General features: G+C 72.1%; 51 protein-coding genes (1 of these 51 running past the window's edge). 25 read left to right on the top strand and 26 right to left on the bottom strand.

Features of this window, described 5'->3' with window-relative positions; genetic code table 11:
• Positions 1-520: the 5' portion of a GNAT family N-acetyltransferase gene (locus tag Psi01_RS21555; RefSeq protein ID WP_204065879.1), read on the bottom strand. Its footprint begins 14 nt before the window's first position; the window shows 520 of its 534 coding nt (coding positions 1-520); the start codon lies at positions 518-520; its stop codon lies beyond the left edge, outside the window.
• A 108-nt stretch (positions 521-628) separates the two neighbouring features.
• On the opposite strand from Psi01_RS21555, the gene Psi01_RS21550 reads away from it, so the two are divergent.
• Positions 629-1,870 carry an FAD-dependent oxidoreductase gene (locus Psi01_RS21550; RefSeq protein ID WP_204065878.1) on the top strand — a complete coding sequence of 414 codons (1,242 nt, stop codon included), beginning with the start codon at positions 629-631 and terminating at the stop codon, positions 1,868-1,870.
• A gap of 113 nt (positions 1,871-1,983) precedes the next feature.
• The gene (locus tag Psi01_RS21545; RefSeq protein WP_204065877.1) at positions 1,984-3,315 is read left to right on the top strand and encodes a class II 3-deoxy-7-phosphoheptulonate synthase; all 1,332 of its coding nucleotides are present in this window, start codon (positions 1,984-1,986) and stop codon (positions 3,313-3,315) included.
• Positions 3,316-3,452: 137 nt separating this feature from the next.
• Here Psi01_RS21545 and trxA read toward each other — a convergent pair whose 3' ends face one another.
• Positions 3,453-3,821: a thioredoxin gene (gene trxA / locus Psi01_RS21540; RefSeq protein WP_204065876.1), complete on the bottom strand. Its 369-nt coding sequence runs from the start codon at positions 3,819-3,821 to the stop codon at positions 3,453-3,455.
• Between the two features lie 118 nt (positions 3,822-3,939).
• Positions 3,940-4,395 carry a protein-tyrosine phosphatase family protein gene (locus Psi01_RS21535; protein WP_204065875.1) on the bottom strand — a complete coding sequence of 152 codons (456 nt, stop codon included), beginning with the start codon at positions 4,393-4,395 and terminating at the stop codon, positions 3,940-3,942.
• Between the two features lie 128 nt (positions 4,396-4,523).
• Here Psi01_RS21535 and Psi01_RS21530 point away from each other — a divergent pair, with 128 nt between their 5' ends.
• Positions 4,524-5,108 (top strand): DUF5709 domain-containing protein, encoded by a 585-nt coding sequence (locus tag Psi01_RS21530; RefSeq protein WP_204065874.1) that lies wholly within the window; start codon positions 4,524-4,526, stop codon positions 5,106-5,108.
• A gap of 58 nt (positions 5,109-5,166) precedes the next feature.
• The gene (locus Psi01_RS21525) at positions 5,167-5,721 is read left to right on the top strand and encodes a hypothetical protein (RefSeq protein WP_204065873.1); all 555 of its coding nucleotides are present in this window, start codon (positions 5,167-5,169) and stop codon (positions 5,719-5,721) included.
• Between the two features lie 149 nt (positions 5,722-5,870).
• Here the strand turns inward: Psi01_RS21525 and Psi01_RS21520 are convergent, their stop codons facing one another.
• Positions 5,871-8,237, bottom strand: a complete 2,367-nt coding sequence (locus tag Psi01_RS21520; protein ID WP_204065872.1) for an ExeM/NucH family extracellular endonuclease — start codon at positions 8,235-8,237, stop codon at positions 5,871-5,873.
• A 175-nt stretch (positions 8,238-8,412) separates the two neighbouring features.
• On the opposite strand from Psi01_RS21520, the gene Psi01_RS21515 reads away from it, so the two are divergent.
• The 4 genes from Psi01_RS21515 (at position 8,413) to Psi01_RS21500 (ending at position 12,139) form a co-directional block, all read left to right on the top strand.
• Positions 8,413-9,582, top strand: a complete 1,170-nt coding sequence (locus tag Psi01_RS21515; protein ID WP_204065871.1) for a pentapeptide repeat-containing protein — start codon at positions 8,413-8,415, stop codon at positions 9,580-9,582.
• A 128-nt stretch (positions 9,583-9,710) separates the two neighbouring features.
• Entirely contained in the window at positions 9,711-10,406 is a 696-nt protein-coding gene (locus Psi01_RS21510; RefSeq protein ID WP_204065870.1) for a permease prefix domain 1-containing protein, read from the top strand.
• Positions 10,407-10,565: 159 nt separating this feature from the next.
• Positions 10,566-10,973 (top strand): hypothetical protein, encoded by a 408-nt coding sequence (locus Psi01_RS21505; RefSeq protein WP_204065869.1) that lies wholly within the window; start codon positions 10,566-10,568, stop codon positions 10,971-10,973.
• On the top strand, positions 10,970-12,139 hold the full coding sequence (locus Psi01_RS21500; protein WP_204065868.1) for a zinc-dependent alcohol dehydrogenase: 1,170 nt from the start codon (positions 10,970-10,972) through the stop codon (positions 12,137-12,139). Before Psi01_RS21505 ends, Psi01_RS21500 begins: the two co-directional genes overlap by 4 nt.
• A gap of 123 nt (positions 12,140-12,262) precedes the next feature.
• On the opposite strand, the gene Psi01_RS21495 is transcribed toward Psi01_RS21500, so the two are convergent.
• Positions 12,263-12,592 (bottom strand): PadR family transcriptional regulator, encoded by a 330-nt coding sequence (locus Psi01_RS21495; protein ID WP_204065867.1) that lies wholly within the window; start codon positions 12,590-12,592, stop codon positions 12,263-12,265.
• A gap of 96 nt (positions 12,593-12,688) precedes the next feature.
• Between Psi01_RS21495 and Psi01_RS21490 the strand changes: the two genes are divergently transcribed.
• Genes Psi01_RS21490 through Psi01_RS21475 form a run of 4 tightly spaced genes read left to right on the top strand, consistent with a single transcriptional unit; the run spans position 12,689 to position 18,413 of the window.
• A complete protein-coding gene (locus Psi01_RS21490; protein ID WP_204065866.1) occupies positions 12,689-13,882 on the top strand; it encodes a cytochrome ubiquinol oxidase subunit I in 1,194 nt (397 codons plus the stop codon).
• A gap of 10 nt (positions 13,883-13,892) precedes the next feature.
• The gene (locus Psi01_RS21485; protein WP_204065865.1) at positions 13,893-14,651 is read left to right on the top strand and encodes a cytochrome d ubiquinol oxidase subunit II; all 759 of its coding nucleotides are present in this window, start codon (positions 13,893-13,895) and stop codon (positions 14,649-14,651) included.
• A 34-nt stretch (positions 14,652-14,685) separates the two neighbouring features.
• A complete protein-coding gene (gene cydD, locus Psi01_RS21480; protein ID WP_239127906.1) occupies positions 14,686-16,620 on the top strand; it encodes a thiol reductant ABC exporter subunit CydD in 1,935 nt (644 codons plus the stop codon).
• Positions 16,617-18,413: an amino acid ABC transporter ATP-binding/permease protein gene (locus Psi01_RS21475; protein ID WP_204065864.1), complete on the top strand. Its 1,797-nt coding sequence runs from the start codon at positions 16,617-16,619 to the stop codon at positions 18,411-18,413. The genes cydD and Psi01_RS21475 overlap by 4 nt, the downstream gene beginning before the upstream one ends.
• On the opposite strand, the gene Psi01_RS21470 is transcribed toward Psi01_RS21475, so the two are convergent.
• From Psi01_RS21470 to Psi01_RS21450, 5 genes are read right to left on the bottom strand one after another with little or no spacing between them, the layout of a single operon-like run.
• Positions 18,414-19,565, bottom strand: a complete 1,152-nt coding sequence (locus Psi01_RS21470; RefSeq protein WP_204065863.1) for an alpha/beta hydrolase family protein — start codon at positions 19,563-19,565, stop codon at positions 18,414-18,416. It lies immediately after the preceding gene.
• A 12-nt stretch (positions 19,566-19,577) separates the two neighbouring features.
• Positions 19,578-20,996, bottom strand: coding sequence for a S41 family peptidase (locus Psi01_RS21465; protein WP_204065862.1), 1,419 nt, complete (start codon positions 20,994-20,996; stop codon positions 19,578-19,580).
• A complete protein-coding gene (locus tag Psi01_RS21460; RefSeq protein WP_204065861.1) occupies positions 20,993-22,036 on the bottom strand; it encodes an ABC-2 membrane transporter-related protein in 1,044 nt (347 codons plus the stop codon). The genes Psi01_RS21465 and Psi01_RS21460 overlap by 4 nt, the downstream gene beginning before the upstream one ends.
• Positions 22,033-22,923, bottom strand: a complete 891-nt coding sequence (locus Psi01_RS21455) for an ABC transporter ATP-binding protein (protein ID WP_204065860.1) — start codon at positions 22,921-22,923, stop codon at positions 22,033-22,035. The genes Psi01_RS21460 and Psi01_RS21455 overlap by 4 nt, the downstream gene beginning before the upstream one ends.
• Positions 22,920-23,312, bottom strand: a complete 393-nt coding sequence (locus Psi01_RS21450) for a GntR family transcriptional regulator (protein ID WP_239127905.1) — start codon at positions 23,310-23,312, stop codon at positions 22,920-22,922. Before Psi01_RS21450 ends, Psi01_RS21455 begins: the two co-directional genes overlap by 4 nt.
• A gap of 164 nt (positions 23,313-23,476) precedes the next feature.
• On the opposite strand from Psi01_RS21450, the gene Psi01_RS21445 reads away from it, so the two are divergent.
• The 4 genes from Psi01_RS21445 to Psi01_RS21430 are packed head-to-tail and all read left to right on the top strand — an operon-like array spanning position 23,477 to position 26,218.
• Positions 23,477-24,103: a hypothetical protein gene (locus tag Psi01_RS21445; protein ID WP_204065858.1), complete on the top strand. Its 627-nt coding sequence runs from the start codon at positions 23,477-23,479 to the stop codon at positions 24,101-24,103.
• On the top strand, positions 24,100-24,420 hold the full coding sequence (locus tag Psi01_RS21440; RefSeq protein ID WP_204065857.1) for a transcriptional regulator: 321 nt from the start codon (positions 24,100-24,102) through the stop codon (positions 24,418-24,420). Before Psi01_RS21445 ends, Psi01_RS21440 begins: the two co-directional genes overlap by 4 nt.
• A 29-nt stretch (positions 24,421-24,449) precedes the next feature.
• Positions 24,450-25,436 carry an ABC transporter ATP-binding protein gene (locus Psi01_RS21435; RefSeq protein ID WP_204065856.1) on the top strand — a complete coding sequence of 329 codons (987 nt, stop codon included), beginning with the start codon at positions 24,450-24,452 and terminating at the stop codon, positions 25,434-25,436.
• A gap of 44 nt (positions 25,437-25,480) precedes the next feature.
• A complete protein-coding gene (locus tag Psi01_RS21430) occupies positions 25,481-26,218 on the top strand; it encodes an ABC transporter permease (protein ID WP_204065855.1) in 738 nt (245 codons plus the stop codon).
• An 87-nt stretch (positions 26,219-26,305) separates the two neighbouring features.
• Here the strand turns inward: Psi01_RS21430 and Psi01_RS21425 are convergent, their stop codons facing one another.
• From Psi01_RS21425 to Psi01_RS21380, 10 genes are all read right to left on the bottom strand, one after another.
• Positions 26,306-28,408: an ATP-binding protein gene (locus Psi01_RS21425; RefSeq protein ID WP_204065854.1), complete on the bottom strand. Its 2,103-nt coding sequence runs from the start codon at positions 28,406-28,408 to the stop codon at positions 26,306-26,308.
• A 70-nt stretch (positions 28,409-28,478) separates the two neighbouring features.
• A complete protein-coding gene (locus Psi01_RS21420; RefSeq protein ID WP_204065853.1) occupies positions 28,479-29,162 on the bottom strand; it encodes a GAF and ANTAR domain-containing protein in 684 nt (227 codons plus the stop codon).
• 373 nt (positions 29,163-29,535) lie between these two features.
• Positions 29,536-31,089 (bottom strand): S1C family serine protease, encoded by a 1,554-nt coding sequence (locus Psi01_RS21415; protein ID WP_239127904.1) that lies wholly within the window; start codon positions 31,087-31,089, stop codon positions 29,536-29,538.
• Positions 31,090-31,278: 189 nt separating this feature from the next.
• Positions 31,279-32,814 carry an acyl-CoA synthetase gene (locus tag Psi01_RS21410; protein ID WP_204065852.1) on the bottom strand — a complete coding sequence of 512 codons (1,536 nt, stop codon included), beginning with the start codon at positions 32,812-32,814 and terminating at the stop codon, positions 31,279-31,281.
• 162 nt (positions 32,815-32,976) lie between these two features.
• Complete coding sequence (locus Psi01_RS21405; protein WP_204065851.1) at positions 32,977-33,573, bottom strand: hypothetical protein; 597 nt, start codon at positions 33,571-33,573, stop codon at positions 32,977-32,979.
• A 174-nt stretch (positions 33,574-33,747) separates the two neighbouring features.
• Positions 33,748-34,593 (bottom strand): MetQ/NlpA family ABC transporter substrate-binding protein, encoded by an 846-nt coding sequence (locus Psi01_RS21400; RefSeq protein ID WP_204065850.1) that lies wholly within the window; start codon positions 34,591-34,593, stop codon positions 33,748-33,750.
• Positions 34,594-34,663: 70 nt separating this feature from the next.
• Positions 34,664-35,320 (bottom strand): methionine ABC transporter permease, encoded by a 657-nt coding sequence (locus Psi01_RS21395; RefSeq protein ID WP_239127902.1) that lies wholly within the window; start codon positions 35,318-35,320, stop codon positions 34,664-34,666.
• Positions 35,317-36,279 carry a methionine ABC transporter ATP-binding protein gene (locus tag Psi01_RS21390; protein WP_204065849.1) on the bottom strand — a complete coding sequence of 321 codons (963 nt, stop codon included), beginning with the start codon at positions 36,277-36,279 and terminating at the stop codon, positions 35,317-35,319. Before Psi01_RS21390 ends, Psi01_RS21395 begins: the two co-directional genes overlap by 4 nt.
• A gap of 544 nt (positions 36,280-36,823) precedes the next feature.
• A complete protein-coding gene (locus Psi01_RS21385) occupies positions 36,824-37,591 on the bottom strand; it encodes a response regulator (protein ID WP_204065848.1) in 768 nt (255 codons plus the stop codon).
• Positions 37,588-38,937: a sensor histidine kinase gene (locus Psi01_RS21380; RefSeq protein ID WP_204065847.1), complete on the bottom strand. Its 1,350-nt coding sequence runs from the start codon at positions 38,935-38,937 to the stop codon at positions 37,588-37,590. Before Psi01_RS21380 ends, Psi01_RS21385 begins: the two co-directional genes overlap by 4 nt.
• Before the next feature lie 229 nt (positions 38,938-39,166).
• Here Psi01_RS21380 and Psi01_RS21375 point away from each other — a divergent pair, with 229 nt between their 5' ends.
• Complete coding sequence (locus Psi01_RS21375; RefSeq protein WP_204065846.1) at positions 39,167-40,489, top strand: serine hydrolase; 1,323 nt, start codon at positions 39,167-39,169, stop codon at positions 40,487-40,489.
• A gap of 24 nt (positions 40,490-40,513) precedes the next feature.
• Here Psi01_RS21375 and Psi01_RS21370 read toward each other — a convergent pair whose 3' ends face one another.
• The 5 genes from Psi01_RS21370 to Psi01_RS21350 form a co-directional block, all read right to left on the bottom strand.
• Positions 40,514-41,707 (bottom strand): cytochrome P450, encoded by a 1,194-nt coding sequence (locus tag Psi01_RS21370; RefSeq protein ID WP_239127901.1) that lies wholly within the window; start codon positions 41,705-41,707, stop codon positions 40,514-40,516.
• A 217-nt stretch (positions 41,708-41,924) separates the two neighbouring features.
• Positions 41,925-44,300 carry an endopeptidase La gene (gene lon / locus Psi01_RS21365; protein WP_204065845.1) on the bottom strand — a complete coding sequence of 792 codons (2,376 nt, stop codon included), beginning with the start codon at positions 44,298-44,300 and terminating at the stop codon, positions 41,925-41,927.
• A gap of 136 nt (positions 44,301-44,436) precedes the next feature.
• Positions 44,437-45,645, bottom strand: coding sequence for a multidrug effflux MFS transporter (locus Psi01_RS21360; RefSeq protein ID WP_204065844.1), 1,209 nt, complete (start codon positions 45,643-45,645; stop codon positions 44,437-44,439).
• 195 nt (positions 45,646-45,840) lie between these two features.
• A complete protein-coding gene (locus Psi01_RS21355) occupies positions 45,841-46,077 on the bottom strand; it encodes a dihydrofolate reductase family protein (protein ID WP_204065843.1) in 237 nt (78 codons plus the stop codon).
• Complete coding sequence (locus tag Psi01_RS21350; protein WP_204065842.1) at positions 46,074-46,376, bottom strand: dihydrofolate reductase family protein; 303 nt, start codon at positions 46,374-46,376, stop codon at positions 46,074-46,076. Before Psi01_RS21350 ends, Psi01_RS21355 begins: the two co-directional genes overlap by 4 nt.
• Positions 46,377-46,770: 394 nt before the next feature.
• Here Psi01_RS21350 and Psi01_RS21340 point away from each other — a divergent pair, with 394 nt between their 5' ends.
• The 6 genes from Psi01_RS21340 (at position 46,771) to Psi01_RS21315 (ending at position 53,160) form a co-directional block, all read left to right on the top strand.
• Positions 46,771-48,048, top strand: a complete 1,278-nt coding sequence (locus tag Psi01_RS21340) for a sensor histidine kinase (RefSeq protein ID WP_204065840.1) — start codon at positions 46,771-46,773, stop codon at positions 48,046-48,048.
• Positions 48,045-48,701, top strand: coding sequence for a response regulator (locus Psi01_RS21335; RefSeq protein WP_204065839.1), 657 nt, complete (start codon positions 48,045-48,047; stop codon positions 48,699-48,701). The genes Psi01_RS21340 and Psi01_RS21335 overlap by 4 nt, the downstream gene beginning before the upstream one ends.
• 142 nt (positions 48,702-48,843) lie before the next feature.
• A complete protein-coding gene (locus Psi01_RS21330; RefSeq protein WP_204065838.1) occupies positions 48,844-49,584 on the top strand; it encodes an alpha/beta hydrolase in 741 nt (246 codons plus the stop codon).
• 259 nt (positions 49,585-49,843) lie between these two features.
• Entirely contained in the window at positions 49,844-50,971 is a 1,128-nt protein-coding gene (locus tag Psi01_RS21325) for an acyltransferase family protein (RefSeq protein WP_239127900.1), read from the top strand.
• 107 nt (positions 50,972-51,078) lie between these two features.
• Positions 51,079-52,386: an extracellular catalytic domain type 2 short-chain-length polyhydroxyalkanoate depolymerase gene (locus tag Psi01_RS21320; protein WP_204065836.1), complete on the top strand. Its 1,308-nt coding sequence runs from the start codon at positions 51,079-51,081 to the stop codon at positions 52,384-52,386.
• A 120-nt stretch (positions 52,387-52,506) separates the two neighbouring features.
• Positions 52,507-53,160, top strand: coding sequence for a biliverdin-producing heme oxygenase (locus Psi01_RS21315; protein ID WP_204065835.1), 654 nt, complete (start codon positions 52,507-52,509; stop codon positions 53,158-53,160).
• Positions 53,161-53,190: 30 nt separating this feature from the next.
• On the opposite strand, the gene Psi01_RS21310 is transcribed toward Psi01_RS21315, so the two are convergent.
• Positions 53,191-54,294: a winged helix DNA-binding domain-containing protein gene (locus Psi01_RS21310; RefSeq protein ID WP_204065834.1), complete on the bottom strand. Its 1,104-nt coding sequence runs from the start codon at positions 54,292-54,294 to the stop codon at positions 53,191-53,193.
• A gap of 141 nt (positions 54,295-54,435) precedes the next feature.
• On the opposite strand from Psi01_RS21310, the gene Psi01_RS21305 reads away from it, so the two are divergent.
• Both Psi01_RS21305 and Psi01_RS21300 read left to right on the top strand, forming a co-directional pair.
• On the top strand, positions 54,436-55,029 hold the full coding sequence (locus tag Psi01_RS21305) for a TetR/AcrR family transcriptional regulator (protein ID WP_204065833.1): 594 nt from the start codon (positions 54,436-54,438) through the stop codon (positions 55,027-55,029).
• Positions 55,030-55,175: 146 nt separating this feature from the next.
• Positions 55,176-56,720 carry a sensor histidine kinase gene (locus Psi01_RS21300; RefSeq protein ID WP_204065832.1) on the top strand — a complete coding sequence of 515 codons (1,545 nt, stop codon included), beginning with the start codon at positions 55,176-55,178 and terminating at the stop codon, positions 56,718-56,720.
• Positions 56,721-56,735 lie beyond the last annotated feature (15 nt).

The raw sequence follows: 56,735 nt of genomic DNA, 5'->3' as shown, positions 1-56,735 counted from the left end.
CGTCCTTGTTGTCCCCGCCGTCCCCGCGCAGGCGGAACATCTCGGACTCCAGGTCGAAGAAGCGGCGGGTCCTGCCGAGCGAGGTCATGCCGAGCCTGCGGCACACCGCCCTGGAGGCCGCGTTGTCCGGCTTCACCAGGGCGTACACCTCCTCCAGCCCGGAGGCGAAGCCGCGCTCCACCGCCCCCCTGGCCGCCTCGGTGGCGTACCCCCTGCCCCAGGAGTCGGGGTGCAGATGCCAGCCCACCTCCACCTCTCCGTCCCCGCCGGGGATCGGCCGGAACAGCACGGTCCCCGCGGCGATCCCGCTGTCGCGCACCTGCACCGCCCAGGAACCGTACCGGCGGTCCCCCTCGTGGAAGGCGTGCCAGCCCTCCACCGCCCTAACCGCGTCGAACTCGAAGGGCGGCAGCCAGCGGGTCACCTCCTCGCGCGTGTAGATGTCGGTCATCCGGTCGAGGTCGTCCGGGGCGGCGGTCCACTCGCGGACGATCAGGCGCTCGGTTTCATAGACGGTCATGCCGGACACTCTCCCGCACCTCCGGCCGCCCCCACGTCACCCGCCAGACGGATCCGGGAGGCTTCCCCGCTTCACCGGATCGTGCCATAATTCAATGGGTGATGAATTATGACTGAGAACAGATGCGTGATCGCCGGGGGCGGCCCGGCGGGGGCCGTGCTCGCGCTGCTGCTGGCCCGTTCCGGTGTCCCGGTGACGCTGCTGGAGAAGCACGCCGACTTCCTGCGCGACTTCCGCGGCGACACGATCCACCCCTCGACCCTGGAGGTCCTCGACGAGCTCGGCCTGGCCGGGGAGTTCCACCGGCTCCCCCACCGCAAGGCGCACCGCATGTCGATCCGCACCGACGACGCCGAGATCCCCCTGGCCGACCTGTCCGGGCTCGGCAGCCGCTACCCCTACATCGCCTTCGTCCCGCAGTGGGACTTCCTGAACCTGGTGACCACCGCCGCCGCCCGTTACCCCGGCTTCCGGCTCGTCATGAACGCCGAGGTGACCGGGGTGATCCGGGAGGGCGACGCGGTGCGCGGCGTCCGCTACCGCGACACCTCGGGCGGCGCTCCGGGTCATGCTCCACAAGAGCGCGAGATACGGGCCGCCCTCACCGTGGCCGCCGACGGCCGCCACTCCGACGTGCGCCGGGCCGCCGGGCTGGTGCCGGTCGAGCACGGCGCCCCGATGGACGTGGCCTGGTTCCGGCTGCCCCGCGAGCCCGGTGACACCGGCGAGACGTTCCTGCGGGTCTCCACCGGCCACCTGATGGTGGCGATCAACCGGGAGAGCTACTGGCAGCTCGCCTACGTCATCCCCAAGGGCGGCTTCGAGGCCCTGAAGGGCCGGGGCGTCGAGGCGTTGCGCGAGCCGGTGGCACGGATGCTGCCCTTCCTCGGCGACCGTGTCCGGCTGATCGAGGACTTCGGCGACGTCAGCGTGCTGTCGGTGGCGCTCAACCGGCTGCGCCGCTGGCACCGGCCGGGCCTGCTGGTCATCGGCGACGCCGCGCACGCCATGTCCCCGATCTTCGGTGTCGGCATCAACCTGGCGGTGCAGGACGCGGTGGCCGCCGCCAACCTGCTGGCCGGGCCGCTGCTGGCCGGCGGGGAGATCCCGGAGTCGCTGCTGGCCCGGGTCCAGCGGCGGCGCACCCCGCCGACGGTGATCACCCAGTTCGCCCAGCGTGTGGTCCAGAACCGGCTGATCCGCCCGACTCTCCGCGGGGTCGCCGAGCCGGTACGGTTCCCGCGCGACGTCTCCCGCCTGCCGGTGGTCGCCCCCCTGGTGCGCCGGTTCATCGGCCTGGGCGTGCGCCCCGAGCACGTGCGGACACCCGTCACGGCCGCCCACCCCTAACGCGTGCCGGGGTCCGTGAAGCGCCCGGCGGAGTCTCACCAGGGAAAAAGACGTTCTCAATAGGTGGACATAGGGGTAAGTTCGCCGGGCCAGGTGCAATAGCCTGTCATACCGTGAGCATCAACCTCGATTCCTGGCGGCGGCTGCCCGCTGCGCAGCAGCCCGACTGGCCCGACCGCGGCGAGCTCGAGAAGGTCGTCGCCGAGCTGAGCGGCCTGCCTCCCCTCGTCTTCGCCGGGGAGTGCGACAACCTCAAGGCCGAACTGGCGGCGGTGGCGCGGGGCGAGGCCTTCGTGCTGCAGGGCGGTGACTGCGCCGAGACGTTCGCCGGGGCCACCGCCGACGCCGTGCGCAACAAGCTCAAGACGCTGCTGCAGATGGCGATCGTGCTCACCTACGCCGCGAAGGTGCCGGTGGTGAAGATCGGCCGGATGGCCGGGCAGTTCGCCAAGCCCCGATCCAAGGGCACCGAGATCCGCGAGGGCGTGGAGCTGCCCGCCTACCGCGGCGACATGGTCAACGGCCTGGAGTTCACCCCCGAGGCCCGCATCCCCGACCCGTGGCGGCTGCTGCGCGCCTACCACTCCTCCGCGGTGACGCTGAACCTGATCCGCGCCTTCACCAAGGGCGGTTACGCCGACCTGCGCCAGGTGCACGCCTGGAACCAGGACTTCGTGGCCGAGTCCCCGGCGGGCAAGCGCTACGAGCAGCTGGCCCGCGAGATCGACCAGGCGCTGGCGTTCATGCGCGCCTGCGGGGCCGACCCGGAGGAGTTCCACACCGTGGAGTTCTACTCCTCCCACGAGGCGCTCATCCTGGACTACGACCAGGCCCTGACCCGGATCGACTCCCGCACCGGCCTGCCGTACGACGTGTCGGCGCACATGGTCTGGATCGGCGAGCGCACCCGCCAGCTCGACCAGGCGCACGTGGAGTTCTTCGCCGGAATCCGCAACCCGATCGGCGTGAAGCTCGGCCCGACGACCACCCCCGAGGACGCCCTCGCGCTGGTCGAGAAGCTGAACCCGGACAACGAGGCGGGCCGGCTGACCTTCATCACCCGCATGGGCGCCTCGAAGATCCGCGACCACCTGCCCTCGCTGGTGGAGAAGGTCACGGCCAGCGGCGCTCAGGTGGCCTGGATCTGCGACCCGATGCACGGCAACACCTTCGAGGCTCCCAGCGGCCACAAGACCCGCCGCCTGGACGACGTGCTGAACGAGGTGGCCGGCTTCTTCGAGGTGCACCGCGCGCTGGGCACCCACCCCGGCGGCATCCACATCGAGTTCACCGGTGACGACGTCACCGAGTGCGTGGGCGGCGGCCGGGAGATCGTCGAGGACGACCTGGCGCTGCGCTACGAGACCGCCTGCGACCCCCGGCTCAACCGGAGCCAGTCGCTGGATCTCGCCTTCCGCGTCGCCGAGCTCTACCGCTCGGTCTGAGCTGGATTTTCCGGTTCCGTCCGGAGTTTCGGGCTTTCCGAGTCTCACGCGGAAAGCCCGGAGCCCCGGACGGGGCCCGGCCATGGCGCCGGTCTGCCCGGCGCCCCGCCGGCCGCGTCCCCTGCGTGGTTCCGGGCTTAGTTCTGGGCGCCCATCTCGTTGGCGAGCTCGGTGCGGATCGCGTCCATGTCGAGGGCCCGGACCTGCCTGATCAGGTCCTCCAGAGCCGGCTCGGGCAGCGCCCCGGGCTGGGCGAAGACGACGATGCCGTCACGGATGGCCATGACGGTCGGGATCGAGGTGATCTCGAACCCCTGGGACAGCGCCTGCTCGGCCTCAGTGTCGATCTTGCCGAACGTGATGTCCTGGTGCTTCTCGGAGGCCTTCTCGAAGATGGGGCCGAACGTCCGGCACGGCCCGCACCAGGCCGCCCAGAAGTCCAGCAGGACGATCCCCTGATCGGCGATCTCGTTGAAGTTGTCCTCGGTTACCGCGATGGTCGCCACTAGTGGCTCCTCTTTCCTCGACTCTGTACGGCTCGCATAACCCCGTACCCCTGTCGAGCATTCCATCCCCTGCGCCCCCGGCCAAAACGCACGACCTCAGCGCGGGTCCGGCGCGGATTCACGGCACCGGCGGGTGATGGGTGGCGAACCAGGCCACCCACCGGCGCTGCCAGGGCGTCTCGACCGCCCGGGGGTTGTAGTACCTGCGCGTCCACCTGACGGCCAGATGGGACGGCAGGCCCGCCAGGATCGTCATGCAGGAGATGACCGTGCCGGTACGGCCGACGCCGCCCTTGCAGGCGACCTCGACGGCCTCGCCCGAGCGCGCGCGCTCGTACAGGCGGACGATGGCCAGGGCGGTCTCGTTCCAGTCCAGCGGAAGCATGTAGTCGGGCCAGCGGGTCCATTCGTGCGGCCACAGCAGCTTGGCCTCGTGGCGGTCGCGGAGCCGGGACAGCCCGAGATAGAGCGCGAAGTCGGGAACGGGGCCGATGGGGGTCGGGTCGCGCAGTCCGCGGCCGCGGATCCATGTGCCGTCGGGAATCTGAACCGCATTGAGGAGGGAGTCTGCCATGCGGCGATTGTCATTGAATCCGGCCGTCGTGTCTTCACCCGCGCGGGCAGGTGTTCTTCCCGGATTTGTTATGTCCCCCAACGGCAGGGAAACGGGGTGGGGAAGGGGAAGCCCAGCTAGGAGTGGTGATGACTGAGAACATACCGGAGCACGATCCGCATTCGCGCCTTGAGGATGCGGGGATTCCGGACCTTCAGGACGGCACCCCGCAGCAGCAGTGGGCGGTGGACCCGCAGGAGGCTCCGCTCCCCGGTGACCGTCCCATGGCCATGGACGATTTCGGCACCACCGTCGACGAACAGATCCAGGGTGAGTCGCTGGAGGGCCGCGTCCGCCGTGAGGTGCCCGAGGAGCAGGCGATGTTCGGGGTCGATCCCGAGCAGAGGACCGGCCGGATGAGTGACGACAGGGATGACCTGGAGCTGAGTGACTCCGGCCCGGAGTCGCGCGTGACGGAGGAGAGCGGTCTGGGGGTGGGCTCCGACCTCGACACCGGTTTCGAGGAGAGTGACGACCTCGACCCGCCGTGGCTGGCCCAGCCCGAGGAGCCGTCGGGTGCCGTCTGGGACGACCCGCGCCCCGCCGGGCGGCTGGTGGCCCCAGACGAGGGTGCCCATGAGGACGCCGAGCCCGATCTGGTCGCCCGCGAGGTGGGGCCCGACATGGGCGGCTACACGGCCGAGGAGGCCGCCATGCGGGTGGAGCCCGAGTGAGCGACCCGGAGCCCGTGCCGGCCCCGTCGCAGGACCCGTCAGAGGAGAGGAGAACGCGGTGAACCAGAAGGAGCGGGAGAAGGAGAAGGAGAGAGAGCAGCTGAAGGGGACCACGTTCGATCCCGAGCTGCACAACATGGGCGGCGACGTAGGCCCGGCGTCGATCCGCGGGTCCAACGCCAAGCCGGGCGGCGATCCCGACGACGACGCCGCGCCCAAGAGCGGCTGGTCCGAGCCCATGGGGAACATGACCGGCCGCGACGACGAGCGCCCGGAGATCGCCGGCTCGGACGAGAAGTCGGTGGGCGCCAGGACGGACGAGATCGAGGGCCACACCCCGGCCTCGTCCGAGCCGCACCGCATGCCCTTCGACCCGGACGAGTCCGAGGGCGGCCCCGACTACGCCCGGCGGGCCAGGGGCCCGGTGGAGACCGGTCCCGACGACGACGGGCCCCTGCCGGACCGTACGATCCCGGACACCGGGGGGCACGTCGGGGCCGACATGGACTGGAAGGACTCCGACGTCGACGACCCCGACGGGGGGTCCGGCCGGACCGACGAGGGCGACGGCGGCTACCTGCCCGGCGAGGGGACCGGCCGCCCGCCCGTCTGAGCGGGTGCCTTCCCGCCCGACTGGGGACCGACCCGCCTGACCGGAGCCTCGCCCGCCCGGGAGAGGCTCCCGGCCCGGAGAACGACGGACCCGCTCCGCCGCGGAGGCGGAGCGGGTCCTTTGCGTTCACGGCCGCGTGGGCGGCTCGGTCAGCCCCGGCCTCCGGGGATGGTCAGGCCGACGATCACGGGGTCGTGGTCGGAGGAGCGGAACGCGTCGGGCTTGTACAGGCCCGGCGGGTTGAACTCCATGTTGTAGTCCAGCGCCCTGGGCTCGTCGGAGTTGATGTGCCAGATGGTCGCGCTGGTCACCCGCTTGAGCAGCTGCCTGCCGACCAGGGCGTGGTCGAGCTCGCCGACCTGGCCGTCGAACAGGTAGCTGTAGCGCAGCGGGGCGGGGACGAACCTCTTCGTCACGCTGGTCAGGCCGCCGGCCTCCAGGACGTCGATCGGGTCCTCCTCGCCGTAGGCGTTGAGGTCGCCCAGCACCAGCGGGTTGGGCAGGTCCAGGCTCTCGATCAGCCCGAGCGTGGCCTGGGCCTGACGGACGCGCTCACCGTTGTAGCAGCTCTGCCCGTCGCCCTGGTCGGCGTCCGGGCCGGTGGCGTCCTCGTCGCAGCCCTTCGACTTGTAGTGGTTGACCAGGACGGTGAACGGCTGGCCGCCCTGGACGCGACGGAAGGTCTGGATCAGCGGGGGCCGCCGGAAGACCGGGTCCGTCGAGGACTGGGCCGCGCCCACGAGCTGGACCTTGGCCGGCTTGTAGATCATCGCGACGTGGATGAGGTCGGTGCCCGGGTAGGGGTGGGCCAGGGCCGCGTAGGTGCCCGCGCCGACCTCGGCGTTGAGCGCGTCGACCAGGGCCTGCACGGCGGTCTGGCCGTTGTTCTGGACCTCCATCAGGCCGACCACGTCGGCGTCCATGCCCTTGAGCGCGGCGACCAGCTTGGTCAGCTGCCGCTGCTGCTCCTCGGCGTTGCTCGCGCCGCGCGAACCCAGGGTGGTGAACCAGTTCAGGGTGTTGAAGCTGGCCACCGTGACGTTGCCGACCACCGGGAACGGCTTGGACAGGCGCGGGTTGGTGCGCAGGAAGGAGATCGGCTTGGTGGGCTGGAGGCGGTACTTGCCGAACCCGTAGCCCATCACGCCGGTGACGCCGAGGGTGGTGTCGCCCAGCCGGACCACGCGCGGGTCGGTGTGCGGGGTGACCGGCGGGTTCTCCACGCCCGAGCCGTCGTCCACCAGGAGCGTACGGCGGGCGTTCAGGTCGGCCTCCACGCCGGGACGGTCGGTCGGCTGGTAGATCCGGCCCTCGGAGGAGAGGTTGATCTCGCCGTAGCGGGCCAGGTTGTAGTGGTCGCTGACGCTCAGCACCTCGGGGAAGGTGACGAGCATGCTCTCGACCGGCTCGAAGGTCTTCCCCTCGGCGCGCGGCAGGCTCTGCTTCACCGGAGCGATCGTGCCGGTGCCGCAGACGTCCACGGCGGTGACCGAGGTCAGCTCGGTCCAGCCGTTGAACTCCACGACCCTGCCGGTGACCAGGACCCGGTCACCGGCCTTGACGTCCTTGAAGGAGGCCCGGGCGAAGGCGAACAGCCCGTCGGAGGTGGCGGGGTCGGCGTCGGGCGTCGGGTCCTGCAGGAAGAACCCGCTGAGCTGGTTCGTCTCCTGGAAGTCGGCGGTCACCACGCCCTCGACGCGGACGGTCCGGCCGGCCAGCGGGCTGGCGTCGCCGCTGCCCTGGACCTGGGCGATCTGGTGGGTGACCGGGGTCTCGCACGGCGCGGTCGTCGGCGTCGGGGTCGGCGTCACCGTCGGGGTGACGGTCGGCGTGGGCGTCGGCGTGGGCTCGACGTCGCCGCACGGCGCCGCGGCGGTGGCCCGGTTGCGGGGCGCCGGGGCGCCGGCCTCGATGTCGGAGCCGTTGACGTCGGTGTCGGTGCAGCCGCCGGCCTTGCGCAGGCCCGCGGTGGTGTTCGACAGGCCGGGGGCCGCGGTGCCCTCGAAGTAGTTCGCGGTGCCGTAGCCCACGAGGTCGGCGATGAGCGCGGTCTGCTCGGGGGTGCAGGGCAGGGAGCCGCCGTTGCAGGCCAGTCCCTCTGCCGAGCGGACCAGGGCGACCTTGCCCGCGCTGCCGCTCATGTTGGCCGTGCCGGTGGTGTCGGGCGCGGGCAGCGCGGCGCCGTTGGCGCCGCCGGCGAGCTGGACGAGGTGGTACTGACCGGGCGCGAGGGTGCCGGACAGGGCGACCGCGTTGGCGCTGAAGGGGCCGGTGCCGGTGGCGCTGGCGTACTGGACGGACCAGCCGTCCAGGGTCACGGGCGCGGAGCTCCGGTTGAACAGTTCCACGAAGTCGTTGGCGAAGGTGGCGCCGCTGTTGCCGCCGCCGCCGTAGACCTGGCTGACGACGACGGAGCCCGGCTCGGCCAGGGCCGGGGTCGTGGTGAGGGTCGCGACGCCGGCGGCGGTGACGCCGACGGCCGCGAGGGCGGCGAACGCCCGGGATAAAGCACGCATAGCAGGAGCGTAGAGCCCCACGGATCCTCTTACGTTCCCCTATATATGGACGGAAGGTGAAATCGGGAAATCTTGACACTTCATGTCGATGAGCACACGCCAACGCTGGCTGCCCTTGACGTAGCTCCGGATCTCGGAGGTATCGCCCGCCCCTCCCCGGGGGTATCACTGGGACATGAGACCCCTCGACATGGGCTGGGTCGTCTGCGCCGCCTCCCCCGAATGCACCGGGTCGGCGCGGCAGCCGTACGGGCGCTGCCTGGCCCATCTGGAGCGTGACGAGCTCGACGATGTCGTGCGCGGCCTGGCTCCCGGGTCCCCCGTCGACCTGCGGGGCACCGTCGTCAGCGAGGCCCTGCTGGAGCAGGTCCTGACCGCCACCCGGCGCACCCTGGGCAGGGCCCGGTTCGACCGGGCCGTCTTCCCCGACGAGGCCCGCTTCGGGGCCGTCCTGTTCGGCGGCGACGCCTCCTTCGACCACGCGGCCTTCCATCGCCTGGCCTCCTTCTACGACGCCCGCTTCACCGGCAACGTCTCCTTCGGGGAGGTCAGGTTCGCCAGGGAGCTGTCCCTGCACGGCGTCGCGGTGACCGGGCACGCGGCCCTGGACCGGGTGGTCGCCGGCGGCGACGCGCTGTTCGGCTCGGCCCGCTTCGGCCGCACCTCCTCCTTCCGCCACGCCGAGTTCCGGGGGTTCACCAGCTTCGACGGCGCGCTGTTCGCGGGTGACGCGGGCTTCCGGGGCTGCCGGTTCGGCCGTACGGTCTCCTTCCACAAGGCCCGCTTCGACGGGCTGGCCGGGTTCGAGGCGGTGCGGTTCTCGGCCAGGACCTATCTGACTCCGGCCGTGACCGGGCGGCGCCTGACCCTGGCCGGGGCCCGGGCGAGCGGCGCCCTGGAGCTGTCGGCCGCGGGCTGCCCGGTGGACCTGCGGCGGCTGCACGCCTCCGGGGAGCTCACCGTCCGGCTGCAGGACGCGGAGGTCGACCTGGAGGAGGCCACGCTGCGCGGCCCGGCCGCCGTCATCGGGCGGGGCGCCGCCCGGGTGGTCTCGCTGCGCGGCGTCGAGGCCGAGTCCCTGGAGCTGACCCGCCTGGACCTCACCGCCTGCCGCTTCGCCGGGCTCCCGCGCCCCGACCGGGTCCGCCTGACCGGGTGCGCGTTCGCCGCCCCCCGGGGCCTGCGGTTCCCGCCGAAGTGGCCGCTTCTGCGCTGGTGGCCCGGGCGGCGGCGGGCCGCCGGGGAGCATCCCTGGCACGAGTGGTCCTCGCCGCCCGCCGATCCCCCCACCGATCCGCCCGCCGACCCGCCCTCCTCCGGACCCCCGGCGCACTTGGCGGGATGACCGGCCTCCGGGTCTTCTCAGGGAGGTCCCCGATGCGGGGCCCGCGGGCATCGGCCAGGATGGGGTTGCCCGGCGTCCCGCGACGGGGCCGCACCCCTGGAGGACGGGACCGCACCCCTGGAGAGACAATGACGAGCACCGGAGTCATCGACGACTACGTCACCGGGCTCAGCCGTGCGCTCAGGGGACCCAGGGGCCCCAAGCTCGACCTGGTGACCGAGGCCCGCGACAGCCTGTTCGACGCCGCCGAGGCCCTGGAGTGCGACGGCCTGGACCGGGCCGAGGCCGAGCGCGTCGCGGTGCGGGAGTTCGGCACGATCGAGGAGATCGCGCCGGGATACCAGGAGGAGTTGTCCGTCTCGGCGGGCCGCAGGCTGGCCATCCTGCTCTTCGTCGCCGTGCCGATCACCGCGATCATGTGGAACACGATCTGGCAGATCTTCCCGACGAACGTCGTCTCCTACACGGCCGCGCCGCACTGGTTCATCCCGGTGGCGCGCGCGGTGGACGGCCTGCAGATCGTCATCGGCGCGATCGGCGCGATGGCGCTGCTGGCACTGGGCCGGGGCAGGCGCAGGATCCGGCGGCCCGAGCGGGTGACCCGGGCGCTGGCGGTGTTCGTCTGGGCCATGGTGCCGGTCATGTTCGTGCTGTGCAGCGCCCTGATGTACGGCTCGAACGGCCCGGTCGGCTTCTCCGACTACCCTCCCGGCCTGGTCGCCACCGCGGTGAGCTACGGCCTGTGGGCTCTGAAGGTCGCTCTGGCCACGCGGTGCATCGGCGTCACCCGGCACCGGGCGCCGGCCGTGACCCGTCCGTCCTGACCTCCTCGGCCGGTCGCCTCCGCGCGGGGGCCGCCATCGGGCTCTCCCGGCCGTGATCGCGGCCGGCGCGTCTCCGCTCCCCGCCTGGCCGGGGCGGTCGGCGGTTTTCCTCCGGAAACCCGGGGCAGGGCGGGTGGCCCGACGACCGAGGAGGCCACCATGGTCGCAAAACGAAGCATCGCCGTCGCCGCGCTCGCCGCGGCGGGCGTCGTCGCCGTCCGCAGGGCGCGTGCGCATTCCGGGCTCAGGCCCGGTCCCGCGGAGTGGTTCGCCGTCACCGTGGCGTGCGATCCCGCGGAGCTGTCCGCGGCGAACCGGCCGGACGCGCTGGCGGAGCTGGCCGAGCACCACGAGGTGCGGATCACTCCGGCGCCCGGCGGCCGGGGCACCGAGCTCGCCGTGCGCTCGGCGGACGGATCGGTCCGCGAGCGGGTCAGGGCGATCAAGCAACTCCTGGAGACCGGCGAGGTCCTGCGGGTGGAGGGCCAGCCGGAGGGGCACCGTACCGTGCTGGGCCGCGCCGCCCTGCCGGTGACCCGGCAGCTGATGAGGAGGGGCGTGCGATGAAGGCGCTGTGCTGGGCGGGTGTGAACGAGCTGGCGGTCCAGGAGGTCCCGGACCCGGCGATCCTCAACCGGCAGGACGTCGTCGTCCGCGTCGTCGCGAGCTCGACCTGCGGCTCCGACCTGCACCTGCTGGACGGGTACGTGCCCACCATGATGGCCGGGGACGTCATCGGCCACGAGTTCCTGGGCGAGGTGGTGGAGGTCGGCCCCGACGTGCGCGAGCGCCGGGTCGGCGAGCGGGTGGTCGTGTGCTCGATCATCGGCTGCGGGCGCTGCCGCAACTGCCGGGCCGAGATGTGGTCGCTGTGCGACAACAGCAACCCCGACCCCGGGTTCCTGGAGACCCTCAACGGCCACGCGACGGCCGGCATCTTCGGCTACTCCCACGCCATGGGCGGCTTCGCCGGCAGCCACGCCGAGTACATCCGCGTGCCGTACGGCGACGTGAACGCCTTCCCGGTGCCCGAGGGGGTGGCCGACGCCAACGCGGTGTTCGCCTCCGACGCGGTGCCGACCGGATGGATGGGGGCCGACATCGCCGGCATCCGGCCCGGTGACGTGGTGGCCGTCTGGGGCTGCGGCGGGGTCGGTCAGATGGCGATCCGCGCCGCCTACCTGATGGGGGCCGAGCGGGTCATCGCGATCGACCGTTTCCCCGAGCGCCTGACGATGGCCGCCGAGCGCGTGGGCGCCGAGACGCTCGACTACGAGAAGGTCGACGTGCTCGACGCACTGAAGGAGGCCACCGGCGGCCGCGGCCCCGACGTGTGCATCGAGGCCGTCGGGATGGAGGGCCACGGCACCGGCGCGCAGTACGCCTACGACCGGATCAAGCAGGCCACCCGTCTGCAGACCGACCGGGGCCTGCCGCTGCGCCAGGCCATCCACGCCTGCCGCAAGGGCGGCACCGTCTCGGTTCTCGGGGTCTATCTCGGCTTCGTCGACAAATTCCCCATGGGCGCGGTGATGAACAAGGGCCTCACCCTGCGCAGCGGCCAGCAGCACGGGCAGCGCTACATCCCGATGATCCTCGACCGCATGTCGCGCGGCGAGATCGACGCCTCCCACCTGCTGACCCATCCGATGAGCCTGGACGACGGCCCCCGGGGCTACGAGCTGTTCAAGAACAAGGAGGACGGCTGCGTCCGCGCCGTCTTCACTCCCTGACCCCTCCCCCGTCCGCGTTCCCCCATCGGACCCGGAGCCCGCCCGACGCCGGGGCTCCGGGTCCCTTCATGCCGGCGTCCGTGATCCCGCGGGACCCTCATCCGCCCGCGGTCCCCGGGACTCTCATTCGGCGGTGCGCGGCTCCAGCACGCTCGCGATCGTGGTCGCGAACTCCCGCCAGGCCGAGCGCTCTCCGGCCAGCGCCGTACGGCCCGCGGAGGTCAGCCGGTAGGTGCGCCGTTTGCGCCCGCCCACGGTGGCCCACTCGCTCGCCAGGTATCCCGCCTGCTCCAGGCGGCGCAGCGCCGGATAGACCGTGCCCGTCGGCACGTTCAGCACGCCGCCGCTCCGCGCCTGCAGCGCCTCGATGATCGCGTAGCCGTGCAGGGGCTCGGCCTCCAGAACGGAGAGCAGCAGGGCGTCCATGTGCCCTCGGAGCGCGTCGGTGTTCACGTCCCTCACCCTACCTCTCACATAGACAGACTACATGTAGGCGTTCTACATGTAGAGTGTCTATAGATAGGCAGACACAATGATTGAGGTGACGCCATGGACGTGCTCGACCTGGCCCGGTTGCAGTTCGCGGTGACGGGGAGCCTGCACTTCCTGTTCGTCGTGCTGACGCTGGGCCTGGCCCCCCTCGTGGCGATCATGCAGACGCTCTGGACATTCCGCGGCAACCCGGTCCACGAGCGGATGACCCGCTTCTGGGGCCAGATCTATGTGATCAACTACGCGCTGGGCATCATGACCGGCCTGGTGATGGAGTTCCAGTTCGGCCTGAGCTGGAGCGGGCTGTCGCACTACGCCGGGGACGTCTTCGGCGCTCCGCTGGCCATCGAGACCCTGGGGGCGTTCTTCCTCGAGTCCACGTTCCTCGGTCTGTGGATCTTCGGCTGGCACCGGCTGCCCCCGAAGCTCCACCTGGCGTGCATCTGGATCGTCACGCTGACCGCCTACGCCTCGGCGTTCTGGATCATGGCGGCGAACGCCTTCCTGCAGAACCCGGCCGGCGCCGTGGAGCGGGGCGGCCACCTGGAGCTGGTCGACTTCGGCGCGATGCTCACCAACCCCATGCTCGTCTTCGCGCTCCCCCACGTGATCGGCGCGGCCCTGCTCACCGGCGGCTGCGTGGTCATGGGCGCCAGCGCCTACCACCTGTTCCGCAGGACCGCCGAACGGGAGTTCTTCACCAAGTCCCTGCGGCTCGGCGTGGTCGTCGCGGCGATCGGCGCGATGGTCGCGGTCGGCTTCGGCTTCGCGCAGTTCGGCCCGGTCGGGGAGTTCCAGCCGGGCAAGTTCGACGGCGGCGCGCCCCTGGTGATGGCGGGCTTCGGCTTCATGATCCTGATCGGGGAGCTGCTCCAGCTCTTCATCGCGTTCTTCCTGCTGCCCGTCATCTACTGGCTGCCGCGCTGGCGCTGGGTGCACCCGATCGTGATGCTGATCACTCCCCTGCCGTTCGTCGCCGCGATCCTGGGCTGGCTGGCCCGCGAGGTCGGCCGCCAGCCCTGGCTGATCTACGGCAAGCTGACCGTGGCCGACGCGATGTCCCCCGGGCTCACCTCCGGGACGATCACCCTCTCGCTCGTCGCCTTCACCGCCGTGCTCGGCCTGCTCGCGGTGGTCGACTATCTCCTCATCGCCCGCACCGTGCGCCGCGGCCCCGCCGCCGCCACCCTCGGCGTTCCCTCCGGTCCCGGCGGCCCCGCCCCCGAGCGCGCCACCGCGCTGAGCCTGTAAGGAGACATCGATGGACATCCTCTGGTTCGGCGTCTTCGCCGTCCTGGTACTCGGTTACTTCGCCCTGGAGGGCTTCGACATCGGCCTGGGCATGCTCCTGCCGTTCCTCGGCAGGACCCGGGAGGGCCGGGACCGGATCGTGGCCGCCATGGCGCCGTTCGTGCTGGCCAACGAGGTCTGGCTGGTGGCCGTGGCCGGCGTGCTCTTCGGGGCCTACCCGCGCGCCGAGGGCGAGGTCCTGTTCGGCCTCTACCCGCTGGTCGTCGCGCTGCTGGTCTCGTGGATCCTGCGCGACGCCGGACTCTGGTTCCGCCGCCGCCTGGACGGCCGCGCCTGGCGGACGGGCTGGGACTGCATCATCTGCCTGGGGTCGTACGGCCTGGCGTTCGGCTGGGGCGCCGCCCTGGTCGCCCTGGCGAGCGGGATGTCGATCACTCCGCTCGGGCTCGCCGGCGGGGTCGCGGTCGCCGCGGCGCTCGCCTTCCACGGCTGGACCTTCGTCTCCTGGCGGCTGCCCGGCCGGGTGACGGGGGCGCGCCGGGGCGGGAGGGCGCTCCTCGCCTCGGCCTGCGTGGCCGCCGCGCCCGCCGCGGCGCTGCTGGCCGGGGCCGCCCCCTGGATCCTGGACCACACCGCCCCCGCCGATACGCTGAATGTGCTCAGCATCATGATCCTGCCCCTCGCACCGATCATGCTCGCGGGGCAAGTATGGGTGTGGCGCGCGTTCGGCCCCGGACGGGCACCGGAACGCACCCTGTCCTTCTTCTGACCCCTACGGGGACCCCGGACCCCCTAAGGCACGCATGCACAAGGATCTTCTGCGGCTGGCGCGGAGCGAGCGAGCCGTCCGCCGTCACCTGGCCCTCTGCCTGGCCGCCGCGGTCCTCGCCGGACTGCTCGTCCTGGTCCAGGCGGAACTGCTGGCCGGTGTCCTGTCCGGACGGTTCGCCGTCGCCGCCCTGCTCCCGCTGGCCCTGGTCGTCGGGGCCCGGGGGGTGCTCGGCCTGGTCCAGGGCATGGCGGCCGGGCGCACCACGACCGCGGTGAAGTCGGTCCTGCGCCACCGGCTGCTGTCGCGGCTGCGGGACCTGGGCCCGGCCCGGCCGACCTCGCACCGCTCGGGCGAGCTGGTGACGCTGACCGGCCGGGGCCTGGACGCCCTGGACCCCTATCTGAACGGCTATCTCCCCTCGGTCGCGGTGGCGGGCGTCGTCCCGATCGCCGTGCTCGTCCGGCTGCTCACCGCCGACCTGGCCAGCGCGGTGATCGTGCTCGTCACGCTCCCGCTGATCCCGGTCTTCGGCGCGCTGGTCGGCATGCACACCAAGGCCGTCACCGAACGCCAGTGGCGGGCCCTGTCCCGCCTCGGCGGGCACTTCCTCGACGTGGTGCGCGGCCTGCCGACGCTGCGCGCCTTCGGCCGGGCCCGCTACCAGGCGGACGTGATCAGGCGGGTCGCCGACGAGCACCGGGCCGCGACCATGCGCACGCTGCGGGTGGCGTTCCTGTCGTCGCTGGTGCTGGAGCTGGCCGCGTCGCTGTCGCTGGCCCTGGTCGCGGTCCCGATCGGTCTGCGGCTGCTGGGCGGGACGCTGGACCTGTCGACCGCGCTGCTGGTGCTGCTGCTGGCCCCGGAGGCCTACCTGCCGCTGCGGAACATGGGCACCAGGTTCCACGCGGCCATGGAGGGCGTCGCCGCCGCCGACCAGGCGTTCGCCGTACTGGACGCCGAGGGCGAGCCGGCCCCGCGGCCCGCCGCCCACGGGAATGCGTCCTCCGTTTCCCCAGACGGGCCGGAGCGAAGGGCCCCGGAGATCCGGTTGGAGAACGTCACGGTGCGCTATCCCGGCCGCCGGGAGGCGGCGCTGGAGGACGTCTCGCTGGTGATCGCGCCGGGCGAGCGGGTGGCGCTGGTCGGCGAGAGCGGCGCCGGCAAGAGCACCCTGCTGCACCTGCTGCTCGGCTTCCTCACCCCGGAGCACGGCCGGGTGCTGGTCGACGGGGCCCACCTCGCCGCCGGAGCCTGGCGGCCGGCGTTCGTGCCGCAGCGCCCGCACCTGTTCGCCGTCTCGGTGGCCGACAACATCCGGCTGGGCTCCCCCGGCGCGACACCGGAGGAGGTCCGCGCCGCCGCCCGGGCCGCGCACGCGGACGGGTTCGTGGCGGAGCTGCCGGAGGGCTACGACACGGTGCTCGGCGAACGCGGCGCGAACCTGTCGGCCGGACAGCGCCAGCGGGTCGCGCTGGCCCGCGCGTTCTGCCTGCCCGGCGCCGACGCCCTGCTGCTGGACGAGCCGACCGCCCGCCTCGACGGCCGGAGCGAGGCCGCCATCGTCGCCGCGACCCGCGACCTCGCCGAAGGCCGGACGGCGGTGATCGTGGCCCACCGCCCCGCGATGATCGACCTCGCCGACCGGGTGATCAGAATCGCCGACGGCCGGATCGTCTCCGATCGGAGAATCCCCCGGAATCCCCCCGACGACCGGGACCTCTCCACCTCCGGGACCTCTTCCGGCCGGGACCTCCCACAGGCCGGCGCCATATCCGGCCGCCCGGATTCCGAGACCTCTCCCGACCGGCGCATCGCGTACACCGGTACCGCGCCTGACCGTCCCACCGGAGGGACTCCCGGCGCCGGTCGCGATATGTCCGACGCTGACGCGCCGGACATATCGGATATATCTCCCGACGGGTTCGATGACAGCGTTTCCACGGCGCAGGGCGGAGAGTCACGATGAGCCGGACAGGTAAGCGGCTCGCCCTCGCGATGGCGGCCGGGGCGGCGGCGGAGCTGGCCGGGCTGGGGCTGATCGGCTCCGCGGCGTGGCTCATCACCCGGGCGGCCGAGCAGCCGCCGCTGGCGGCGCTGAGCGTGGCGATCGTCGGGGTGCGGGCGTTCGCGACGACCAAGGGGGTCTTCCGGTACGGCGAGCGCCTGGCCGGGCACGACGTCGCGCTCCGCGCCCAGGCGACGACCCGGGAGGAGCTCTACCGGGCGCTGGTCCCGGCGGGCCCGCTGAACCAGCGCGGGGCCGACCTGCTCAGCCGCATGGTCGACGACACCGACGCGGTGCAGGACCTGCTGGTCAGGGGGCTGCTCCCGGCGGTCGCGGCGCTGGTGACCGGGCTCGCGGCGGTGACGCTGGGGCTGTTCCTGCTCCCCGCGGCGGCGCTGGTGCTGCTGGCCGGGCTGCTGGTCGCCGGGGTCGCCCTCCCCTCCGGGGTCGCCGCGATCACGCGGCGCCGGTCCGCGCGGATCGCCCCCGCCCGGGCGGAGCTGGCCGCCCGGGTCGCCGACCTGCTGCACGGCTCGGCCGACCTGGCCGCCTACGGGGCCACCGACCGCGCCCTGGCGGCCTGCGAGGAGGCGGACGCCCGGCTGGCCGTGCTGGAGCGGGGCCAGGCCCGGGTCAACGCGGTGGCCGCCTGCCTGGGGGTGCTCGCCCAGGGACTGACCGTCGTCGGGGTGGTGCTGGTGGCCCAGACGTCGGGCGCCGGGACCGTGGCGACCGCCGTACTCGCGCTGACCTCTCTGGTGTCGTTCGAGCCCGTGCTGCCGATGGCCGCGGCGGCCGAGCGGATGACCGGGGTGTCGGCCGCCCTGCGCCGCCTCAGAGAGGTCCGCGCGACCCCTCCCGCCGTCACCGAGCCGGAGCGGCCGGAGCGGGTGCCCGGCGGCCCGCTGACGGTGGAGGTCGAGAACCTGGTCGTCCGCCACAGCCCCGGCCGCCCTCCCGCCCTGAACGGCGTCAGCCTGACCCTCACCCCGGGCAGGCGCGTGGCGATCGTCGGCCCGAGCGGCGCGGGCAAGAGCACCCTCCTGGCGGCCCTGATGCGCCTGGTCGAGCCCGAGTCGGGCACCATCAGACTGCACCCCCTCGCCTCCGGCTCGGACTCCGACGGCCCCCCGCACCGCGCGAAGGCGCGGGAAGCGGGGAGCGACGGCACCTCGCACCACGCAGACGCGCGGGGAGCGGGAAATCGTGAGCCGGGAGTCGATCTGCGGGAGGTTTCCCCGGATGAGGCCCGGCGGGTGATGACGGGGCTGACCCAGGATCCTTACGTGTTCCAGGCCTCCTTCCGGGACAACCTGCGGCTGGCCGGGCCGGAGGCCGGGGAGGAGGAGATGGCCGAGGCCGTACGGCGGGCGCGGTTGGAGACGTGGGTGGAGCGCACCGGGTGGGACACCCCGCTCGGGGAGGACGGGCGGACGGTCTCCGGCGGGCAGCTGCAGCGGCTGGCGCTGGCGCGGGCGCTGCTGAACGACCCGCCCGTGCTGCTGCTGGACGAGCCCGCCGAGGCACTCGACGAGGAGACCGCCGACGCGCTCATGGCCGACCTGCTCGACGCCACCAGGGGGCGGACGACGCTGCTGGTCACGCACCGGCTGCGCGGCCTGGAGGAGGTGGACGAGATCGTCGTGCTGGAGAACGGCGTGGTCGTCCAGCGGGGAACCCACGACGAGCTGGTGGAGGTCCCCGGTTACTACCGGGACCTGTGGCGCTCGGAGGCGCTGGTCTCCCGGCGGTGATCACGACCGGCCGCACGCCTCGGGGCAGAACCTGACCTCGGGGTGGCTCGGCGACGGCCCCTCCAGCAGGGGCTGCCGCTGCGACTTCAGGTGCCGGTCGAGGAAGGCGGCCACGTAGGTGCGGGTGAGCTCGGCGGCGCGCGCCGCGTCCAGGGCGCCGTAGGGGGGCTCCACGCCGAGGACGCCCATCAGCAGCGGGCCGTCGGTGAAGGACTGGTGGTCCGCGCCCGTCAGCACGATCCAGCGCTTCCACCCGGTCAGCAGCTTCCAGTCGCGGTCCCAGGAGGTGTCGCGTCCGCCGGGGACGTGCTGCGGCGCGCCGATGAACATGAACGGCCGGGAGAAGCCCTCGGGGATGCGGGCGTAGGTGGTGCCGTCCATGTCGATCCCGGCGCGCACGCGCGAGTCCTCCACCATGGCCGCCATCGCGCCGGCCCCGCCGATCGACTGACCGACCATCGCGATCCGGGAGCGGTCGATCCGGCCGGAGCCGTCCCATTCCGACGGCAGCCGGTCGAGCACGAAGGAGACGTCGGCCGCCCGGCCCCGGACCACGCCCGTGCCGAAGCCCGGGTCGCTGTCGCTGTCGCACGCGATGCACTCCGCGACGCGCCCGCCGGGGAGGGTCGTGACGTAGCTCTCGTAGGGATGGTCGATCCCGGCCACGACGTATCCCCGGCTGGCCAGGTCCTCGGCCAGGGACGTGAGGGTGCTCACCGGCTTGGTGAAACCGGGTGAGAGCACCACCAGCGGGAGCTTCCGCCCCGCGGGCCCGGCGTCCTCGACGGCGTTGGTGCGCGTCCTGCTCAGCGTGTCGGGCGGCACGCCGGTGATCCTGGCGCCTTTCAGGAGGAGCTCCGACTCCTTCGGCGTCATGTACGGCGCCCGCCGCCCTTCGCGCCGCTCGGCCGGGTACCACAGGGTGACCTTGAGCTCCCGGGCGTCGGCGTCGAGGTTCCAGGGGTCGGGGCGGGAGGTGTCCTTCAGGTACAGGGCGGTGGTGCCGACCGGATGGGGGCCGGTGGGGGCGGGCAGGGTGACGGGTCCGGTCGGCGTGGCCGCCACACCGGCGGGCCGGGGCGGGGTGGGCGCGGAGCAGGCGGACGCGGCGAGGACGGCCAGTCCCGCGGCGACTGCCAGGAGCTGTCTCATCGGGAGGTCCATTCACTCGTGCAGCAAGGTCAGGGCCTTGGCCAGCGCGGGGTCGCGCCCGGCGGCAGCGTCCTCGGGGGTCGGGGGCACGTGGTGGTCGGGTGGTACGCCGATCCGGTCGATCACCTCTCGGTCGGGCCCGAGGTGGTGCTGGGACGGGAAGCTCAGCAGGGTGTTGTTGCTCAGCAGGTACGACTGCGCCGGGCCGGAGACGACTCCGGCGGTTCTGGTGCCGACCAGCAGGCCCAGGCGCAGGTCCTTGACCGCGGAGCTGAAGTGCTCGCAGGCCGAGGCGCAGCCGCGGTCGGTGAGCACCACCAGCGGCAGGCCGAGCAGCTCGACGGTGTCGTCGGTCCGCATGGTCTCGCACTCGCCGTCCACGGTGCACTGGTAGGCGGTGACCTTGCCGTGGGCGAACGCGCTCACCAGCCGGGTCGCCTCCGTGGGGCTGCCGCCGCCGTTGCCGCGCAGGTCCAGCACGACGCCGGACAGCGTCCGGCCGGTGCGCAGCCTGGAGACGGCCTTGAAAACCCTGGTCGCCGCGTCGGAGGCGAACCCGCGCAGCCGTACATAGGCGATGTCGTCTTCCAGCAGCTCCGATCGCACCACCTGCAGGGCTGCCGGATCCTGCGGGTAGAGGCCGGGCTTGAGCGTCACGGTCCAGCGGTGGCCGGTGCTCTGCCGCAGGAGCCGCAGCCGGGCCGGGCGCGCCTCGGGGTATCGCGGGTAGAGGGCGGCGATCGCGGGGGTGGGCTCGCCGTCGACGAAGGGCGCCGATCCGTTGATCGACTCGATGAGGTCACCCGGGCGCAGCCCGGCGGCCTGGGCGGCGCCGCCCTGCACGGCGGTGACGAACAGCGGGGCTACGGCGGTGCCGGGGTTGGCGTCCACCTGCGGGCCGTTGACGTTCGCCTGGAGGCCCAGGCCGTAGCCGTCGCCGTCGTAGTAGCCGGGCGGCCGTTCGACGTCGTGCGCCCAGCGGGCGTGGTTGTCACCGAGACTGGCCACGACGGCCTCGAGGGTGACGACGGCCAGCTGGTCGCGCAGGTCGGGGACCTGGTCGACGGTCCTGCGGTAGGCGGCCTCGAAGGCGGTCCAGTCGGCTCTGCGGTCACCGGTCAGCGCCGGCATGGTCGCCTCGGGCACGTCGCGCCCGTTGCGGTTGAGCTCCTGCGTCAGGGCGGTGAATCCGGCCGTCAGCAGCGAGCGGGCATCCAGTGTGGCGCCGCTGTAGTAGCGGTCGAGGATGCAGAAGTAGGCCTGCCCGATGACGTCGATCGTGGTGGGCGTCTCCGCCCCGGGGGCCCCCGAAGGCCGCGCGCAGGCCGTACCGGCCGCCGCGCTCGCCTGGCTGCGCGGCGGCGTCGGCGAGGTGCAGGCCGCGGCCAGGAGCAGGGCGAGCCCGGCCGCCGCAGTCCTGGCGGCCTTCATGACAGGCGCCTTCTGATCCACCGGAAGCAGAACCACGTGAGGCCGGCGGTGAACGCGGCGTAGATCCCGGTCTCGATCCACTGCAGGGGCCAGAAGCGCTCGAGGGGCTGGTAGGTCGCCTTCTGCCGGTAGCCGAGCCGGTTGACCTCGGCCGGGCAGCCGTCCGGTGGCCCCGCCGCCGGTGCGCAGGCTCCCGACGTGGTGGAGACCCCCTCGACGCGGCCGTCCTGGCCGCTGGCGGCGATCGTGCGTCCGGACGGATCGACCAGTTCGCTGGACAGGACCCAGGCGCCCGTGTGCCCGGGGATCGCCGCATCTATGCGGATGTCGAAGGTGCCGTCGCGGTTGATACCGAAGCCGTCCGTGTTCTCCCGGCCGAGCTCGAAGGCCGAGGTGACCGGGGGGATCAGGTGGGGCCGGACCAGCAGCGGCATGGCGATCTGGACGGCGGCGAAGAGGACCAGGGTGAGGGCCATCGCGGGCAGGGTGCGGCGTACCAGCATGCCCACGGTCACCCCGAGGGCGAAGGCGAAGGCCGCGTACCCCAGCGGAGCGATCCCGCGCGCGCTGAACACCAGGGGGTCCATCAGCGCGAAGCCGGGCGGGGCGGACTGGTCCAGCGGGCCGGACCACCAGGTCACCGCGATGCCGCTCACTCCCGCGGCGGCGACGGCGAGCAGGCCGGCGAACCCGAGCTTGACCGCCAGCCACCGGGTCCTGGTGATGCTCTGGTTCCACACCAGCAGGTGCGTGCCGGCCTCCAGTTCCCTGGTGATCATCGGCGCCCCCCAGAAGAGCCCGATCATGGCGGGCAGCACCAGCACGACGAGGATGCTGGCCATGAAGGGGATCTGGTAGTCGTCGAACAACTGGTCGTAGAAGCCCGCGCACTCCTCGCCCCGCGTGCAGGAGGCGATCCCGCTGGAGTAGTCGGCGGCCAGCTGTGAGCCGGTCAGGGCCAGGACGGCGACGAGCATCACCAGCAGGGCCGCCGTCATCGTGGCCGAACCGCGGAGCTGGCGCCAGGTCAGCCAGATCATCGCTGCACCTCCAGGGCGACGCGCCGGCTCTCGGCGGGGCGCTTTTCCATGTAGGCCAGGACGAGGTCCTCCAGGCTGAGCTGACCGACCGTCCAGGCGGGGTCGTGGATCGAGGCGTCGGTGCGGATCACGTACGTGCTCTGCCGGTCGGTGTGGCGCGCGGAGACCACGTGCTGGCCTGCGGGGAGCCGGTCGGGGTCGCGGCGCGGGCCGGTGAGCCGGTAGTGGGTGGCCAGCAGCCTTTCGGTCTCCGCGGCGACCGGTACGCGCGAGCCGACGAGCACGATCAGGAAGTCGCAGACCCGTTCCAGGTCGGAGACCAGGTGGGAGGAGAGCACGACGCTGAGCTCGTGCTCGGCGACGGCCTCCATCAGTCCCTGCAGGAACTCGCGGCGGGCCAGCGGATCGAGCGAGGCCACCGGCTCGTCCAGGATCAGCAGCTCGGGCCGCTTGGCCAGGCCCAGGGTCAGGGCGAGCTGGGCGCGTTGACCGCCCGACAGCCTGCCCGCCCGCTGGGCGGGGGCCAGGCCGATCCGCGCGATGCGCTCCCGCGCCATGGCGTCGTCCCAGCGGGGGTTGAGCCGGGCTCCCAGCCGCAGGTGTTCGGCGACGGTCAGCCCCGCGTAGACGGGGGTGTCCTGGGCGACGAACCCGACCTTGGCCAGCTGTGCGGGCGAGCCCCCGGGCCGCCCGCCCAGCACGGTGATGTCACCGGCCGTCGGTTCGAGCTGGCCGGCGGCCAGCTTCAGCAGCGTGGTCTTGCCGGCTCCGTTGGGACCCACCAGCCCGACGACGTGGCCCGCCGGGATGTCGATGGTGCACTCGCGCAGCGCCCAGCGCCTGCCGTACCTCTTGCCCAGTCCCTGGGCCCGTAAGACGGAAGTCACGCTATGTCCTCCTGAGCGGTGGTCCGAAAGGTGGTCATGAAGAGGGCCTCGATGCTCTCCTCGTCGAGCCCGGCCCGGCGGGCCTTGGTCAGCCAGCGCCGCAGCTCCAGCCGGAGCGGGCCGTGCGCGGCCAGCGAGGTGTCGGTGAGCGTCGCCGTCACGAACGTCCCCACCCCCGGCCGGGCGGCGACCAGGCCCTCGTGCTCGAGTTCCCGGTAGGCCTTCAGAACGGTGTTGGGGTTGATCGCCAGTTGCGCGACGACCTCCTTGACGGTCGGCAGCTGATCGCCCTCACGCAGCAGGCCGAGCCGGAGCGCGTGCCGTACCTGCTGGACCAGCTGCAGGTACGGCGAGACTCCGGTCCTCGCATCCAGATGGAACTCGATCACCGGTTCCTCCATTTATCTAATGTCCTAGCACTTTAGATACTTCCATATATGGAGCCGGTAAAGAAACCGGAGACGCCGAACCCTTGAGTTGGCACCGCAGTGTGGTTTACAGTTCAAACCAGAGGTTTGCGATGCAAACTCCTTTGAGTCTTCAAGAGGAACGCATGAACAACGACGATCAGGCACTGAGCCCGGAGGAGATGCTCCGGCTGATCGAGCAGCAGGAGACGGAGACGGTGAGCCGGCTCACGCCCAACCCGGTCCCCCACTACCTGGCGTGGGGTGTGGCCTGGTTCGTCGGGTTCGGCGCCCTCTTCCTGCGCAACGGCCTGTCCGGCAGGCCGTACGTCGAGATCCCCCTCGGGGTCGCGTTGGCGCTGCTGTTCGGGCTGATGACGCTGGCCATGCTGATCAGCGCGATGACGATGTGGCAGCTGGGCAGCCCCGTGCGGGGCGCGTCCCAGCAGCGCGGCACGATGTACGGCTTCTCCTGGTTCTTCGGCTTCTCCGCCATGTGGGTGATCGGCGTCCGGTTCGGCCAGAGCCTGCCCGGCCCGGAGCAGAGCCTGCTGTGGTCGAGCCTGTCGATGATGGTCGTCGCGATCCTGTACATGGCGGGCGGGGCCGTCTGGCTGACCCGGTGGCTGTTCGTCTTCGGCGCGGTGGTCGCGGTGCTCAACACGATCGGCACCGCCGCCGGTCCGGGCTGGCACGCCCTGCTGATATCGGTGGGCGCCGGAGGCGGGTCCATCGTCACCGGGCTCATGCTGCACCGGAGGCTCCGCCGGTGACCCCCGAACTCGACCCGGTGATCCACGCCCAGGCCCGGCTGCGGGTGGTCGCCACGCTCAACACCCTGGCCGATGGCGACCAGATCACCTTCCCCGGGCTGAAGGACCTCCTCGGGATGACGGCGGGCAACCTCTCGGTGCACCTGAGCAAGCTGGAGGAGGCCGGATACGTGGAGATCGTCAAGACCCACAGGGGCCGCACCCCCGTCACCTACGTCGCACTCACCCACCGGGGCCGCGCCGCCTTCGAGGGCTACACCACGGCGATCCGCGAACTGCTGGACACGGCCAGGGCGCCGGCGTCCGAAGAGACCTGACCCCCTTCCGAGAAAGGAAGACCCTTCCGATGGCGGAATCCACCACCGGGTCCACGACGACCTCGATCACGACGACTACCACCTCCCTCGGCCCGGCAGCGGGAACCGCCTCCGGAACGGGAACGGAGGAACGGACCGGTACCCTGGCCCGCGCCGTCGAGGTCACCCGCCGCTACGGGGACGTGCTGGCGTTGGACGGCGTCTCCCTCGACATCCACGCCGGCGAGCTGGTCGGCCTGCTCGGGCCGAACGGCGCGGGCAAGTCCACCCTGATCAACCTGTTCGTCGGACTGCGCAGGCCCACCTCGGGCCGGATGGAGCTGTTCGGCGGCTCCCCCGCCGACGCCGTACGGCGGCGCGGCATCGGCGTCACCCCGCAGGAGACGGGGCTCCCTCCGACGCTGCGGGTCCGCGAGGTCGTCGACTTCACCGCCGCCCACTACCCGCGCAGCATCGAGCGGGGGGCGCTGCTGGAGCGCTTCGGGCTGTCCGGGCTGGAGCGCCGCCAGATCGGCGGGCTGTCCGGCGGGCAGAAGCGGCGCCTGGCCGTGGCGCTGGCCTTCGTCGGCGATCCCCGGCTGGTCTTCCTCGACGAGCCGACCACCGGCCTGGACGTCGAGGCCCGCCGCGGGCTGTGGGACGCCATCAGGGACTTCCACGCCGAGGGCGGGACCGTGGTGCTCACCAGCCACTATCTGGAGGAGATCGAAGCGCTTGCCGAGCGGGTCGTGGTCATCGGGCACGGCCGGGTCCTGGCCGACGGCCCGATCGCGGAGGTGCAGGGCATCGCGGGCGTGCGCCGCGTCGCCCTGACCGGCGGGGACCTGCCCGAGCTGCCCGGCGTCCTGCGCACGGAGCGTGAGGGCGACCGCGTCCACCTGCTCACCACCGACGCCGACGCCCTGGTCCGCCGGCTCGTCCGGGCCGACGTGCCCTTCTCCGACCTGGAGATCCGCCCCACCTCCCTGGAGGAGGCGTTCCTCACCATCACCGCCCGCGCGCCCCGGGACGCCTGAGCCCCGAGACGGCCCGCAGCCCCCGTACGAGAGGACCATCCCCCGTGTCGCTTCTGCTGACCCACACCCGATATCAGTTCCTGGAGACCGTCCGCGTGCCGATCGCGGTCATCGGGAACGGCTTCTTCCCCGCCGCCTCGATGCTCTTCTTCGTGGTGCCCTTCGCCGGCGACGACCCCGTCGGGGCGACGCTGGCCACCGCGTCGATGATGGTCTTCGCGGTGATGTCCAGCGGCCTGTTCACCCACGGCCTGGGGGTCTCCGAGGACCGCTCCCAGCCGTGGGACCCCTACACCCGCACCCTCCCGGCCGGGCCCTGGCCGCGGTTCGGGGCCAGGATCCTCAACGCGCTGGCCATGACGCTCATCGGACTCGTGCCGGTGCTGATCGTGGCCGCGCTGTTCACCGAGGCCACCGTGACGCCCCCGCGGTTCCTGCTGGCCTTCCTCGCCCTGCTGGTCGCCTCGGCCCCGTTCCAGCTCCTGGGACTGTTCATCGGCTACGCCATGCCGCCCAAGGCCGCGATCGCGGTGGTGCAGCTGACCCTGTTCCCCATGGCCGTGGGCGGCGGCCTGCTGACGAGCCCGGTGAACCCCCCGGCCTTCATCGACGCGGTGGCGCCGTTCCTGCCCAGCCGGGGCGCGGTGGAGCTGGTCTGGGCGGCGCTGGGCTACGGCACCCCCGACACGCTGACGCTGGTCATGTTCGGTGTCTGGACCGCGGCCGCCGCCGTCCTGGCCGCGTGGGCCTACCGCCGCGACGAGGGCAACCGTTTCTCCTGACGGTCCCGCGCCCGGCGGCGGGCGGGGCTGCGGTGCTCCGGGACTCCGGGGCACTGCCCGCCGCCGGGCGTACAGGCCCGTGGCGGGTCACCGTACGTCGGGCGCCGTCGAACGGGCGTCGGGACCGCTGATCGCCGAAGCGACGCCCGCGTCGAGATCGATTTCGTATCCGGCCGCGTAGGCGCGCCGGTAGGCCTGCTCCCCCAGGGCCTGCCGGGTGCGGCTCTCGCAGTCACGGCGGGTGGCGGTCCATGCGGGGACGCCGGCCTGCTGCCGGCCGACGGTCTCCCAGACCTGGTAGGACAGGCCGAGCAGGTAGGCGGCGTGCCGGGCCTGGCCGACGGCGAGGGCGGCCGGGCCGAGCATGTCCAGGGCCATGGCGACTCCGAGGTTGTCGTGCATGCGGTACTTGGCCCCGAGCGCCGCCTGGGCGTGGGCCTGGGCGACCAGGGGCCGGCCCAGGCCCAGCTCGGCCTGGGCGCGGAAGACGTCGCCGTAGGCACGCAGCCAGCGCTCGCCATGCCGCTCACAGTCCTGACGCACCCGTTCCAGCAGCGTCACGGCCTCCTCGAACCGGCCGGCGATGATGTGGGCGGCGATCGCGGACAGGTGGTACACGAAGTAGGTCAGGGTGATCTCGTCGGGCATGCGCCCCGACAGCTCCCGGGTCAGAGCCGTGGCCTGCTCCTGGTCACCTCGGATCACCGCGGCGCCCAGCAGCAGGGCCTGCCCGGTCTGCAGTCCGCGGGCGTCATCGAGCTTCTCGGCCTGACGCAGGCACTCCTCGGCCCGCAGCCTTCCGACCTCGCCGTCCCCCTGGGTCGTCGTGAGCAGGCTCGCGGTCGCCAGCGCCCGGACGCGCGCCCGGCTCGCACCGGTGTCGGCGGCCAGCGCCCGCTCCAGGTAGTACCGGCCCTCCTGCACATGGCCGCAGCCGTACCACACGAACCACAGCACGCCCGCCAGCTCCGCCGCGCAATGGTCGTCGGGGATGGTCAGGGCGAACTCCAGGGCGGCGCGCAGGTTGTCCAGCTCGGCGCTCATCCGGTCGAACCAGGCGAGTTGGTCGGGACCGAACCAGGCGGCCTCGCCCTCGGCGGCCAGCGCCCGGTAGTGGTCGCGGTGCCGGCACCGCAGCTCGTGCTCCTGCCCCAGGTGCGCCAGCCAGAAGGCGCCGTACTCGCGCACCGTGTCCAGCATCCTGTAGCGCTCCCCGTCACCGGTCGGCACCCAGGTCAGGATGGACTTGTCGGTCAGGGCGGCCAGCAGCGCCGGGATCCGGTCGGCGGGCAGGTCTGCGTCGGCGCACACCCGCGTCGCCGCGGCCGGGCCGAAGGATCCGGCGAACACCGAGGCCCGGGCCCACAGCAGGCGCTCGGCCGGGCTGCACCACTGGTGGCTCCAGCCGATCGCGGTGCGCAGGCCCTGATGCCAGGGCGGGTCGGCGGAGTAGCCGGCCTCACCGGCGTCCAGCACCGCGAAACGGTCCCCCAGCCGCGTGGCCAGTTGCTGCGGCGACCACTCGCCCAGCCGGGCGGCGGCCAGCTCGATGGCCAGTGGCAGCCCTTCCAGCCGACGGCAGATGCGCACCACGGCCTGCCGGTTGTCCTCGGTGACGGCGAAACCGGGCGCCACGGCGGCGGCCCGCTCGACCAGCAGCGCCACCGCGTCCGCGTCCCCGTCCGCGGTGGCGGGGACCGGCAGCGGTTCCAGGAGGAAGACCTCCTCGGACGGGACGCCCAGCACCCGGCGGCTGGTGGCCAGGATGTGCAGACCCGGCGCGGCGGCCAGCAACCGCTCGGCGACCTCCGCGCACGCCTCGGCCAGGTGCTCGCAGGTGTCCCACACCAGCAGCAGCCGCCGCTCGGCCAGATAGCGGGCCACCACCTCGATCATCGGATCGATGCTCTGGTTCACCAGCAGCAGCGCCTCAGCGATCGCGTACGGCAGCGAGGCGCCCATCTCCAGCGGCGACAGCGTCACCACCCAGGCCCCGTCGGCGAAACCGGGCGTCAGATCGGCGGCGGCCCGCAGCGCCAGGCGGGTCTTGCCCAGCCCGCCCGGCCCGGTCACCGTCACCATCCGGGACCGCTCGCACATGTGCCGCAACCGGTCCAGCTCCGCGCCCCGTCCGATCAGCGTGGTGGCCTCGGCGGGCAGATTGCCCACCGCCCTCCGGTTCACGACCATGATGACCACCTGCCTGGGTTGTTCCGGCGGCTTCCATGGCATCACCGGCACCGGCGGCCCGCAAGCGGAACTACTCCCGGGACGCCGCCGGAACGGTGATCTCCCCCTGCAGCAGGGAGCGGCTGAGCGCGGTCAGCTTGAGATGGTGCGCGCGGGCGTAGTCGCGCATCAGCGCGAAGGCCTGGTCGGGGGTCAGCCGCAGGTGCCCGGCAAGCATGCCCTTGGCCTGCTCGATCAGCACCCGGCTGTTCAGGGCGACCTGCAGCTGCCGGGTGAGGCTCTCGTGGTGGCGCACCGTACGGCGGTGCAACAGGCCGATGGTGGCCGCCTGGGCCAGGTCCTGGGCCTGTTCGACGGCCGGGACGTCCAGCCGGCCCGCGACGGCGCGCAGCAGGCTGAACCCGCCCACGGCCTGCCCCTGCCAGCACAACGGGAAGGCGTGCACCGAGGCGAACCCGGCCGCCAGCGCGACCGGCGCGTAATGCGGCCAGCGCGGGAGGGCGGCCTGCAGGTCCGTACAGCACACCGGTGCGCCGGTCTGGTATGCCTGCAGGCTCGGCCCTTCCTGGTGACGCAGCTGGCTCACCCCCACCATGCGGGCCGACTCGCTGGAGGCGGCCACGATGCTCAGCGGGCCGACCGGGTCGGCCAGGAGCACCACGCATGCGCTCACCCCGGGGACCTCGGCCCCATGACAGGCCAGGTTGTCCAGGTAGTCCATGATGTCGAAGTCTTCGGTCAGAGTGTCAGCCAACTCGACGAAAATCCGACCCACTCGCCGCTCGGGGGGCAATGTCTCCCTCACTCCGTCCACCGCCGCGGAAGCCAATCCTCCCTCCGGCTTCAAGCCTTTCAGAAAAAGTGCCCGCTGAGACGGCGTTAAAGAGTTTCCCCCAGGGAGAGTTGTAGGTGACCCTAACCGAAACGGCCGTTGCGGTCAGCGGAGAGAAGTAAGGCCAGGTGGACCGGGGTGAGAGGGTCGGATTCATTCCAGGACCGGAAAGTTGAATATCCAAGGAATATCCGAGCGGCCCTCCCATCCAGCGGCCGGGGCAGGCGAATGCCGTCACCGGACATGAAGACGCCGCCGGGGTCCGAGTAACCCGGCGGCGCCTCCGCTTGCGGGACTACTGCTCTCCGGTCTTCTCGGTGAGCGTCGCGGTGGCGGTCTCGGTACGGCCGTCGCGGACGTAGGTGAGCGTCACCTGGTCGCCCGGCTTGAGGCTGCGGATCGCGCCGACCACGGTGGCGGAGCCCTCGACCGCGGTGTCGTTGATCTTGGTGATCAGGTCGCCCTGCTTCAGGCCGGCCTGGGCGGCCGGGCTGCCCTCGGTGACCTGCTGGACCAGCGCGCCGCCCGCGTCGCCGACCGCGTCGGCCATGCTCACGCCCAGGAAGGCGTGGGAGACCTTGCCGGTGTCGATGAGCTGCTGGGCGACCTGCCGGGCGGTGTTGATCGGGATGGCGAAGCCGACGCCGATGTTGCCCTCTCCGCCGTTGGTGGCGATGGCGGTGTTGATGCCGATCACCTGTCCGGAGGAGTTGACCAGCGCGCCGCCGGAGTTGCCGGGGTTGATCGCCGCGTCGGTCTGGATGGCCCCGCCGATGGTGGTGGAGGTGCCGCCGCTCTGGCTCTGGTCGCCGCCCCAGCCGGGCGGGAGCTGCTGCTCCTGCCGCTGACCTCCGACGGTCAGCGTGCGGTCGAGGGCGCTGACGATGCCGGAGCTGACCGAGCCCGACAGGCCGAGCGGGCTGCCGATGGCCAGCACGGAGTCGCCGACCTTGAGCTTGTCGCTGTCGCCGAGCGAGGCCTTGGTGAGGCCGGAGACGTTCTCCGCCTTGATGACCGCGAGGTCGGTGGCCGGGTCGGTACCGACGATCTTGGCGGGGGCGGTCTTGCCGTCGCTGAACTTGACGGTGATCTGGGCGCCCTGCCCACCCGCCTCGACGACGTGGTTGTTGGTGAGGATCTGCCCGTCCTCGGACAGGATCACGCCCGAGCCCTCGCTGCCGCCGTTGCCGCTCCTGACCTCGATCGACACGACCGAGGGCTGGACGGCCTCGGCGACGTCGGCGATCGTGGTCACCTGGCCGACCGGGCTGACCACGGGGGCCGAGGAGGAGGTGAGCCTGGCGTCGTCGTCGAAGGCGTTCGCCGCGAAGGCCCCGGCCACCCCGCCACCCACGGCCATGGCGGCCAGCGCGAGCCCGGCGCCCAGCTTCTGCACCGCGCTCAGCCGCATCCGCTGGCCGGGTACGGCGGGCGCCCCCTGCGCCGGGGCCGCGTGCCCGGGGAAGGGCTGCCCTGGGAAGGGCTGCCCGGCGCCGGGCTGTCCGGCCGCGTGCCCGGGAAGGGCGTGCCCGATGACGGGCTGCTCGGCGGTGTGGCCGGGAGCGGCGTGCCCGATGACGGGCTGCTCCGCCGTACGCTCGGCGGACTGCTCGAAGGCGGGCCGCCCGGGGCCGGCCTGCTCCGGAAGCGGGTGAACCAGCGTCGGCTCCGATCCCGCGCTCCGGGACCCCACGTTCTGGGACTCCGCGTTCCGGTCGTCACGGAAGCCCCCGGCCCGGGGCGGCCTCGCGCCGAACTGGCTCCAGCCGTCGTTGTCGGAGACCGGCTCGATCGGAGTGGTCTCCGCGGCCGATGCCGGAGTGATGCCCTGCTCGTTCTTGTCGTCCATGTCATCCCCCATGTCTTACGTCCACCCGTGGACGCCACGGTGACGACCGGTTCCTCCGGTACACACAACGATGCCGGGCACGGCGTAAGAGCTGGTTAAGGGGATGATCGCGATGATCCGCGCCCCCTGACACGGCCTTTATCAGCCGTGGTCAGGGAGCGGCGCGGAAGCCGTACAAAAGCTAAAAAATCATGCTTTCGCGGGCCAGTACTCGTCGCGCAGGAGGCGCTTGTAGAGCTTGCCGGTGGGGTGGCGGGGCAGCTCCTCGCGGAAGTCCACGGACTTGGGGCACTTGTACGGCGCGAGCTGGGACAGACAGTACTCGATCAGCTCGGCCTCCAGCTCCGGGCCGGCCTCGTCCATGGAGAGCGGCTGGACGACGGCCTTGACCTGCTCGCCCATCTCCTCGTCCGGGACGCCGAAGACCGCCACGTCGGCCACCTTGGGGTGGACCGAGAGCACGTTCTCGGCCTCCTGCGGATAGACGTTCACCCCGCCGGAGATGATCATGTAGGAGCGGCGGTCGGTGAGGTAGAGGAAGCCCTCCTCGTCGACGTAGCCGATGTCGCCCAGGGTCGTCCACCCGCGCCCCTGCGGGTCCTGGGAGGCCTTCGTCTTGTCCTCGTCGCCGTGGTAGACGAACCGGGGCCCGTCGGAGAAGTAGACCGTGCCGTGCTCGCGCGGCGGCAGCTCGTTGCCGTCCTCGTCGCAGATGTGCACGACGCCCAGCAGGGGGCGGCCGACCGTGCCCTTGTGCTTGAGCCAGTCCTCGGAGCCGATGTACAGGAAGCCGTTGCCCTCGGTCCCGGCGTAGTACTCGTGGATGATCGGGCCCCACCAGTCGATCATCTGTTCCTTGACCGGGACCGGGCAGGGCGCCGCGGCGTGGATCGCGGAGGTCAGCGAGGACAGGTCGTACTTCGCGCGGGTCTCCTCCGGCAGCTTGAGCATCTTGATGAACATGGTCGGCACCCACTGCGAGTGCGTCACGCCGTACCTCTCGATGAGCGCGAGCGCCTGCTCGGGGTCGAAGCGCTCCATCACCACGATGGTCGCGCCGATCCGCTGGAAGCTCATGCAGTAGCGCAGCGGCGCGGCGTGGTACAGCGGCGCCGGGGACAGGTAGACGCTGTCGGCCGACGGCGCGAACAGGAACTGGATGAGCTGCAGCAGCGGGCCCGGCTCGTCGAGCGGGACCTTGGACAGGGCGGGCTTGACGCCCTTGGGCCGGCCGGTGGTGCCGGAGGAGTAGAGCATGTCCGCGCCCTGGCACTCGTCCTCGATCGGCGTGGCCGGGTGGGCGGCGACCGCCTCCTCGTAGGAGTCGAAGCCGGGGGCGACGCCGTCCAGCATGAGCCGGCGTTCGACCCGGGGGGTGGCCTCGGTGATGGAGGTCGCGACGTCGGCGAGCTTGGCCGAGGAGATGAATATCCGGGCCTCGCAGTTGTCCACGATGTAGGCCAGCTCGTCGGTCTTCAGCCGCGAGCTGATCGCGGTGTAGTACAGGCCCGAGCGGTGCGCCGCCCAGGCCACCGCCAGGAACAGCGGATGGTTCTCCAGCATGAAGGCGATGTGGTCGCCCGGCCGCAGGCCCGCGGCGCGGAACAGGTGGGCGAGACGGTTGGACTCCTCGTCCAGCTCGCGGAAGGTGACGACCCGGCCGGAACCCGCCATGATCACAGCGGGCTTGTCCGGCGAAACTGCTGCGATGGCTCCGGGGTGCATGAAACCGAACGCTACTCGGTTAGCTCTCCGCTGAGAAGTGCCCGCTTACCTCGAGTGACGGCCCCTTCGACGCAGGGCCCCGCTCACACGGCGAGGCCGTGACCTCCGGAGAGATCACGGCCTCATGTGTGGGTGATGGCCTTCTGCCATCGGGACTGTGGATCAGGCCTGGCTGTAGACGTGCTGCCAGCCGCCGAAGTAACCCTTGGGCTCGTGGTGGTTGCCGCGGCTCACCTGAACGGAGATCGACTTGGCGTCCTTACCGCTGAACGAGTAGTACTTCGAGTGCTTGTCGCAGTTCTTGAAGCTCTTGTAGTAGACCGAGTCGTCGAAGTTCACGACCTTGAAGGTCTCCCACGCGCAGCTGAAGCGGTGCTTGCCCCACCACTTGTGGTTGGTGAGCTTGCTGTCGACGGTGAAGGGGTACTCGTGGGCCCACTTCCAGACCTTCTTCTTGTGCCAGGTCTTGACCCACTTGCAGTGCTTCTTGCCGTCCTTCCACCAGCACTTCTTGACGACCTTGTAGTACTTCTTCCAGTACCACTGCTTGTACGACTTCTTGTGGACGGTGACCTCGCCCTCGGCCTCCGACTTGTGGTTGGAGGAGAAGTACGGGCCCCAGGAGTCGTGGAAGTAGGGGTCCGTGGCCGTGGAGGTGGTGGCAGCGGGGGCCGTCGCGGCGTTGGCTGCGACGGGGGCTCCTATGGCGAGGAGAGCGGCCACACCGGCACCGGCCAGGATACGGGTGACGAATCGCATCTGAGGGGTCCTCTCGGGAATGAGGATTTTTGAACGCTCCCGTTGTAGATCCCGGCGATTGCCACTCACTTACAACTTGCTTAAATGGCGAGGTCACCATCATGATCCGATAAAAGAACTTTCCCGATCCCCCTCGGGGAGATCGGGAAAGTCATCGGCACGGGCGACCGCGTCCTACTGCGCGGCGGCGGGAATGACCGAACCGCTGTAGGTGTCCTCGATGAACTTCTTCACCTCGGGACCGGACAGCAGCTTGGCGAGCTTGACCACGCGCGGGTCCTGCTCCTTGCCCGCGGCCACGACCAGGCCGTTGGCGTACGGGTTGCCCTCGGCCTTCTCCAGCACCAGCGAGTCGGTGGCGGGCTTGAGGCCGCTCTCGATGGCGTAGTTGCCGTTGATGACGGCGGCGTCGACGTCCTCCAGCGAACGCGGCAGCTGGGCGGCCTCCAGCGGCTGGAAGGTCAGGTTCTTCGGGTTGCCGGCGACGTCGCGCTCGGTGGCGGCGGTGCCGACGCCCTCCTTCAGGGTGATCACGCCGTTGTCGGCCAGCAGCTTCAGCGCGCGGCCCAGGTTGGTGGCGTCGTTGGGCACGGCCACGGTGGCGCCGTCGGCCAGCTCGGCGGCGGCCTTGATCTTCTTGGAGTACAGGCCCAGCGGCTCCAGGTGCACGTCCTGGACGTAGGTCAGCTTGGTGCCCTTGGAGGTGTTGAAGTCGTCCAGGTACGGCCGGTGCTGGAAGAAGTTGGCGCCGAGCTGGCCGTCGTCGAGCTGGACGTTCGGCTGGACGTAGTCGGTGAACTCGACGATCTCCAGGTTCAGCCCCTCCTTGGCGGCGAGGTTGTCCTTGACGAACTTCAGGATCGCCGCGTGCGGGACGGGGGTGGCGCCGACCTTGAGCACCTCGCCCGCGGCGGGCGTGGCGGCGGCGTCGGTGGCGGTGCCGGACTCGTTCGAGCCGCAGGCGGTCAGCGCCAGGGCCAGTGCGGTGGCGGCGGACGCGATGGCGAAGAACCTGCGCATGGTGCGCACTCCTTTTTCGGATGTGAGAGACCTGGGCCCCGCTCGTGGCAGAGCCAGGGAAGGGAGAAGATCAGTGGCGTGCGAGCCGGCGGGCGATCACGTCGCCCAGGGTCTGCACGAGCTGGACGATGACGATCAGCACGACGACCGTGACGATCATGAGGGTGGTCTCGAAGCGCTGGTAGCCGTACCGGATGGCCAGGTCGCCGAGACCGCCGCCGCCGATCACCCCGGCCATGGCCGAGTAGGAGATCAGCGCGACCACGGTCACGGTCAGCCCCGCGACGAGGCCGGATCGGGCCTCGGGCAGCAGGACCTTGCCGATGATCGTCCAGCGGCCGGCGCCCATGGCCTGGGCCGCCTGTACGGTGTCCCGGCCGACCTCGCGCAGCGCGGTCTCCACCAGCCGGGCGAAGAACGGCGCCGCGCCGAGCGTCAGCGGGACGACGGCGGCGAAGGTGCCGATGGTGGTGCCCACGATCAGCCGGGTCAGCGGGATGACCGCGATCATCAGGACGATGAACGGCAGTGACCGGCCGATGTTGACGATCAGGCCGAGCACCCGGTTGAGCAGCCGGGAGGGCAGCAGCCCGCCCCGGTCGGTGACGACCAGCGCGACGCCGAGCGGCAGGCCGAGCAGTACGGTGAACAGCGTGGACCACAGGACCATCAGGGCGGTCTGCCCGGTGGCCTCCCACAGCAGCGGGTTCATCTCTTCCCACGTCACGGGGCCACCTCCACCAGCAGGTCGCGCGCGGCCAGATAGCCGAGGGCGGCGTCGCGTTCGTCACCGGTGATGCGGACCCGGAGCCGGCCGGCCGAGACGCCGGCCACCTCCTCCAGGGCCCCGCCGAGGATGCTCACGTCCACGTCGAACTTGCGCACGACCTCCGAGACCACGGGCTCGTCGGCCCGCCCGGTGAAGGTGATCGTGACGGCTCCGGATTCGGGAGCGGGCAGGGGGAACAGCTCGGCGGCCAGGCTGGAGCCGGGCCGGGCGATCAGTTCGGTGATGCCGCCCGACTCCTCGATCAGCCCGTCGCGCATGACGGCGACCGAGTCGCAGATGCCCTTGACCACGTGCATCTCGTGGGTGATCAGCAAAATGGTCAGGCCCAGCTCGCGGTTGAGGCTCTTGAGGAGGGCGAGGATCGACTGGGTGGTGCCCGGGTCGAGGGCGGAGGTGGCCTCGTCCGACAGCAGCACCGAGGGCCGGCCGGCCAGCGCGCGGGCGATGCCGACCCGCTGCTTCTGCCCGCCGGACAGCTGGGCGGGATACGCCCCGGCCTTGTCGGCCAGCCCGACCAGCTCCAGCAGCTCGGCCACCCGCGCGGCCCGCTCGGCCCGGCCGACGCCCATGACCTCCAGCGGGAAGGCGACGTTCCCGGCGACGGTCCGCGACGACAGCAGCGCGAAGTGCTGGTGGATCATCCCGATCCGCTGCCGGGCCCGGCGCAGCTCGGCCTCCCCCAGCGCGGTCAGCTCCTGCCCCGCCACGGAGACGGTGCCCGAGGTGGGCCGCTCCAGCAGGTTCACACAGCGCAGCAGCGTGCTCTTGCCGGCGCCGCTCTGCCCGAGCACGCCGAAGATCTCACCCTCACGGACGTGCAGGTCGACGCCTTTCAGAGCCTCGACCCGCCGTCCTCGATCTTGATAGACCTTGTGCAGACCCGACACATCGATCACAACGGTTCCCCAACATGAATTAGGTCGTACGAAAGCGGATTCAGCCGGGGGGTCAGCGGGTGCCGGGAGGGAACGGCAGGTGGCTCAGACGGCGCAGGACGAGGGTGTCCGCGGGGCAGCTCATGGTGCAGGCCTTCTCTGGGGAACGGGGCGGGGGCTTCGGCATGGGAGGGGATCAGCCCCTCGACGGCATGCCACCCAGGGCACACATGCGGGACATCCCGCGCATTCGCGCGCCACGACACATGACCCGGCCCTGCGGGGTCATCTCGATGTCGTACGCCACATTCACGCCTGCCACAACACGCCCTTAATTCCCCCTATTCCCGACACTTTCAGTGAGGTACATCACACCCGCTCCGGTCCTGGGGACCTCCCCCGACCGGCGGACCGCGCCTCACGCGGAAGCGGCGACATCACCGCGGCCACGGATCCCGCCGAGCGACCGGCGACCGGGCACCCGCGTCCTACCCGCCCACCCGGCCCGGATAACGCCATGACCGCCCCCCGGCGGCCACCCCGTCCCGGCGCCGAACTCCGCCCGTCAGGCGGGAGGTGGGGGGAGGGGCTCCGCCAGGCCGGCTTCGTGGGCGAGGAGGGCGGCCTGGACCCGGTTCTCCAGGCCCAGGCGGGTGAGGATGCGGTTCACCCGGCTCTTCACTCCCGCCTCCGACAGGCCGAGGTTCCTGGCGATGCGCGTGTTGGACATGCCCCTGGCCACCAGGACGAGGACCTCCAGTTCCCGCGGGGTGAGCAGGCCGATCCGGCGGGCCGCCTCGGATCGGGGGTCCGGTGGCGTTCTCCCGGCGGCCGTCGACGCCTCCGGAGACGCCTCCGCGGCGGGCTCCCGCGCTCCGGCGAGCAGGGCGGGAGGCAGGGCCGTGACGGCCCCGATGATCCGCCGGGTGACGGTCGGGGCGAGGGCGGCCTCTCCCGCGGCGACCACGCGGATGGCGTCGGCGAGCCGGTCGGGCGAGGTGTTCTTCAGGACGAAGCCAGAGGCGCCCGCGCGCAGGGAGGCGTGGACATACTCGTCGAGGTCGAACGTGGTCAGTATCAGCACGCGGGGGCGGGGGCCGTCGTGCGGCCAGTCTCCCAGGATTCGCCCGGTCGCCTCCACACCGGTCAGACCGGGCATGCGCACGTCCATCAGCACCACGTCGGGCCGCAGTTCGAAGGCGGCCTCCACCGTCTCCTCCCCGTCGGCGGCCTCCCCCACGACCGTCAGATCGGCACGCCGTTCGATCATGACGCGCAGGGCGGCCCTGACCATCTCCTGGTCGTCGGCGACGAGAACGCGCACGGGTGTCATGCCGCGCCCTGCGGGCCCGTGACCACGGCGTCCCCGGCGGAGTCCTCATGGGGCGGGAGCGGTTCCGGGAAGCGGAAGACGGCTTCCACCCGCCATCCGCCGCCGTCACGGGGACCGGCCCGGAGGGTGCCGTCGAACAGCGCGACCCGCTCGCGCATGCCGACCAGGCCCAGGCCGGAGCCGGGCAGGGGGACGTGGGCAGGCGCGGGAGGGTCGTTGCCGACGACGACGGCCAGCCGTCCCCTCCCCCGGTCCAGGGTGATGCGCACACCGGTGGCCCCCGCGTGCCGCAGGACGTTGGTGAGGGCCTCCTGGACGACGCGGTAGGCCGACACCTGCACGGCGAGCGGGATCCCGGCCACCGGGACCGCCTCGATCCCCACCCGGCATCCGGCGGCCCGGGCGGTGGCGGCGAGCCGTTCCAGATGGCGCAGCGACGGCTCCGGAGCGGGGCCCGTCCCGCCGCGGTCACCGGTGAACGGACCCGAACGGCCGGACCCGTCACGGCCGTCGGCCAACAGGCCCGCGGGATCACAGTCGCGGTCGTCGGCGAGCAGGCACAGCAGGCGCCGCATCTCGGTCAGGGCGGTGTCGGCCGCCTCGCCGATCCCGGCCACGCCGCGGCCCGCCAGGCCGGGATCCTCGGTCAGCACCTCCGCCGTGGCGCGGGCCTGCATCGCGATCGCGCTGACGTGGTGGGCGACCAGGTCGTGCAGGTCGCGGGCGATGCGCGCGCGTTCGGCCAGGACCGCCCGCCGGGCGCTGGTCTCCTGCTCGGCGCGGAGCCGTCCGGCCAGCTCCCGCAGGCGCGCCGCGTCGGCGTGGATATGGCGCTGGGAGAAGCCCAGCAGCCAGGCGCCCGCCACCACCGCGACGATCAGCACCGCCTCGACCGGGCCTGCGACCGGCTCCCGGGGCACCGGCAGGCTCAGCCACGGCCCGGCGACCTCGGGGACCGCGATCGCGGCCGCGGCGGCGCCGATCGCCGCCGCGCTGCGCGGCGGGCGCGCGTATCGGGCGACGGCGTAGGCGGCGCACAGGACGTACAGCCCGTCGTGGAAGGCGACCAGGGGATCGGTCAGCTCGAAGAGCGGATAGGCGACGCCGACGACGGCCATGACCGGCCACGGATGCGACCGCCGCCACAGCAGCGGTACGGCCTGCGCGAGCAGCAGCACGACCAGCGCGGCGGCCGTGACGGTGTGCGCCGGGAGCGCCTCACCCAGCCGGAGCAGCAGCGCCATCGCCGTCAGCCCGCAGGCGAGCGCCGCGTCGGCCGCCCGCGGCCGCGCACGCAGCCACCGGCGCGCCGCGGTGATCGGTCCTGCAATGAGTGCGTTCATCATCTAGGGGATGGGACCGGACCCGCCTCCGGCGCCGCTCCCGGCCGGGGGGGAGGCCGGGGATCACCTTTCCGCCGACCAGCGTAGGGGACCGTCCCCGCCGCCGGAACGCATCGAAAGTTGCGCCGGTCCCGGCCGGTCCCGGGCTTTCGGCCGATCCCCGCGATGATCCTTTTTCCTACGGTCGGAACGTCCGCCGGATCACCCGGTACCGACCCGAACGGAAGACCCCATGCACCACACCGTCTCCCCGCATCCGGCCGCACGCGACACGGGGCGGAGCGGCAGGCGCCCGGCCGCGGCGGCGGCCGTGACCGCGGCGGTGCTCGCCGCCTCGCTCACCGCCCCGCTCGCCGCCGCCTCTCCCGCCTCCGCGAGCGGACCGGCGTCCCCCGCGGCGTTCTCCCCGGCCTCCCCCACGGCCTCCCCCACGGCCTCTCCCACGGCCTCTCCCACGGCCTCTCCCACCGGGGAGACCCCCACCGGCCGGTACGGCCGGGCCGGGCTCCAGCGCGACGTGGACGCCATCCGCGCCCTCGGCGCGACCGGCGTCGAGGCGCAGGTCGTCACCGGCGACGGCGGTCGCCTGGTCGCCACGGCCGGCGTGGCGGACGTCCGTACCGGAAAGCCCGTCCCCGTCGGGGGATACACCCGTATCAGCAGCGTCACCAAGACCTTCGTGGCCACCGTGGTGCTCCAGCTCGCCGGCGAGGGCAGGCTGTCCCTGGACGACACCGTGGAGCGCTGGCTGCCCGGGGTGATCCGGGGCAACGGCCACGACGGCCGCGCGATGACCATCCGCCAGCTGCTGCAGCACACCGCCGGCGTCCACGACGCCTATCCGGTCTTCGGCTCCGTCGAGGACTACCGCAAGCGCCGCTACGACCGCTTCACCGACGAGCAGGTGGTGGCCGAGGCGATGCGGCACGAGCCCACCTTCCGGCCCGGCGAGGGCTGGCTGTACTCCAACACCGGCTACCTGGCCATCAGCATGATCGTCAAGAGGGTCACCGGCCGTCCCTGGCACGTGGAGGTCCGCGACCGCATCAGCCGCCCGCTGGGCCTGCGGCACACGCTCTGGTCGGGCACCTCGGTCGACGTGCCGCGCCCCCGCATGAAGGGCTATCTCTTCCCGGGGCCCGGCGCGGCGCCGGTGGACGTCACCAGGCGCTTCGACGGCGACGCCGCGGGCGGCCTGATCTCCACCGCCCCGGACGTCAACCGCTTCCTGCGCGCCCTGGCGGGCGGCCGGCTGCTCCCACCCGCGCTGCTGGAGGAGATGCGCCGTACCGTCCCCGCCACGGCGTTCCAGCAGGTCTGGCCCGGGGCCCGCTACGGCCTGGGAATCATGTCGCGCCCGCTGACGTGCGGCGGCGTCTACTGGAACCACGGCGGCGACGACTACGGGTACACGGCGCGCACCGGCGTCACCCCCGACGGCCGCCGCAGCGTCACGCTGTTCGTCTCCGGCAAGACCGTGGACCCCGAACGCGCGCGGGCCCAGGAGGAGGCCGCCGCCGAACTGGTCGATCGCGCCCTGTGCGGCGGCCGCTGACCCTCCACCCGTCCCGGCCCGTGCTCACCCGCCCATGCGGACCGGCATCTCCTTGAGGGAGTTGACGAAGTTGGAGCGCAGGCGGCGGGTCGGGCCTGCCGGGGCGATGTCCGGGGCGCGCTCGGCCAGGACCTCGAACAGCACCCGGACCTCCATGCGGGCCAGGTGGGCGCCCAGGCAGAAGTGCGGGCCGCCGCCGCCGAAGCCGATGTGCGGGTTGGGGTCGCGGCCGATGTCGAAGACGTCCGCGTCGGGGAAGACGGCGGCGTCGCGGTTGCCCGAGGGGTAGTACATGACGACCTTCTCCCCCGCCGGGATCTTCTGCCCGCCGAGCTCGGTGTCGGCGAGCGCGGTGCGGCGCATGGTGATCACCGGGGAGACCCAGCGGACGACCTCGTCGGGGAGCGTGCGCAGCAGCGAGCGGTCCTCCAGCAGCCGCCGCCACTGTTCCGGGTGGTCGAAGAACGCCTGGAGCCCGCCGGAGGCGGCGTTGCGGGTGGTCTCGTTGCCCGCCACGGCCAGCAGCATCACGAACACGCCGAGGGCGAGGTCGTCCATGCTGGTCCCGTCCTCGCCGGGGGCGACCAGCTTGCTGACGATGTCGTCGCGCGGCTCGGCTCGGCGCTGGGCGCCGAGCGCGGAGGCGTAGGAGAGCAGCTCGAAGATCGGCGTCAGGTCACCGGCGGCGAACTCCGGGTCGTCGGCGCCGATGAGAGCGTTCGACCAGGTGAAGATCTTCTCCCGGTCCTCCGGGGGCGCGCCGAGCAGCTCGCAGATCACGTACAGCGGGAGCGGCGCGGCGATGTCGGCGACGAAGTCCACCGAGCCGCGGGCCAGGGCGGCGCCGACCAGGTCGTGGCAGATCTCGCGGATGTGGTCCTCGAGCTTGCCGATCATCCGGGGGGTGAAGCCCCGGTTGACGACGCTGCGGGTGACGGTGTGCTCCGGCGGGTCCTGGAAGAGCATCATGAGCCGGTTGCGGGAGAGCTGCTCCTCGGTCGCGTCCGGCACCATGATGCCGCCCGCGTGGGAGGAGAAGACCTCCGGGTGCCGGGAGACGTGCTGGATGTCGGCGTGCCGGGTGACGGCCCAGAAGCCGGGCCCGCCGGGTTCGGCGTGCCGGTGGACGGGGTCGTTCTCCCGGAGCCGGGCATAGCGGTCCCAGGGCATGCCCGCCTCGTACAACGAGGGGTCGTAGATGTCGATCTCGGTGCTCAATGGAAGGCCTTCTGTCCAGCATGTACGTGATGCCAGCAGTCTTCCAATTTCCAGATCTTCATCGCGACGGATCCGGGCTTCTCGGGGCAAATTGTGATCTTGCGGTACGGCCTTCGCGGCCGGGCCGCTTCTCCCCCGGCGGCGCCGTACGGCGATGCGTGCACACGGAGCGGCCCGGCCCTCCCGCGAGGGAGGACCGGGCCGGTCGTGGGACGGATCAGGCCGCGGCGTGCTCGGCGACCTTGGCCGGGGTGAGGGCGATCTCCAGGACCTCCCGCACGTCGCTCACCGTGTGGATGGTGAGCTCGTCGCGGACGGCCTGGGGGACGTCGTCCAGGTCCGGCTCGTTGCGGGCCGGGATCAGCACCGTGGTGATGCCCGCCCGGTGGGCGGCCAGCAGCTTCTGCTTGACGCCGCCGATCGGGAGCACCCGCCCGGTGAGGGAGACCTCGCCGGTCATCGCCACATCGTTGCGGACCGGCCGTCCGGACAGCAGCGAGGCCAGGGCCGTGGTCAGGGTGATGCCGGCGGATGGGCCGTCCTTGGGCACGGCCCCCGCGGGGAAGTGCACGTGCACCGAACGGTCCTTGAGCGAGGCGACCGGCAGCTCCATCTCCGCGCCGCGCGAGCGCAGGTACGACAGCGCGATCTTCGCCGACTCCTTCATGACGTCGCCGAGCTGACCGGTCAGGGTCAGGCCGGTGTCGCCGGTCTCCGGGTCGGCCAGCGACGCCTCCACGTACAGGACGTCGCCGCCCGCGCCGGTCACCGCCAGGCCGGTGGCCACGCCGGGCACCGAGGTGCGCTGACGGGACTCCGGCAGCGAGGACTCGGGCACGTGGCGCGGACGGCCGAGGTAGGCGACCAGGTCGTCGGCCGTCACCGCCACCGGCAGCTCGCCCTCGCCGAGGGCGAGCTTCGCGGTGACCTTGCGCAGGACGCGGGCGATCGAGCGCTCCAGGGACCGGACTCCGGCCTCCCGGGTGTACTCGGCCGCGAGCCTGCGCAGCGCGTCCTCCCCGACCGTCACCTCGTCGGCGCCGAGCCCCGCCTTCTCGAGCTGGCGCGGCAGCAGGTGGTCACGGGCGATGGCCACCTTCTCGTCCTCGGTGTAGCCGTCGAGCGTCACGATGTCCATGCGGTCGAGCAGCGGGCCGGGGATGGCCTCCAGCACGTTGGCCGTGGCCAGGAAGAGCACGTCCGACAGGTCGAGCTCGACCTCGAGGTAGTGGTCGCGGAAGGTGTGGTTCTGCGCCGGGTCGAGCACCTCCAGCAGCGCGGCGGTCGGGTCGCCCCGGTAGTCGGAGCCGACCTTGTCCACCTCGTCGAGGAGCACGACCGGGTTCATCGAGCCGGCCTCGCGGATGGCCCGGACGATCCGGCCCGGCAGCGCGCCGACGTAGGTGCGCCGGTGACCGCGGATCTCGGCCTCGTCGCGGACGCCGCCGAGGGCGACGCGGACGAACTTGCGGCCCATCGCGCGGGCGACGGACTCGCCGAGCGAGGTCTTGCCGACTCCGGGAGGGCCGGCCAGCGCCAGTACGGCGCCGCTGCGGCGCCCGCCCACCGCGCCCAGGCCCTTGGCGGCCCGGCGCCCGCGGACGGCGAGGTATTCGATGATGCGGTCCTTGACGTCGTCGAGGCCGGTGTGGTCGGCGTCGAGGACCTCGCGGGCCGCGGTGATGTCGTAGGAGTCCTCGGTCCGCTCGTTCCACGGGATGTCGAGGACGGTGTCGAGCCAGGTGCGGATCCAGCCGGTCTCGGGGGACTGGTCGGAGGTCCGCTCCAGCTTGTCGACCTCCTTGAGGGCGGCCTCACGCACCTTCTGCGGCAGGTCGGCGGCCTCCACGCGGGCGCGGTAGTCCTCCTCCTCGGAGGCGGCGGTGTCGCCGTTGAGCTCGGCGAGCTCCTTGCGGACCGCGGCGAGCTGCTGGCGGAGCAGGAACTCGCGCTGCTGCTTCTCCATGCCCTCCTGGACGTCCTTGCGGATCGTCTCGGCCACGTCCAGCTCGGTCAGGTGCTCGCGGGCCCACTCGACCAGCTTCTCCAGCCGGTCGGCGGGATCGGGGGCCTCCAGGATCTCGACCTTGCGCTGGGTGCTCAGCCAGGGGGCGTAGCCGGAGTTGTCGGCCAGGACCGACGGGTCGTTCATCTGGTTCACGGCGTCGACGACCTGCCACGCGCCGCGCTTCTGCAGGATCGTGGTGGTCAGCGCCTTGTATTCCTTGGCCAGTTCCTCGGCCCGCTCGCTCGCCGGGACCGGGTCGATCCGGGTGGCCTGCACCCACAGCGCCGCACCGGGGCCGGTGGTGCCGGACCCCACGCGGACGCGGTCGACGCCGCGCACCACGGCCGCGGGCTCGCCTCCGGGCAGTCTGCCGACCTGCTCCACGACGGCCCGGACGCCCACGGGGCCGTAACGGCCGTCGATGCGGGGAACGAGAAGGACCCGCGGCTTGTTCTCGTCGAGTGCCTGGGCGGCCTCGATCGCGGCGCGGATCTCCTTGTCGGACAGGTCCAGAGGAACGACCATCCCCGGAAGCACGACCGCGTCGTCGAGCGGAAGGACCGGGAGGATCAAGCTCTCACTCATCTGCACTCCAGGGGGTTGAGTTATACACACTCAATTAACAGGAGTCCTCGGATGTTCCCGGACTTGAGTCGTTTCGCTGTGAGCGATCGTAATCGTGTAATCGTCGGGGTCACCCCCCACCCCGCCGCCCCCGGGCCTAAGCGGGAGGCCGCCGGTCGACCAGGGCGGCGAAGATCGCCGCCAGCAACGCGAGTGACGCCGACGCCAGCAGCAGAGCCAGCAGGATCCGGACCGAACCGGCGGCGCCGAGAGAAAGACCCGCGACAGAGGAGATCAGCGCACCGCCCCCGATCGACATCGCAGCGGACAGACCTGTCGCGGTTCCCGCCAGATCGGCGCGCTCGGACATCACTCCGACGTTGACCACAGGCGTGGTCAGGCCGTTCCCCACTCCGATGAACATGCAGGAGACAAAGAACGCGAGAGCGTGGATGCCGTGCGACGTGGCGAGGATCAGACCGGCCAGCAGGCCCCCACAGGTCAGGACGCGCGCGTAGACGAGGATGTGGCTTCTGAAGAACCGTGACGCGCAGATTCCCGTCAGATAGCTGCCCAGGACGAACCCGGCCGGAACCATGGCCATGTGAAGGCCCAACGCGACACTTGATCCGCCGAAGTGGCCGCCCATGACCAAAGGCGCTCCCCCGAGGAACACGTAAAGCGTCCCCGTCGAGCAGGCCATGCAGAGCGTGTAGGCCCAGAACCTGGATGAACCCAGTATTCGCCGGAACGAGGCGAGAAGGTCTCCCTTCGAGGTTCCCGAATGGAGAGACGTCTCCTTCAGTTGCCGCATCGACGCGACGAGAACCGTTCCGCCGAGGATCGCGAGAACGACGAAAATCGCACGCCATCCGAACAGCTCGTCCAGGATCCCGCCCAACGTGGGCCCGAACATGGGGGCGAGCGCCCATCCCATGCCGGCGAGGCCGATCCTCCTCACCGCCTCACGCTCGCCCGACGTTTCTCTGATGACGACCATCGCAACCGAGAAACACGCGGCGATCGCCGCCTGGAACGTACGGCACACGAGGAATACGCCGATATCCGGCGCCAGCGCGCAGCCGATGGACGCAACGATGAAAATCGAAACGGATGTCAGCACGACCGGCCGACGCCCATAACGATCGGACAGGGCGCCGGCGACTATCTCGATCAGGGCGGTGGCGACCGCGTACACCGCAACCGAAAGGTTGACCAAGGCGAAGTCGGCCTCGAACGCGTCCGCGATATCCGGCAGCGCCGGCAGATAAACGTTTACCGGAAGTACCGATAGCGCCGTCAGCAGAATGAGAAACGCGGGACGCGGTGGAGTGGCCGGCTTCCGCGCGCCGAAGGACCTGGACATGCCGGATCATTTCCTCCCGGCCGGCGTCCGGGTACGGCGCAGCCGATCCGTCTGCCCACCAGGGAAGAACCGGGTCGCCGACCCCTACCAGCCTCTACGAAAGCACCGCAACCAGTACGAACCGTAGCGGCAAAGATCACCAACCGTCCCGGAAATCCGGAGCCTGCGGGTTCGGGGCCCGCCCGACCCGGTACGTCACGTGGACGGCCTCCGGAGTGTCCACCGTGTCCAGGTGTTCCAGTTCGGGGCCGGCACCGTCGAACAGAGCGGTGCCGGCCCCGGCAGGAGCGGGACGATGTGCAGCCGCAGGCGGTCGACCACGCCGGTCCGCAGCGCCTGCCGGACGATCGACGCACCGCCCATGATGTGAACCCGCCTGTCACCGGCGGCGGTCGAGGCCGCTTCGATCGCGGCGGCGACCCCGCCGGTCACGAAGGTGAACGTGGTCCGGCCCTTGTGCACCGTCCGTGCGGGCGGTGGGTCACGACGAAGACCGGCATCCGGTAGAAGCCGTCGTCGCCCCAGCCGCCGGTCGCCTCGTACACCGACCGGCTCGTCACCAGGGCGCCGGAGGCGGCGAACGTGGCCCGGCTCAGCCGCCGCCCCTCTTCGTGTTCGAGCCAGGCGTGCAGCCGCGTGCCGCCCCTGCGCAGCCCGGGGCACCGGTCCAGGCCGGGCCCGGTGACGAACCCGTCCACCGACATCGAGATGTCCACTTCAACAATCGCCATGCCCAAGTAGACGTGCTCCGGCCGGAATCTCACCGATGATCCGGCCGGTTTTTTCCGTCGGTACCGGTATGAACGTCACTGTGGACGCCACGAGGTTCGCGGACCTGACCCGCCGGCACCGCCGCGAGCTGCAGCCGTACTGCTACCGGATGCTCGGCTCGCTGGATGGCGGCCGAAGAGCATGTGCAAGAGGTGTTCCTGCGAGCCTGGCGCTCCGGGGACGCCTTCGAGGTGCCCGGTCTGTTCGCCGCGTTCGGCCTCCCGGCCGATCCGTCCGGAGCGTGACCCGGGTGATCCCTCTGCGGGGTGACCCGGATGATCCCTCTGCGGGGTGACCCGGCCGATACCCCCGCGGTGTGATCCGGATGGTCGGCGATCTCCCTAAACTGGCCGGATGCCTTCCCCTCCCGCTCCGCGGGCACGGCTGCGGCCTCTCGCCCGGCTGGCCCGCGCGCTCGGCGCGACCGTGTGGACCGGCAGGGCCGGGCCGCCGCACCCCCGCCCCCGATGGCTGGAGCCCCGCGTACCGGAGTTCCTGAGCCTGCTGCCGTTCCGCACCATCGACCTGGTCTTCGTCGCCGACCTCGTGCTGGCCTTCTTCCTGGCTCAGATCGACTCGATCGGCTTCTCCCTCACCACGGCCTCCGTGATACCGCTGGTGCTGGTACTGCGCACCCGGTGGCCGCTGGCGGCCTGGCGGCTCTCAGCGGTGCTGAGCCTGCTGGCGACCGGCACCGACGGGGGCGACGTCCCCGTCACCGCCGAGACGGGGGTCGTCTACCTGCTGACGGTCTACGCGGTCGCAGTCCGCTGCGAGCGGCACATCATCCTCGGCGTGTGGATGATCTCGTCCGCCGGCCTGTGGGTCATCGGCATCGTATTCGCATCCGACGTACCCGGCGTGACGCTCATCGGCATCGCCCTGGTGACCGTCACCGTCCTGTTCGGCTACAACGTCCAGGCCAGACGGACCGCCGCCGGGCGTCTGGCCGAGGAGAAACAGCGCAGCGAGCAGGCGCTGGCCGGGCAGGCCGTGCTGGAGGAGCGTGCCAGGATCGCCCGGGAGATGCACGACGTCGTGGCCCACCACATGTCGGTGATCACCATCCAGGCGGAGGCCGTACCGCTGAAGGCGCAAGGGGACGCGCGGCTGCTGGAGGAGGGGCTCGGCGAGATCCGCACGCTGTCGCTGGCCGCCATGACCGAGATGCGCCGGGTGCTGGGCGTGCTGCGCGACGGGGAGGGACGCACGGACACCGCACCGCAGCCGGGCCTGGGCCGCCTGGAGGAACTCGCCGCCACCGCGCGCACCGCCGGGCTCACCGTGACGCTCAAGCTGGGCGCCGATCTGCTCGGCCTGCCCACGGCGGTGAGCCTGTCCGCCTACCGGATCGTGCAGGAGTCGCTCAGCAACGCCATGCGGCACGCCCCCGGCTCGGCCGTCACGGTGAAGATCTCCCGGTCCGGCGACGAGCTGAACATCCACGTGTCGGACGACGGCGGGGACCGCGCCGCCGCGGAGGCGGCGAAGGCGGGGCGCGGCAAGCACACGGGACACGGCCTGATCGGGATGCGGGAACGGGCCGCCATGCTCGGCGGGAGCGTATGGGCCGGGCCGACCGGCAAGGGCTTCGCGGTCACCGCCATACTGCCGATCATGGAGGAAGCATGACGATCCGGGTTCTCATCGCCGACGACCAGGGCATGGTCAGGACCGGCTTCACCGTGTTCCTGGACGCCCAGCCCGACATCGAGGTCGTGGGCGAGGCGGTGAACGGCGAGGACGCGATCGCGCGCACCGCCGAGCTGCGGCCGGACGTGGTGCTGATGGACGTGCGCATGCCGGTCATGGACGGACTGGCCGCGACCAGGGAGATCCTCATCTCCGGCGCGCACACCCCGAAGATCCTGATCCTGACCACGTTCGACCTGGACGACTACGTCTATGAGGCGCTGCGGGCCGGGGCCAGCGGCTTCCTGCTCAAGGACGCCTCGGCGCAGCAGCTGGCCGAGGCCGTCCGGGTGGTCGCGGCCGGGGAGGCGCTGCTCGCCCCCTCGGTGACCAGGCGGCTCATCTCCGAGTTCGCCCGCGTCGGGCCGCAGCGCCCGCGCGTCCGGCTGGACGGCATCACCGAGCGCGAGACCGAGGTGCTCACCCTCATCGCCCGGGGCCGGTCCAACCAGGAGATCGCCGAGGAGCTCGTCCTGTCGGAGCAGACGGTCAAGACGCATGTGGGCCGGATCCTGGCCAAGCTGGATCTGCGCGACCGGGCCCAGGCGATCGTGTACGCCTACGAGAGCGGGCTGGTGCGCCCCGGCGAGTAGCCCCGGGCCGCGCGGGACCCGGGAAGGGTGACCCGAGTACCCCTCGGGAGGGATCCGGAGCTGGGCGCTCCGGGGTGACGCGGGTTACCGATCATGGTCCATAGCGTCCTGTCATGTTCCCCGAACCTGACAGGAGACATGCATGGTCCGCCCCCTGCTCGCCGCCGCGGTGATCGCGACAGCCGTCCACCTGCTCAACCCCCAGCCGTCGGACGACCGGATCGTCAAGGTCTACGGCGACCTGGGCACGGCGGAGCACGTGGCCGTGATCGTCCCGGGTTCCGACACCACGGCCGCCACCTTCGACGGCGGGCGCGCCAAGCCGTACAGCACGCCGGGGGGCGCGGCGCGGGCGCTGCTGGAGCAGGCGCGCGCCATGGACCCGGACGCCCGGCTGGCGGTGGTGGCCTGGCTCGGGTACGGCAGCCCGGCGACCTTCAGCCTGGACGTGGCCACCGAGGGGGCCGCGGTCGAGGGCGCTCCGGCGCTGCGGCGCTACGTGTCCGAGACGCTGCGCGGCAAGCGGGTCAGCCTGCTGTGCCACAGCTACGGATCGGTGGTGTGCGCCAAGGCCGTGCCGGGGACCGGGGTCGCCGACACCGCGGTGGTCGGCAGCCCCGGCCTGAGGGTGTCGTCGGCCGCCGAGCTGGGCGGCACCCGGCTGTGGGCGGGCAGCGGCGCGACCGACTGGATGCGCAAGGTGCCGAAGATCCGCATCGGTCCCCTGGGCTTCGGCCCCGACCCGGCGGGCCCGGACTTCGGTTCCCACGTCTTCGCCACCGGCGCCGCCGGGCACAGCGACTACTTCCAGCCCGGCAGCGAGTCCCTGCGCAACCTCACCCTGATCGCCCTCGGCCGGACCGGCGAGGTGTCCCATGCCTGACCGCCCCGGCCACCGTACGGCGGCGCCGGCCACCACCGCCCCGGTGCCCGCCGTACCGGCGCCGGAGAACGAGCACGCGGGACGCGCGGCGAGCGGGGAGCCGAAGGACACGGCCGGGCGCGCGGCGGGCCGGAGTCGGCAGGACGAGCACACGGGACGCGCAGAGGGCGAGGGGCGGAACGGCGCAGCCGGACGCGCGGAGGGCCGGGGCGATATGGCTGGGAACCGGAAGGGCGTGTTCGGGCGGGGAGGGGGGTGGGTGGGGCGGGTTGAGGCGATGACCCCTGCGGGGAGGGACCGGGGGGTCGACGCGCTGCGGGGATTGGCGATCTTGGGGGTGGTGCTGGGGCACTGGCTGGTGACGGCCTGGGTGATGGAGCCCGGAGGGGGTCTGCGGATCTCCAGTCCGCTGGTCCACCTGCCGGAGCTGACGCCGTTGTCGTGGGTGTTGCAGACGCTGGCGGTGTTCTTCTTCGTGGGCGGTTACGTGGCGGCGCGGAGTCTGCGGTCGGGGGCGGACGGTCCGGCGTGGGTGCGGGCCAGGATGGGGCGCCTGCTGCGGCCGGCGGTCCCGCTGCTGGTGGCCTGGGCCGGGATCGCGGCCGGGGCGGTGGCGTACGGCGTGCCGCCCGCGACGGTCAGGGCGCTGGTGCTCCCGGTGGTCGGGCCAATCTGGTTCCTGGCGGTCTTCGCCGGGCTGACCGCGGCCACTCCCCTGCTGCTGAGACTCCGGCCGGGGGTCACGGCCGTCTCGGCGGGCGCGGTGGTGCTCGTCGTGGACGCGCTCCGGTTCGGGCTCGGCGGGCCGGCCTGGCTGGGCTGGGTGAACCTGGCGGCCGGATGGCTGGTGCCGTACGCGCTGGGCCTGGGCTGGGCGCGCGGCCTGTTCGCCTCCCGGCGTCCGGCGGTGGCGCTGCTGGCCGGCGGGGCGGCCGGGACGGTGGTCCTGGTGACGGTGTTCGGCTACCCCGCGAGCATGGTGGGCCTGACCGGGGCGAAGATCTCCAACCTCAGCCCGCCCACGCTCGCCGCGGTCACCTTCGGGCTGGCCCAGGTGGGGCTCGCGCTGCTGGCACGCGGGCCGCTGGCCCGGCTGATGCGGCGGCCCCGCGTGTGGGCGGTGGTGGCGCTGGCCAACCTGTCGGCGATGACGCTGTTCCTGTGGCACCAGACCGCGGCGGCGGTGACCGTGGTCGCGGCGCTGCCCTTCGGCGAGGTGCCCGGACTGCTCTCCACGCCCGGCACGCTCGCCTGGGTGGCCTGCCGCCTGGCCTGGGTGCCGGTGTTCGCGCTCCTGCTGGTCTCGGTGATGGCGCTGGACGCACGGCGGCGCTCCCCGGTCCCCGGCGAGATCCCCAGCGGGTCTGCGGCGTCCGCTCTCCGGTAGGTGGCGATCCACGCCACATCACCGCTCCGCAGAGTGATGGTGCGCCACGTGGGCTGGGCCGTTCCGGAATCCGAGGATGACGGCATCCCCCCCATCTGGAGGCACGTATGAAACTCCGGCGCACGCTCCTGACCCTCCTGGCGGCCGGTCTGGCGGCGGTCACGGCGAACACCACCGGGGCGGCGGCCGTACCGGCCGTGACATCGGTGAACGCGGCCGCGCCCCCGCCCGTCCCCGGCGCGCTGCACCGCCACGGCATCACCGGGACCTACCTCTCGGGCCTGTCGTCGGGCGGCTTCATGGCCAACCAGCTGCACGTGGCCCACTCGGCCGTGTTCGAGGGCGCCGGGATCTTCTCGGCCGGTCCCTACCGGTGCGCCCAGGGCAACCTGGGCTACGCCCTCAACGCGTGCATGAAGACGACGCTTCCCAGGAAGACCCCGGCGGAGCTGGCCGCCGAGACCCGCAGCCTCGCCTCCGCCGGCCGGGTCGACCCCGTCTCCGGACTCTCCGGCGACCCGGTGTACCTGTACCACGGCACCGCGGACGACACGGTGCTCCAGGCCGTCAACGACGACCTGGCCGCGTACTACCGGGCCCTGGGCGCCGACGTCGCCTACGACAGGACCTCGGGCGCCGGGCACGCCTGGGTGAGCCCGGCGGGATCGAACGCCTGCTCCTCCACAGCCTCCCCCTACGTCAACAGGTGCGGGGGCACCGACCCGGTCGGCGACATGCTCCGTCACCTGCTCGGGGACGTCGCCGCCCCCGGCACGGGACCCCTCACCGGGAAGCTCGTCTCCTTCGACCAGAGCCCGTACGTCCCGGGCGGGGACCCGGCCGCGGTGAGCATGGGCCGCGAGGGGTTCGTCTACGTCCCCCCGGCCTGCGAGTCCGGTCCCTGCACGCTGATGGTCACGCTGCACGGCTGCTACCAGTACCACGGGCTGGTGGGCGACGCGCTGATCGACAAGGCGTACCTCAACGAGTACGCGGACGCCAACCGCATGATCGTGCTCTACCCGCAGGCGACGACCGCCCCGGACAACCCGCGCGGCTGCTGGAACTGGTGGGCGTACGGCGGGGACACCGCCTACGCGGAGCGGGCGGGCAGGCAGATCACCGCCCTGATGGCCATGGTGCGCGCGCTCGGCGGCGGGGAACCCGGCCCCACCCCCACGCCCACTCCGACCGCGACCCCCACTCCGACCGCGACCCCCACTCCGACCGCGACCCCCACCACGGCGCCGGTGTGCGTGACGGCGAGCAACTACGCGCACGTCGCCGCGGGGCGGGCCCAGCACCGGCAGGGGTACGCCTACGCCGCCGGTTCGGGGCAGAACCTCGGCCTGTGGAACACCTATGCCACCAGCACGATCAAGGAGATCGCCCCCGGCCACTGGGTGCGGTGCTGACCCGCCGGATCTATATGACAGCCTGTCGTGATCCCTTGACGGGCCTCCGAGTTTCATGACACCGTGTCATGAAAGGAACGCCGACGTGGAGTGAGCACCAGGGTGAGCAGCGGAGTGAGCATGAGTGAGGCGCCGTTCTCCGAAGTCCTCAGGAACGCCACCTGGGGCGACCACCGGTCGGCCGAGGACGACAGCTATCTCAAGGCCCTGATGGCGGGCCGGCTCAGCCGCGAGGCGTACGGCCAGATGGTCGCCCAGCACTACTTCGCCTACGTGGCGCTCGACGGCGTCTCCCGGGCGCTCGCCGACGACCCGGTCGCCGCGCCGTTCGTCTTCCCCGAGCTCTACCGCGAGCAGGCGCTGGTCCGGGACCTGGAGACGATCTACGGCCCCGGCTGGGCGGACTTGATCGAGCCCTCCGGGCCGACCCGGACCCTGGTCGCCCGGATCGAGCAGGTCGCCGCCTGGCCCGGCGGCTACGTCGCCCACCACTACACCCGCTACATGGGCGACCTGTCCGGCGGGCAGTTCATCCGGATGGAGCTGGAGAAGATATACGGCTACCGCGCGGGCGGCGGCGTCGACTTCTACCGCTTCGACGCGATCGGCAGCCTCCCCCGGTTCAAGAACGAGTACCGCGCCCGGCTGGACGCGCTGCCCCTCGACGAGGCCGAGAAGCAGCGCGTCATCCGCGAGACGAAGCTCGCCTACCAGCTCAACACCGAGGTCCTGGGCGACCTGGGCCGGGTGGCGCGGGCCGAGTCCGCCGCCTGACCCCGATCCCGAGGGCTCCCGGCGGCCGTCTCACCCCGGCTGGGGAGCCGCGAACACGATGTCGTGGGTCTTCCCCGCCGCGGAGAAGGCCAGCATCGCGGCGCCCTCGGCGATCACCGCCTCCTCCTCGGCGCCGGTCAGCTTCCTGAACGGGCGCACCGTCAGCGTCGCCGTACCGCGCCGCCTGACGACCCGCCAGGTGGCGGCGACCACGCCGTCCACCAGGAGCATGCTCGGCTCCTCCCCGGTCATGCCGAACCCCTGGTCGGCGATGTTGACGGTGACCAGGCGGCTCAGGTCGGCGTGCGAGCGCAGCAGGTTGTCGTAGTCGTAGACGAAGCGCACGGGCGCGGGCGTGTCCGGGTCGGGGCGGGGAGCGTCCGGCAGGTCGAACAGCTCGCGCCCCTGCTCGTCGCGGAAGACCGCCAGCCGCGGCCGGAGCCGCTCGACGATCTCCGTCAGCCGGGTCAGCCCGCACCAGTGCTGCACGTCGCGGACCGTCGCCGGGCCGAACGCGGTCAGATAGCGCAGCACCAGCCGCTCCAGCGACGCTCCGGCGTCCACCGGCCGCCCGAGCCAGGTCTCGACCGCCTGGTGGGCGGCCGGACCGCTCTCGCCCCACAGGCCGCGCGGCGGCACCTGCACCAGCGGCACGGACGCCCGGATAGCCTGGGCCATCGAGGCCGGGTCGTTGTCCGGCCACCGCTCGGCCAGCGCCCGGCCCAGCCGGCTGAAGGTCATCGCCCTGTCTGCGAGCAGCTCACGGGCCGCCGCCACCAGCTCCGCACGGTCCAGGCCGGTCAGGCCGCGGCGGAAGTTGCTCATCGTCATGCGCTCGATGACCGGCTCCACCAGGGGCCGCAGCCACAGGCAGTCGTCGGCGGTGACCAGGTGGATGGTCGAGCGCATCAGCGCCATCCGCACCGCGCCCCGCTCGCGCAGCAGCTGCGCCGTGCCCTCCGGGGTGTAGTCCGCCAGCCGGGACCACAGACCGAGGTACCACGAGTGGGTGCTCTGGGCCTGCAGCCCTACCAGGTGCTCCAGCGCCTGCGGCACCGTCAGCTCCGAACGGCGCAGCAGCAGCTGCCTGTCGAGGGTGGCACGGTTGAGCGCCCTGGAGCTGAGAGTCGTCATGTCTCCTCTTCCCGTTCCGGTGGACCTGTCCGCCGTCGATGACAAGCATGCCGGTCATTGCGGAAGGATTGATTCCGCAATGGGAGGAAACCTCGGCGAATCCGCGGGGCCGTCCCATCCCGCCTGTGCGACCATGGGATCATGCCCCGCATTTCGGCCGCGACGATCGGCGAGCATCGCGCCCAGACACGCGACCGCATCCTGCAGGCGGTCTCGCGGCTGTCCCGGGACCAGGGCGTCGACGCCATCTCGATGACCGACGTGGCCGGCGAGGCCGGGATCACCCGCACCGTCCTGTACAACTACTTCCCCGACAAGGCCGCGCTGCTGCTGGCCTTCACCGAGCGGGTGACGAGTTACTTCATCGAGTCCTACGAGCGGGAGCTGCCCGAGAACGCCTCCCCCGCCGAGCGGCTGCGGGTGTTCGTCCGGCTCCAGCTGGCCGGGCTGCTGGCCCACCCGCATCCCGGCGCGGCCGACCTGTCGGCGGCCCTGGGCCCGGACGCCTACCAGCGCCTGGCCGACCACGTCGCCCCGATGCAGCGCATCCTGACCGGCATCATCGACAGCGGCGTGAAGGCGGGCGCCTTCCAGGCGCCCGACGTGCCGGCCACCGCCCGGATCATCATGGCCGTCATCGGCGCCGAACGGCTGCCGCTGCTCGGCGGCACGGTGACGGTGGAGGAGGCCGAGGAGACCGTCTGCGGCTTCGTCCTGCGCGCCCTGGCCGCCTGACCGCCCGATCGGGGAACCGGTCGTTTCCCACTCCTCAGATCGGGTGACGGGCTGCCGATTCGGGCGGAGTGATGAATGTCAGTTCAACCCCGAGTCCGGCCCCGGCCGTGCGAGTGAGCCGTGCGCCTCTGCTCGCCGCCGCGATCGTGCCTCTGGTCACTGCGCTGATCTTCGCAGGGGCCGGCCGGATGCTGGGACCCGTGCCCGCCTTCCTGCCGGCCTTCCTGGCGGTGGTGTGGGCCAGCGACCTGCTCACCGCCTTCCTGCTGATCACCCAGTTCCGGGCCAGCGGCGACCGCCGCCTGCTGGCCCTGTCCAGCGCCTACCTGTGGTCGGCGGCGGTGATCGTGCCGCACGCGATGGTCTTCTCCGGCCTGTTCGCGCCCACCGGGCTGCTCGGCGCGACGCCGAGCAGCGCGCCGTGGCTGTGGACGGCCTGGCACACCGGCTTCCCCCTGCTGATCGGCCTCGCGCTGGGGCCGTGGCCGCGCCGGCTGGAGGCCGCGCCCGTCCCGCCCGGACGGCGGGCGATGATGACCGCGGCCGTGACCGGCGCGGTGGTGACCGGGGTCGCCGCCGTCACCTGGCTGGTGACGGCCGGGGCCGGGCACATCCCCGTGATCATGGTCAACGGGGACTACCGGGTGCTGACCGAGAAGTTCGGCGCGGCCATCATCGCGGTGAACGTCATCAGCCTGCTCCTCGCGGTCAGCCGGTTCCGCGGCACCGTACGGGGCCTGGAGTCGTGGGCGGTGATCGCGGTGATCGCCTCCTGCGGGGACGTGCTCCTGACCCTGTTCGCCGGGGCGCGCTTCACCTTCGGCTGGTACGGCGCCCGCCTGCTGGCCCTGGTGGCCGCGCTGGTGGTGCTCACCTCGCTGCTGCGGGAGATCACCACGCTCTACCGGCGGGTGCGCCGGCACGCCGACGAGCTGGTCCGGCACAACGACGAGCTGCGCCGGGCCAACGCGCTGCGCGACCACCTCGTGGCCGTGGTCTCACACGAGCTGCGCTCGCCGCTGACCGCCGTCCGGGGCTTCATGGAGATCATCGACGAGCATCCCGACCTCTCCGACGAGCGCGCCCGGCAGATGATCGCCCGCTCCCAGATCCTGCTCGCCCGGCTGACGATGCTCACCGAGGACCTGCTGACGACACCGGGCGTGCAGGCCGGCCGGCTGGCGGTGCACAGGGAGCCGGTGGACCTGCGGGAGTCGCTGTCGGAGTGCGCGGCCCTGTTCCCCGAGGCCTCGATCGTGGTCGACTGCCCGGCCGGTCCCCCGGTGTGGGCCGACCCGCTGCGGCTGCAGCAGATCGTCGGCAACTACGTGCGCAACGCGCTCAAGTACGGCGAGCTCCCGATCGTGCTGGAGGCGCGCTTCTCCGGCGACACGGTGGACATCCGCGTCCGCGACCACGGAGGCGGCGTGCCGCAGGCGTTCGTCCCCCACCTGTTCGACGCCTTCAGCCGGGCCGACGACGAGCGCACCCGCAACATGGCCGGCGTGGGCCTGGGCCTGTCCATCGTCGCCTCGCTCGCGCAGGCCCACGGCGGCCGGGCCTGGTACGACGCGTCCACCGGTCCCGGCGCCTGCTTCGTGGTCACCCTCCCGCTGGCGCCGGCCGCGCAGTCCCCGATCCCGCTGGAGAGGTCGTCCTCGCAGGCGGCGAGCCTCGACCCGGTCGCCTGACACCTCCGCGGCGGG

The sequence above is a fragment of the Paraplanobispora siamensis genome, from assembly GCF_016863175.1.
GTDB lineage: Bacteria > Actinomycetota > Actinomycetes > Streptosporangiales > Streptosporangiaceae > Planobispora > Planobispora siamensis.
This window is presented reverse-complemented; position numbering and strand designations above follow the sequence as displayed.

Excerpts from the sequence above, each read along its gene's own strand:
- Psi01_RS21550 (WP_204065878.1), top strand. The coding sequence starts at position 629 with ATGACTGAGAACAGATGCGTGATCGCCGGGGGCGGCCCGGCGGGGGCC.
- Psi01_RS21535 (WP_204065875.1), bottom strand. The coding sequence starts at position 4,395 with ATGGCAGACTCCCTCCTCAATGCGGTTCAGATTCCCGACGGCACATGG.
- Psi01_RS21530 (WP_204065874.1), top strand. The coding sequence starts at position 4,524 with ATGACTGAGAACATACCGGAGCACGATCCGCATTCGCGCCTTGAGGAT.
- Psi01_RS21520 (WP_204065872.1), bottom strand. The coding sequence starts at position 8,237 with ATGCGTGCTTTATCCCGGGCGTTCGCCGCCCTCGCGGCCGTCGGCGTC.
- Psi01_RS21515 (WP_204065871.1), top strand. The coding sequence starts at position 8,413 with ATGAGACCCCTCGACATGGGCTGGGTCGTCTGCGCCGCCTCCCCCGAA.
- Psi01_RS21510 (WP_204065870.1), top strand. The coding sequence starts at position 9,711 with ATGACGAGCACCGGAGTCATCGACGACTACGTCACCGGGCTCAGCCGT.
- Psi01_RS21505 (WP_204065869.1), top strand. The coding sequence starts at position 10,566 with ATGGTCGCAAAACGAAGCATCGCCGTCGCCGCGCTCGCCGCGGCGGGC.
- Psi01_RS21500 (WP_204065868.1), top strand. The coding sequence starts at position 10,970 with ATGAAGGCGCTGTGCTGGGCGGGTGTGAACGAGCTGGCGGTCCAGGAG.
- Psi01_RS21490 (WP_204065866.1), top strand. The coding sequence starts at position 12,689 with ATGGACGTGCTCGACCTGGCCCGGTTGCAGTTCGCGGTGACGGGGAGC.
- Psi01_RS21485 (WP_204065865.1), top strand. The coding sequence starts at position 13,893 with ATGGACATCCTCTGGTTCGGCGTCTTCGCCGTCCTGGTACTCGGTTAC.
- cydD (WP_239127906.1), top strand. The coding sequence starts at position 14,686 with ATGCACAAGGATCTTCTGCGGCTGGCGCGGAGCGAGCGAGCCGTCCGC.
- Psi01_RS21475 (WP_204065864.1), top strand. The coding sequence starts at position 16,617 with ATGAGCCGGACAGGTAAGCGGCTCGCCCTCGCGATGGCGGCCGGGGCG.
- Psi01_RS21470 (WP_204065863.1), bottom strand. The coding sequence starts at position 19,565 with ATGAGACAGCTCCTGGCAGTCGCCGCGGGACTGGCCGTCCTCGCCGCG.
- Psi01_RS21465 (WP_204065862.1), bottom strand. The coding sequence starts at position 20,996 with ATGAAGGCCGCCAGGACTGCGGCGGCCGGGCTCGCCCTGCTCCTGGCC.
- Psi01_RS21460 (WP_204065861.1), bottom strand. The coding sequence starts at position 22,036 with ATGATCTGGCTGACCTGGCGCCAGCTCCGCGGTTCGGCCACGATGACG.
- Psi01_RS21445 (WP_204065858.1), top strand. The coding sequence starts at position 23,477 with ATGAACAACGACGATCAGGCACTGAGCCCGGAGGAGATGCTCCGGCTG.
- Psi01_RS21435 (WP_204065856.1), top strand. The coding sequence starts at position 24,450 with ATGGCGGAATCCACCACCGGGTCCACGACGACCTCGATCACGACGACT.
- Psi01_RS21425 (WP_204065854.1), bottom strand. The coding sequence starts at position 28,408 with ATGGTCGTGAACCGGAGGGCGGTGGGCAATCTGCCCGCCGAGGCCACC.
- Psi01_RS21415 (WP_239127904.1), bottom strand. The coding sequence starts at position 31,089 with ATGGACGACAAGAACGAGCAGGGCATCACTCCGGCATCGGCCGCGGAG.
- Psi01_RS21410 (WP_204065852.1), bottom strand. The coding sequence starts at position 32,814 with ATGCACCCCGGAGCCATCGCAGCAGTTTCGCCGGACAAGCCCGCTGTG.
- Psi01_RS21405 (WP_204065851.1), bottom strand. The coding sequence starts at position 33,573 with ATGCGATTCGTCACCCGTATCCTGGCCGGTGCCGGTGTGGCCGCTCTC.
- Psi01_RS21400 (WP_204065850.1), bottom strand. The coding sequence starts at position 34,593 with ATGCGCAGGTTCTTCGCCATCGCGTCCGCCGCCACCGCACTGGCCCTG.
- Psi01_RS21385 (WP_204065848.1), bottom strand. The coding sequence starts at position 37,591 with ATGACACCCGTGCGCGTTCTCGTCGCCGACGACCAGGAGATGGTCAGG.
- Psi01_RS21380 (WP_204065847.1), bottom strand. The coding sequence starts at position 38,937 with ATGATGAACGCACTCATTGCAGGACCGATCACCGCGGCGCGCCGGTGG.
- Psi01_RS21375 (WP_204065846.1), top strand. The coding sequence starts at position 39,167 with ATGCACCACACCGTCTCCCCGCATCCGGCCGCACGCGACACGGGGCGG.
- lon (WP_204065845.1), bottom strand. The coding sequence starts at position 44,300 with ATGAGTGAGAGCTTGATCCTCCCGGTCCTTCCGCTCGACGACGCGGTC.
- Psi01_RS21360 (WP_204065844.1), bottom strand. The coding sequence starts at position 45,645 with ATGTCCAGGTCCTTCGGCGCGCGGAAGCCGGCCACTCCACCGCGTCCC.
- Psi01_RS21350 (WP_204065842.1), bottom strand. The coding sequence starts at position 46,376 with ATGGCGATTGTTGAAGTGGACATCTCGATGTCGGTGGACGGGTTCGTC.
- Psi01_RS21340 (WP_204065840.1), top strand. The coding sequence starts at position 46,771 with ATGCCTTCCCCTCCCGCTCCGCGGGCACGGCTGCGGCCTCTCGCCCGG.
- Psi01_RS21335 (WP_204065839.1), top strand. The coding sequence starts at position 48,045 with ATGACGATCCGGGTTCTCATCGCCGACGACCAGGGCATGGTCAGGACC.
- Psi01_RS21330 (WP_204065838.1), top strand. The coding sequence starts at position 48,844 with ATGGTCCGCCCCCTGCTCGCCGCCGCGGTGATCGCGACAGCCGTCCAC.
- Psi01_RS21320 (WP_204065836.1), top strand. The coding sequence starts at position 51,079 with ATGAAACTCCGGCGCACGCTCCTGACCCTCCTGGCGGCCGGTCTGGCG.
- Psi01_RS21315 (WP_204065835.1), top strand. The coding sequence starts at position 52,507 with ATGAGTGAGGCGCCGTTCTCCGAAGTCCTCAGGAACGCCACCTGGGGC.
- Psi01_RS21310 (WP_204065834.1), bottom strand. The coding sequence starts at position 54,294 with ATGACGACTCTCAGCTCCAGGGCGCTCAACCGTGCCACCCTCGACAGG.
- Psi01_RS21305 (WP_204065833.1), top strand. The coding sequence starts at position 54,436 with ATGCCCCGCATTTCGGCCGCGACGATCGGCGAGCATCGCGCCCAGACA.